General features: G+C 70.1%; 43 protein-coding genes, 4 pseudogenes and 1 riboswitch (1 of these 48 only partly in view). Of the genes and pseudogenes, 19 read left to right on the top strand and 28 right to left on the bottom strand.

Annotated elements, in window-relative coordinates; translation table 11 throughout:
* On the top strand, positions 1–2,566 hold the 3' portion of the coding sequence (locus ACFWVP_RS02550) for a beta-ketoacyl synthase N-terminal-like domain-containing protein (RefSeq protein WP_384493090.1). The gene continues 1,541 nt to the left of window position 1, outside the view; the window shows 2,566 of its 4,107 coding nt (coding positions 1,542–4,107); the start codon falls outside the window, past its left edge; the stop codon is at positions 2,564–2,566.
* Between the two features lie 47 nt (positions 2,567–2,613).
* Entirely contained in the window at positions 2,614–3,633 is a 1,020-nt protein-coding gene (locus ACFWVP_RS02545; RefSeq protein ID WP_384493089.1) for an alpha/beta hydrolase, read from the top strand.
* Positions 3,634–3,689: 56 nt separating this feature from the next.
* On the opposite strand, the gene ACFWVP_RS02540 is transcribed toward ACFWVP_RS02545, so the two are convergent.
* Positions 3,690–4,631 (bottom strand): acyl-CoA desaturase, encoded by a 942-nt coding sequence (locus tag ACFWVP_RS02540; RefSeq protein ID WP_384493296.1) that lies wholly within the window; start codon positions 4,629–4,631, stop codon positions 3,690–3,692.
* A gap of 294 nt (positions 4,632–4,925) precedes the next feature.
* On the opposite strand from ACFWVP_RS02540, the gene ccrA reads away from it, so the two are divergent.
* Entirely contained in the window at positions 4,926–6,254 is a 1,329-nt protein-coding gene (gene ccrA / locus ACFWVP_RS02535; RefSeq protein ID WP_384493088.1) for a crotonyl-CoA carboxylase/reductase, read from the top strand.
* Positions 6,255–6,785: 531 nt separating this feature from the next.
* Here the strand turns inward: ccrA and ACFWVP_RS02530 are convergent.
* Both ACFWVP_RS02530 and ACFWVP_RS02525 read right to left on the bottom strand, forming a co-directional pair.
* Positions 6,786–9,362, bottom strand: coding sequence for a SpoIIE family protein phosphatase (locus ACFWVP_RS02530; RefSeq protein ID WP_384493087.1), 2,577 nt, complete (start codon positions 9,360–9,362; stop codon positions 6,786–6,788).
* Complete coding sequence (locus tag ACFWVP_RS02525; RefSeq protein ID WP_384493086.1) at positions 9,359–13,675, bottom strand: HAMP domain-containing protein; 4,317 nt, start codon at positions 13,673–13,675, stop codon at positions 9,359–9,361. The genes ACFWVP_RS02530 and ACFWVP_RS02525 overlap by 4 nt, the downstream gene beginning before the upstream one ends.
* Positions 13,676–14,159: 484 nt before the next feature.
* On the opposite strand from ACFWVP_RS02525, the gene ACFWVP_RS02520 reads away from it, so the two are divergent.
* Positions 14,160–14,507 carry a hypothetical protein gene (locus ACFWVP_RS02520; protein WP_384493085.1) on the top strand — a complete coding sequence of 116 codons (348 nt, stop codon included), beginning with the start codon at positions 14,160–14,162 and terminating at the stop codon, positions 14,505–14,507.
* Positions 14,508–14,924: 417 nt separating this feature from the next.
* Here the strand turns inward: ACFWVP_RS02520 and ACFWVP_RS02515 are convergent, their stop codons facing one another.
* The gene (locus ACFWVP_RS02515) at positions 14,925–15,080 is read right to left on the bottom strand and encodes a hypothetical protein (RefSeq protein ID WP_010059700.1); all 156 of its coding nucleotides are present in this window, start codon (positions 15,078–15,080) and stop codon (positions 14,925–14,927) included.
* 206 nt (positions 15,081–15,286) lie between these two features.
* On the opposite strand from ACFWVP_RS02515, the pseudogene ACFWVP_RS02510 reads away from it, so the two are divergent.
* Positions 15,287–15,441 (top strand): annotated as a pseudogene (locus tag ACFWVP_RS02510) (IS110 family transposase); the annotation flags it as partial.
* Between the two features lie 449 nt (positions 15,442–15,890).
* Here the strand turns inward: ACFWVP_RS02510 and ACFWVP_RS02505 are convergent.
* Complete coding sequence (locus tag ACFWVP_RS02505) at positions 15,891–16,427, bottom strand: RHS repeat-associated core domain-containing protein (protein WP_384493295.1); 537 nt, start codon at positions 16,425–16,427, stop codon at positions 15,891–15,893.
* Between the two features lie 365 nt (positions 16,428–16,792).
* On the opposite strand from ACFWVP_RS02505, the gene ACFWVP_RS02500 reads away from it, so the two are divergent.
* The gene (locus ACFWVP_RS02500) at positions 16,793–17,545 is read left to right on the top strand and encodes a transposase family protein (RefSeq protein WP_384493084.1); all 753 of its coding nucleotides are present in this window, start codon (positions 16,793–16,795) and stop codon (positions 17,543–17,545) included.
* A 57-nt stretch (positions 17,546–17,602) separates the two neighbouring features.
* The gene (locus ACFWVP_RS02495; protein WP_384493294.1) at positions 17,603–18,100 is read left to right on the top strand and encodes an SMI1/KNR4 family protein; all 498 of its coding nucleotides are present in this window, start codon (positions 17,603–17,605) and stop codon (positions 18,098–18,100) included.
* 66 nt (positions 18,101–18,166) lie between these two features.
* Here ACFWVP_RS02495 and ACFWVP_RS02490 read toward each other — a convergent pair.
* Together ACFWVP_RS02490 and ACFWVP_RS02485 are read right to left on the bottom strand one after the other, a co-directional pair.
* Positions 18,167–18,388, bottom strand: a pseudogene (locus ACFWVP_RS02490) (transposase family protein); the annotation flags it as partial.
* A gap of 325 nt (positions 18,389–18,713) precedes the next feature.
* Positions 18,714–19,679 (bottom strand): pirin family protein, encoded by a 966-nt coding sequence (locus ACFWVP_RS02485; RefSeq protein ID WP_384493083.1) that lies wholly within the window; start codon positions 19,677–19,679, stop codon positions 18,714–18,716.
* Between the two features lie 120 nt (positions 19,680–19,799).
* Between ACFWVP_RS02485 and ACFWVP_RS02480 the strand changes: the two genes are divergently transcribed.
* Positions 19,800–20,156: a tetratricopeptide repeat protein gene (locus tag ACFWVP_RS02480; RefSeq protein ID WP_384493082.1), complete on the top strand. Its 357-nt coding sequence runs from the start codon at positions 19,800–19,802 to the stop codon at positions 20,154–20,156.
* A 186-nt stretch (positions 20,157–20,342) separates the two neighbouring features.
* Here the strand turns inward: ACFWVP_RS02480 and ACFWVP_RS02475 are convergent, their stop codons facing one another.
* Together ACFWVP_RS02475 and ACFWVP_RS02470 are read right to left on the bottom strand one after the other, a co-directional pair.
* Positions 20,343–21,128 carry a CbtA family protein gene (locus ACFWVP_RS02475; protein ID WP_384493081.1) on the bottom strand — a complete coding sequence of 262 codons (786 nt, stop codon included), beginning with the start codon at positions 21,126–21,128 and terminating at the stop codon, positions 20,343–20,345.
* 26 nt (positions 21,129–21,154) lie between these two features.
* A complete protein-coding gene (locus ACFWVP_RS02470) occupies positions 21,155–21,370 on the bottom strand; it encodes a CbtB-domain containing protein (RefSeq protein ID WP_384493080.1) in 216 nt (71 codons plus the stop codon).
* A 36-nt stretch (positions 21,371–21,406) separates the two neighbouring features.
* Positions 21,407–21,536: riboswitch (cobalamin riboswitch) on the bottom strand.
* Positions 21,537–21,645: 109 nt separating this feature from the next.
* Between ACFWVP_RS02470 and ACFWVP_RS02465 the strand changes: the two genes are divergently transcribed.
* The gene (locus ACFWVP_RS02465; RefSeq protein ID WP_384493079.1) at positions 21,646–22,245 is read left to right on the top strand and encodes a histidine phosphatase family protein; all 600 of its coding nucleotides are present in this window, start codon (positions 21,646–21,648) and stop codon (positions 22,243–22,245) included.
* Positions 22,246–22,338: 93 nt separating this feature from the next.
* Here the strand turns inward: ACFWVP_RS02465 and ACFWVP_RS02460 are convergent, their stop codons facing one another.
* Both ACFWVP_RS02460 and ACFWVP_RS02455 read right to left on the bottom strand, forming a co-directional pair.
* Entirely contained in the window at positions 22,339–23,049 is a 711-nt protein-coding gene (locus tag ACFWVP_RS02460; protein ID WP_384493078.1) for a 4'-phosphopantetheinyl transferase, read from the bottom strand.
* The gene (locus ACFWVP_RS02455) at positions 23,046–24,062 is read right to left on the bottom strand and encodes a metallophosphoesterase family protein (protein WP_384493077.1); all 1,017 of its coding nucleotides are present in this window, start codon (positions 24,060–24,062) and stop codon (positions 23,046–23,048) included. The genes ACFWVP_RS02460 and ACFWVP_RS02455 overlap by 4 nt, the downstream gene beginning before the upstream one ends.
* A 598-nt stretch (positions 24,063–24,660) precedes the next feature.
* Between ACFWVP_RS02455 and ACFWVP_RS02450 the strand changes: the two genes are divergently transcribed.
* On the top strand, positions 24,661–25,104 hold the full coding sequence (locus tag ACFWVP_RS02450; protein ID WP_384493076.1) for a subtilase-type protease inhibitor: 444 nt from the start codon (positions 24,661–24,663) through the stop codon (positions 25,102–25,104).
* Between the two features lie 136 nt (positions 25,105–25,240).
* On the opposite strand, the gene ACFWVP_RS02445 is transcribed toward ACFWVP_RS02450, so the two are convergent.
* From ACFWVP_RS02445 to ACFWVP_RS02420, 6 genes are all read right to left on the bottom strand, one after another.
* Positions 25,241–28,249 carry a family 16 glycoside hydrolase gene (locus ACFWVP_RS02445; RefSeq protein ID WP_384493075.1) on the bottom strand — a complete coding sequence of 1,003 codons (3,009 nt, stop codon included), beginning with the start codon at positions 28,247–28,249 and terminating at the stop codon, positions 25,241–25,243.
* Positions 28,250–28,537: 288 nt separating this feature from the next.
* On the bottom strand, positions 28,538–29,653 hold the full coding sequence (locus ACFWVP_RS02440) for an AI-2E family transporter (RefSeq protein WP_384493074.1): 1,116 nt from the start codon (positions 29,651–29,653) through the stop codon (positions 28,538–28,540).
* Positions 29,654–30,107: 454 nt separating this feature from the next.
* The gene (locus tag ACFWVP_RS02435) at positions 30,108–31,463 is read right to left on the bottom strand and encodes a GH1 family beta-glucosidase (protein ID WP_384493073.1); all 1,356 of its coding nucleotides are present in this window, start codon (positions 31,461–31,463) and stop codon (positions 30,108–30,110) included.
* A 54-nt stretch (positions 31,464–31,517) separates the two neighbouring features.
* Positions 31,518–32,357, bottom strand: coding sequence for a carbohydrate ABC transporter permease (locus tag ACFWVP_RS02430; protein WP_384493293.1), 840 nt, complete (start codon positions 32,355–32,357; stop codon positions 31,518–31,520).
* Between the two features lie 28 nt (positions 32,358–32,385).
* Complete coding sequence (locus ACFWVP_RS02425; RefSeq protein ID WP_384493072.1) at positions 32,386–33,381, bottom strand: carbohydrate ABC transporter permease; 996 nt, start codon at positions 33,379–33,381, stop codon at positions 32,386–32,388.
* Positions 33,382–33,395: 14 nt separating this feature from the next.
* Positions 33,396–34,712, bottom strand: coding sequence for an ABC transporter substrate-binding protein (locus ACFWVP_RS02420; protein ID WP_384493071.1), 1,317 nt, complete (start codon positions 34,710–34,712; stop codon positions 33,396–33,398).
* A gap of 188 nt (positions 34,713–34,900) precedes the next feature.
* Between ACFWVP_RS02420 and ACFWVP_RS02415 the strand changes: the two genes are divergently transcribed.
* Positions 34,901–36,226 (top strand): ROK family protein, encoded by a 1,326-nt coding sequence (locus ACFWVP_RS02415; protein WP_384493070.1) that lies wholly within the window; start codon positions 34,901–34,903, stop codon positions 36,224–36,226.
* Positions 36,227–36,423: 197 nt separating this feature from the next.
* Here the strand turns inward: ACFWVP_RS02415 and ACFWVP_RS02410 are convergent, their stop codons facing one another.
* From ACFWVP_RS02410 to ACFWVP_RS02400, 3 genes are all read right to left on the bottom strand, one after another.
* Positions 36,424–38,589 carry a discoidin domain-containing protein gene (locus tag ACFWVP_RS02410; RefSeq protein WP_384493069.1) on the bottom strand — a complete coding sequence of 722 codons (2,166 nt, stop codon included), beginning with the start codon at positions 38,587–38,589 and terminating at the stop codon, positions 36,424–36,426.
* A 230-nt stretch (positions 38,590–38,819) separates the two neighbouring features.
* Entirely contained in the window at positions 38,820–41,009 is a 2,190-nt protein-coding gene (locus tag ACFWVP_RS02405) for a discoidin domain-containing protein (protein ID WP_384493068.1), read from the bottom strand.
* Between the two features lie 815 nt (positions 41,010–41,824).
* A complete protein-coding gene (locus tag ACFWVP_RS02400; protein WP_384493067.1) occupies positions 41,825–43,267 on the bottom strand; it encodes a dihydrolipoyl dehydrogenase family protein in 1,443 nt (480 codons plus the stop codon).
* 115 nt (positions 43,268–43,382) lie between these two features.
* Between ACFWVP_RS02400 and trxA the strand changes: the two genes are divergently transcribed.
* Entirely contained in the window at positions 43,383–43,772 is a 390-nt protein-coding gene (gene trxA, locus ACFWVP_RS02395; protein WP_384493066.1) for a thioredoxin, read from the top strand.
* Positions 43,773–44,031: 259 nt separating this feature from the next.
* Here trxA and ACFWVP_RS02390 read toward each other — a convergent pair.
* The 3 genes and pseudogenes from ACFWVP_RS02390 to ACFWVP_RS02380 form a co-directional block, all read right to left on the bottom strand.
* Positions 44,032–44,304 (bottom strand): annotated as a pseudogene (locus ACFWVP_RS02390) (hypothetical protein); the annotation flags it as partial.
* 54 nt (positions 44,305–44,358) lie between these two features.
* A complete protein-coding gene (locus ACFWVP_RS02385; protein WP_384493065.1) occupies positions 44,359–45,387 on the bottom strand; it encodes a LacI family DNA-binding transcriptional regulator in 1,029 nt (342 codons plus the stop codon).
* A 70-nt stretch (positions 45,388–45,457) separates the two neighbouring features.
* On the bottom strand, positions 45,458–46,591 hold the full coding sequence (locus ACFWVP_RS02380) for a glycosyl hydrolase family 18 protein (protein WP_384493064.1): 1,134 nt from the start codon (positions 46,589–46,591) through the stop codon (positions 45,458–45,460).
* Between the two features lie 71 nt (positions 46,592–46,662).
* Between ACFWVP_RS02380 and ACFWVP_RS02375 the strand changes: the two genes are divergently transcribed.
* A complete protein-coding gene (locus ACFWVP_RS02375) occupies positions 46,663–47,130 on the top strand; it encodes a type II toxin-antitoxin system PemK/MazF family toxin (RefSeq protein ID WP_384493063.1) in 468 nt (155 codons plus the stop codon).
* Here ACFWVP_RS02375 and ACFWVP_RS02370 read toward each other — a convergent pair.
* Entirely contained in the window at positions 47,115–47,951 is an 837-nt protein-coding gene (locus ACFWVP_RS02370; RefSeq protein ID WP_384493062.1) for a TIGR02452 family protein, read from the bottom strand. The genes ACFWVP_RS02375 and ACFWVP_RS02370 overlap by 16 nt on opposite strands.
* 146 nt (positions 47,952–48,097) lie before the next feature.
* Between ACFWVP_RS02370 and egtA the strand changes: the two genes are divergently transcribed.
* Genes egtA through egtD form a run of 4 tightly spaced genes read left to right on the top strand, consistent with a single transcriptional unit; the run spans position 48,098 to position 52,468 of the window.
* Complete coding sequence (gene egtA / locus ACFWVP_RS02365; RefSeq protein WP_384493061.1) at positions 48,098–49,414, top strand: ergothioneine biosynthesis glutamate--cysteine ligase EgtA; 1,317 nt, start codon at positions 48,098–48,100, stop codon at positions 49,412–49,414.
* On the top strand, positions 49,411–50,757 hold the full coding sequence (gene egtB / locus ACFWVP_RS02360) for an ergothioneine biosynthesis protein EgtB (RefSeq protein ID WP_384493060.1): 1,347 nt from the start codon (positions 49,411–49,413) through the stop codon (positions 50,755–50,757). The genes egtA and egtB overlap by 4 nt, the downstream gene beginning before the upstream one ends.
* The gene (gene egtC / locus ACFWVP_RS02355) at positions 50,757–51,509 is read left to right on the top strand and encodes an ergothioneine biosynthesis protein EgtC (protein ID WP_384493059.1); all 753 of its coding nucleotides are present in this window, start codon (positions 50,757–50,759) and stop codon (positions 51,507–51,509) included. The genes egtB and egtC overlap by 1 nt, the downstream gene beginning before the upstream one ends.
* The gene (gene egtD, locus ACFWVP_RS02350) at positions 51,506–52,468 is read left to right on the top strand and encodes an L-histidine N(alpha)-methyltransferase (protein ID WP_384493058.1); all 963 of its coding nucleotides are present in this window, start codon (positions 51,506–51,508) and stop codon (positions 52,466–52,468) included. Before egtC ends, egtD begins: the two co-directional genes overlap by 4 nt.
* On the opposite strand, the gene ACFWVP_RS02345 is transcribed toward egtD, so the two are convergent.
* The 3 genes and pseudogenes from ACFWVP_RS02345 to ACFWVP_RS02335 form a co-directional block, all read right to left on the bottom strand.
* Complete coding sequence (locus tag ACFWVP_RS02345) at positions 52,411–53,250, bottom strand: lysophospholipid acyltransferase family protein (protein ID WP_384493057.1); 840 nt, start codon at positions 53,248–53,250, stop codon at positions 52,411–52,413. The genes egtD and ACFWVP_RS02345 overlap by 58 nt on opposite strands.
* A complete protein-coding gene (locus tag ACFWVP_RS02340; RefSeq protein WP_384493056.1) occupies positions 53,247–54,050 on the bottom strand; it encodes a GNAT family N-acetyltransferase in 804 nt (267 codons plus the stop codon). Before ACFWVP_RS02340 ends, ACFWVP_RS02345 begins: the two co-directional genes overlap by 4 nt.
* 189 nt (positions 54,051–54,239) lie before the next feature.
* Positions 54,240–55,496 (bottom strand): annotated as a pseudogene (locus tag ACFWVP_RS02335) (extracellular solute-binding protein).
* A gap of 204 nt (positions 55,497–55,700) precedes the next feature.
* On the opposite strand from ACFWVP_RS02335, the gene ACFWVP_RS02330 reads away from it, so the two are divergent.
* Positions 55,701–55,916: a dodecin gene (locus ACFWVP_RS02330; RefSeq protein WP_277330539.1), complete on the top strand. Its 216-nt coding sequence runs from the start codon at positions 55,701–55,703 to the stop codon at positions 55,914–55,916.
* Between the two features lie 104 nt (positions 55,917–56,020).
* Here the strand turns inward: ACFWVP_RS02330 and ACFWVP_RS02325 are convergent, their stop codons facing one another.
* Positions 56,021–56,509 carry a hypothetical protein gene (locus ACFWVP_RS02325; protein ID WP_384493055.1) on the bottom strand — a complete coding sequence of 163 codons (489 nt, stop codon included), beginning with the start codon at positions 56,507–56,509 and terminating at the stop codon, positions 56,021–56,023.
* 39 nt (positions 56,510–56,548) lie between these two features.
* Here ACFWVP_RS02325 and ACFWVP_RS02320 point away from each other — a divergent pair, with 39 nt between their 5' ends.
* Positions 56,549–57,118 (top strand): type 1 glutamine amidotransferase domain-containing protein, encoded by a 570-nt coding sequence (locus ACFWVP_RS02320; RefSeq protein ID WP_384493054.1) that lies wholly within the window; start codon positions 56,549–56,551, stop codon positions 57,116–57,118.
* Positions 57,119–57,282: the final 164 nt, after the last annotated feature.

The following is a 57,282-nucleotide window of genomic DNA, read 5'->3' as shown; positions in this document are numbered from 1 at the left end:
GTTCGGTTTCGGAGGCACCAACGCCCATGTCGTCCTCGCCGAACACCGACCCCGTCCGCCGGCGCGGGCGACCGGGGAACGGCCCGTCGTCCTGCTGCTCGACGGCCTGTCCGACGACCGGGTGCGTGCCCACGCCGGCGAACTGGCCGAGTGGCTCGCCACGCCCGGCGGCCGTACCGCGCGCCCCGCGGACGTCGCCCGCACCCTCGCCGGCCGCACGGGCCGGGGCCGTCACCGGGCCGCCGTGGTGGCGCGCGGCAAGGAGGACATCGCCACGGCGCTGACCCGCTACGCGTCGGGCGACCCGGACGCGCGGCTGCACACCGGCAGCGGCGCGCCGCCTGGCGGACGAGGGCCGGTGTGGGTGTTCTCGGGCTACGGCTCGCAGTGGCCCGGCATGGCCCGCGGACTGCTCTCCACGGAACCGGTGTTCGCGGCCGCCATCGACCGGATGGCCACGCTGCTGGCGGAGCACGCAGGGCTCCGGCTGCACGATCTGCTGCTGCCGGAGGCCGAACTGGCCACGCCGGACGTGGTGATGCCCGTCCTCTACGCCGTGCAGGTGGCGCTCGCCGAGCTGTGGCGCGCGTACGGGGTGGAGCCCGCAGCGGTGATCGGGCACTCGATGGGCGAGGTGGCGGCCGCCGTGGTGGCGGGCGCCCTGGACGAGTCGACCGGTGCGCACGTCATCACGATCCGGTCCCGGCTGCTGGCGGGTCTCGCCGGTGGTGCGATGGCCGTCGTGGACCGGCCGGGTGATGCCCTCGGCGTGGCGGCCCGGGACTTTCCCACACTGCGTGTCGCGGTGCATTCCTCACCCGTGCAGAGCGTGGTCACCGGTTCGGCCGAGGACGTGGACGGTCTGATCGCCCATGTCACCGCGGCGGGCGGGTTCGCCCGTTCGCTGCGGGTCACCGCGGCCGGTCACTCGTCCGCGGTGGACCCGCTCCTCGGACAGTTCGCCTGGGATCTCGGCACGGTACGGCACACCGACACCCGCTGCCGGCGCTACACCACGGTCATGGACGACCCGCGCTCGGACGCTCCCTGCGATGCGGAGTACTGGGTGGCCAACCTGCGCCGGCCGGTCAGGTTCACCCAGGCCGTCCGGGCGGCGGCCGAGGACGGCCACCGGGTCTTCGTCGAGGTCTCGCCGCATCCGACACAGTTGCACCCGCTGACCGACACGCTGACCGAGACGCTGGGCGGCGGCACGCAGGCCGGCGGCAGGGCCGGAGCGGACGTGCTCGTCCTGCCCACGCTGCGCAGGGACACGGACGACGCGCTCGCCTTCCGTTCCTCGCTCGCCCGGCTCCTGGTGCGCGGTGTCCCGGTGACGGCCCCCCGCGAGGGGCTGAACCCGGGGGCCCGGATCGTCGACGTCCCCGTCGCGCGCTGGCGCCATGTCCGGTTCTGGGCCGGAGAAGAACCCGGTCGTACGCCGTTGCCCCCGGACCGCGTGCCCCTGCGGCACGGGCTCTCCGCCGTCGACCGGCTGCGGCTCTGTGTCGCCCATGTCATGGGGTACGGCGAGGACCGCGTCGACCCCGACGCGCCGCTGACCGACCTCGGGCTGGACTCCCTCTCGGCGGTACGCGTTCGGGCTGAGGTGGAACGGGAGTTCGGCACGGTCCTGGAGCCTGCTGCGCTGCTCCGGCAGGGCACGCTGAGGGGTGTCTCCGCCCTGCTGCCGCAGCTCGGCGACGGGACCGGGGTCCGCTCGGGTGCGTCGGCCGGGCCACCTACCACCGCCGGCGTTCCGGGTCGGCTCCGCACGTTCCCCGCCGGGGCCGGTGCCGGGGCGCCGCTCTTCCTCGCCCATGCGGCGGGCGGTTCGGCGGAGGTGTACGGACGTCTCGCGGAGCGTTTGGCGGGGAACCGGCCTGTGCTCGGCTTCGACCGCATGTCGGAGCCCGACGAGGTGGCGGGGCGGGCCGAGGAGTTCGCCGCGCGCGTCCGCGAGGTACGTCCGGACGGCCCCTGGCTGCTGGGCGGCTGGTCGTACGGAGGGCTGCTGGCCCAGGAGGCCGCCCGGCTGCTGTCGCCCCACGGAACGGTCGCGGCGCTGGTCCTGCTGGATTCGGTACTGCCCCTGCCCGCCCGGCCCGGTACGACACCGGTGGAGGAGGCACGGCGCCGCTTCGCGGGCTTCGCCGCGTTCGTCGAGAAAACATACGGGCAGCCGCTCGCTCTGCCGTACGGGGATCTGGCCCGCCTCGACGATTCCGGGCAGGTCGGCCTCGTACTCGAACTGCTGGAGCGCGCGGTGGAGCTGCCTGCCGCCGTGCTGGAACACCAGCGCACGTCGTACCTGGACCTGCGCAGCGGGGAACGGCACACGCCCGGCGCCTACGCGGGTCGGACCCTGCTGTACCGGGCGGCGGAACCCGCACCGCACACGGTGCGGGACGCCCGCTACGAGCGGGACGACGAGACGCTCGGCTGGGACGCCTTCTGCTCCGATCTGACGGTGGCACCGCTGCCCGGCCACCATCTGTCCCTGCTCGACCCGCCGGTCGTCGGCACGCTGGCGGAGCTGCTCATGCGCGACCTTCCGCACCTCTGACCACCCACGGGCGACTCGCTTGCCCCTTCCCCGAAACGAGGCCATCGATGGCACAACACCCCTCGCGACACCGGCGTACACACCGCACGCGCAGGGCTCTCACCGCGCTGGCCGCCACCACTGTCCTGCTCGCGACAGGTGCCGTGGGCGCCACAGGAGTGGCGGCCGGCGCATCGGCGACCACGGCGACGGCGTCCGGCGCCCGCATCGTGTCCGAGAGCCGTATCGACGCGCGGACCCTCGATCTCACGGTCGACTCCCCGGCGGTCGGCAGGACACTGCCTGTCCGGGTCGTCCTGCCGGCCGGTTTCGAGACGCAGCCGGACCGGACCTGGCCGGTGCTCTACCTCCTGCAGGGCGCGCACGACGACTACACGTCCTGGACCAGGGAGACGGATGTCGAGCAGTTCCTGGCGGACAAGGACGTCATCGCCGTCATGCCGTCGTCCGGGCCGACCGGGATCCCTACGGCCTGGTGGAACTACGGCAGCTCTTCGGCGCCGGACTACGAGACGTTCCAGGTCGAGGAGGTGATGGAGCTGCTGAGGCTGCGCTACCGGGCGAGCGGCACTCGCGCGGTCGCGGGCGTGTCGACGGGTGGGTACGGCGCGCTGGCCTTCGCCGCGCGGCACCCGGGGACGTTCGGTGCCGCCGCCTCGTACAGCGGGATCGTCGACACGACGGCGATCGGCATGCCGACGGTCCTCAACGCGATCGTGGCCCGGGAGTTGCTGCTGCCCCTGACTCTCTGGGGCAGCCCTCTGCTCAACCGGGAGCGCTGGATCCTTCGCAACCCGGCTGCGCAGGCGGGTAAGTTGTCCGGAACCCGGCTCTACCTCTCGCAGGGCAGCGGGATACCGAACATCGACTTCGGCAATCTCGAAGGGGCTTTCCTGGAAGGCTCCCTGTGGCGTCAGGCGCAGGGTTTCACGGAACGGCTCAAGGCGCTGAACGTCCCCGCCGAAGTGCATCTGTACTCCGGCGGGTCACACGCCTGGCCCTATTGGCAGCGGGAGTTCAAGACTTCCTGGCCGCTGCTCGCAGCGGGCCTCGGCCTGCCCTCCTGACGCTGTCGGCCCTGCCCGCCCGTCGGCCCGCCGCACACCGCGGCGGGCCGGCGGGCTCACTCGCGTACGGCCTTGGCGGCGAGCCTGCGCTCGTCGGGCCAGCGCACGTCGTGCGCCCAGGACAGTAGCTCGAAGCACCGGATGAGCCGTGCGCTGGTGTCGATCTGGCCGCGCAGCACTCCGTGCCGGGCCGAGGTCGGGTCGGCGTGGTGCAGGTTGTGCCAGGACTCGCCGCCGGAGAGGGGCGCGAGCCACCACACGTTCCCCGAGCGGTCGTGGGAACGGAACGGCCGGGCGCCGCTGATGTGGCAGATCGAATTGATCGACCAGGTCACGTGGTGCAGGAGGCCGATGCGGACGAGCCCCGCCCAGAAGAACGCGGACCAGGCGGCGCCCGCGTCCCAGAGCCCGTCACCCCAGAGGCCGCCGGCCACGGCCGGTGCGCCGAAGGAGAAGAGCACGATCAGCGGCTGCCACCGGGCGATCGCGACGAGGTCCCGGTCGGCGAGCAGATCGGGTACGTAGCGTTCGCGGTTGGTCTTCTCGTTGTTGAACGTCCATCCGATGTGAGCCCACACCATCCCTTTGACCAGAGCCCGTACCGACGTCCCGAAGCGCCACGGGGAGTGCGGGTCGCCCGGTTTGTCCGCGAACTGGTGATGGCGCCGGTGATCGGCACACCAGGTGATGGCGTCGCCCTCGACAGCCAGCGTGCCCGCGACGGCCAGTGCGATCTTCAGAGGCCGTGCGGCCTTGAACGCACGGTGGGTGAACAGGCGGTGGTAACCGATGGTGATGCCGTGGACGGCGACGGCGTACATCACGGCGCCGATCACCAGATCGTGCCAGGTGACGCCCCACCCCCAGAGGACGACGACCGACGCGATCACCGCGACGAAGGGAATGCCGACGAATACGCCGACGACGACCCGGTCGGATGTGCCCATGCGCTCGCCCCAGGCCGCTTCGGAGCCAGGTGCCGTGCTCGACTGCGTCATAACGGTGTACGCCTCTCGTCGATGAGTGGAGCGGACGGTCATCCGGACGCTACTGACGGGCATCGACCGGTCTCCACTCACAGGACGCGCAACCCCGGCCCCGCAGTCGTCACCTCCCTGACAGCGAATGCCGTGCGGGGCCCCTCGTTGTCCGCGAGTGACAACGCGGAGGGAGGCAGGTGCGCGTTCGACGCGAATCGTGGCCGACCCCCTTGCAGAGCGGATGGCAGGCCCGCACTGTGTGACCGCTGGGCGCCCGACCGGGCGCATGGTCAGCCGTGCTGGGAGGAATTCATGGATGCGCTCGCCGAGGCAGTCACGGCCGGGGCCACCGCGGACGAACTGGAGCGGTTGCCCGTCCCGGCTCAGTACACGGCCGCGCATCTGCGGGTCGAGGACGTGGCCGGATTCTCCGGGACGGTGGACAAGGACGTGCGGCGATCCATTCACGTGGGCCAGGTGCCGATGCCCGAACTCGCCCCCGACGAGGTGCTGGTGGCGGTGATGGCCAGCGGGATCAACTACAACACCGTGTGGTCGGCGATGTTCGAGCCGGTACCGACGTTCACGTTCCTGAAGCAGTTCGCCCGTCAGGGCGGCTGGGCGGCCCGGCACGACCAGCCGTTCCACGCGATCGGTTCGGACGCGGCGGGCGTCATCGTCCGGACCGGTTCGGGCGTACGGAGGTGGCATGTGGGCGACCACGTGGTGGTGAGCCCCGTGTACGTCGACGACGAGGAGCCCGCGACACACGCCGACGGCATGCTCGGTGACTCCATGCTGGCGTGGGGATTCGAGACCAACTTCGGCGGCCTCGCCGAATACGGTGTGGCCCGTGCCAGTCAGCTGCTGCCCAAGCCGACGCATCTGACCTGGGAGGAGGCTGCCTGCAGTCCGCTCTGCGCGGGCACCGCCTACCGCATGCTCGTCGGCGAACGCGGCGCCCGGATGACGCAGGGCGACGTCGTGCTGATCTGGGGTGCGGCCGGAGGCCTCGGCGCGTACGCGACCCAGCTCGTCCGCAACGGCGGCGGGATAGCGGTCGGCGTGGTCGGCAGCGAGGAGAAGGCCGATCAGGCGCGCGCGCTCGGATGCCACGCCGTCATCAACCGGGCGGAGATCGGCCTCACCGGGAACGAGGCCCCCGCCGATCCGGCGGCGGTTGGGAGGAGGCTGGGACGGCTGATCCGGGCCGCGGTGGGCGAGGATCCGCACATCGTCTTCGAACATGTCGGACGGGCCACGTTCGGCGTCTCGGTGTTCGTCGCCCGGCGCGGGGGGACGATCGTCACCTGCGGATCGAGCACCGGCTACCGGCACGAGTTCGACAACCGCTACCTGTGGATGCGGCTCAAACGGGTGATCGGCAGCCACGCGGCCAATCTGCACGAGCAGGCGGCCGTCGGACGCCTGCTCGACCTAGGCCACATCAGGCCCGCGCTCTCCATCACCTACGGGCTGCAGGACGTGTCGGAGGCCGCCCGGCTCGTCCAGCGCAACCGGCACACCGGGAAGGTAGGAGTGCTGGCACTGGCACCGAAGGCGGGCCTCGGCGTCTCGGACCCGGAGCGGCGGGCCGCCTTCGGCGAGGAGAACATCGCTCCACTGCTCCGGTTCGGCTGAATCCGGCCACTGGCGCTGGGCCGCGGTCTCCGGCTCGCGCGGCAGGGTCCCGCCCCAGCCCTGCCAGCCGGTGGGACCGTCCACGGCAAGCGCCCGCACTCGCCGGCTCAGCACCCCGAGTCGGTGGTAGCCACGTACCCGTACGGCTCCCGGACAGAGGGCGACCCGTTCCCTCGTCTTCCACGCTCGGCCGCGCCATGCCCGAGGATGGGACGTCCACGGCCGGGCCGACACCAGCGGGCTCGGGTCGACTCCGGGCGCGGAGCCGGAAAGCGGCTCGTCCTCACGCACCTCTACGACGGACTGACTACCTGGCCCACCGGGACGCCCCCCGATCCGCGAGATTTCACCTGGCGGCCGTACTCAGGGCCATGTCCACCTGGGACGGACTGTGCCGGCCGAGCGCTCACGAATGCGCGGCACTCTTGTCCGACTGCCAGCCTGTCCGACTGCCGGTCGGACGTCACCGCTCGGCCTGACGCGCTTGCTCCGGCCAGTTGATCAACGGCCGTCGACGGGCAACGATCAAGTTCACGACACCTGTATACCTATGAGGCAGGTGTCGTCATCGGTGTCGGACCTACTGTGGGTGAGAAGGCTGTCGAGTCTGCGCTCCAGGGACGACTCCGGCGCTTGGGCCGCGCTGAGCAGCTGCGCGAGGGACTCCTGGAGCGCGGTGTCTCTGCGTTCGACCAGGCCGTCGGTGTACATCAGCAGTGTGTCGTCCGGCTCCAGCTGTATCTCGGACTCCTCGTACTGCGCCTCCGAGAGCGCTCCGAGGAGAAGCCCGCCGAGCAGCGGCAGTGTACTGGCTTCCCGTCCACGCACCAGTACCGGCGGCAAGTGACCTGCCCGCGCCCAGCGCAGTACGCGGGTGTCGGGGTCGTAAAGGCCGCAGACCGCTGTTGCGGTGACCTGTTGGGTCAGGTGGTGAGCGACGATGTTCAGCCAGGACAGCAGTTGGCCCGGGCCCGCGCCGGTGACCGCGAGACCCCTCAGGGCGTTGCGCAGCACCACCATCCCGGTGGCGGCCTCGATCCCGTGGCCGGCGATGTCCCCGACGCAGAGCAGTATCCGCTTGGACGGCAGGACGACAGCGTCGTACCAGTCCCCGCCCACCTGGGAATCCGATTCTGCGGGCCGGTACCGCACGGCGACCTGGATGCCTGGAGCGTCCAACGGGCCGCGGGTCGGCGGCATGATGGCGTGCTGGAGCTGCCGCGCGAGGCGGTTACGCTCGGCGAATTCCTGTTCGGTATGGGCGAGTTGATCTCGGGTGGCGGCAAGGGCCACCTCGGTCCAGTGCTGGGACGAGATGTCCTGGTAGGCCCCGCGTACGGCGAGGAGCCGGTCGTCGGCGTCGAGGACCGGCTCGGCGATGACCCGGATATGGCGCGTGACGCCGTCGGGGCGCTGAAGGCGGAAGGCCGTCGAGGTGGCACGGCGGTGGTGAAGCACCGCCTGGAGGAAGTGGCCGATGGCGACTGCGTCGTCCGGGTGGGCGTGATCGGGGAGGTCCTGCAGTGACACCGGATTGTCGGTGGATGCCCGTCCGTAGAGGTCGAAGAGTTGCCCGTTCCAGGTGATTTCGGCCGTGACCAGGTTCTCCTCGAAGCCCCCGATACGACCGAGGCGCTGTGCGTGCTGGAGCAGGTTGGCGAGCCGCGCGGTCTCGTCCTCGATACGCCAGATGAGCAGCACGGCCCCCCTGTGACGAGTCATGCTGAGGTCGGCGACGGTCGCGAGCGGCACCTGGTCGACGAGGGCTGTCAGCGTCATCCGTTGAGCGCGGAACGGCTCCCCGGTGGCGTAGACATGCTCGATCTTCTCGAAGAGCTCACTCTCGCCGGCTGCCATGGGATATGCCTCCAGCAGCAGGGCGCCGTGGACGGCGCCGCGCGCGCGTCCCGCCGGGTCCAGGAAGCGGCTGTTGGCGTGGCGAATGCGGAAGTCGGTGAGGTGGCCTGCCGCGTCGAGGTGCGGTGTGAGTACCAGCGCGGGGTCGTAGAGGCCGTCGGCCAGGTCCACGAGTTCGGACAACTCGGCCGTCTCCGGCGACCCGGGCCGCTGTTCGCCGCAGGACGGCAGACCTTCGAGAGTGTGGGCGCACAGTTCGGCCAGGGCTTCGATCTGGCGTGTGATGGCTGGTGAGTGCGGCGTGAGCGGCTCGGCCCAGCAGATCTCCAGAACGCCGTGGATCCGTCCGCCGGTTCCGGCAGGCAGCGCGACTCGGCCACCGTCCGGGATCTGGGTGTGCCCGATACTGGGCACCCCGGCGGCTGACATGGAGTCGACGCGGATGCTACGGCGTTCGCAGAGGGCCTGCCGGGCGACGGTCCTGACGCCCGGTGGTACGTAACGCCAGCGCCCTGCCTCCTCGGCGCTGAACCCGGCGTGACCCTGCAAGGTGAAGGAGGCGTCCGAACCTGCTGCCCACACGGCCACGGCCATGGCCCCAAGTGGCTCGAGGGCATGTTCGAGCAGGGACTCCGCGACGGCTTGGGTATCGCCGGCGGCCAGCGCGGCGCTCTCCGCGGTCCGCAGACGCACGGCCACGGAGGAGCCGGCCCCTTCTTCGTCCTTGAGGTCGCCGTTCGCCCGTCTCACGAAGTCGCCTGCGGCTTCGGCCACCTGGTCGCGCGCGGCGTCGTTGATGATGTCCGCGGCCAGCTCCAGTTGGGACAGGCCGGCTTTCTCCGCCAATTCGGCGAGTTGTCGCGCCGCCGGAGCCGGTCCGCATTGCAGCCGCTCGATCATGATGCCCTTGGCGATCTCGACCAGCGCCCTGCCGTCGGCGGCCGCATGGGCTGCCCTCACCTCTTCACGAAGTCTCTCGACCGTAGCCGCGAGGCGGCCGACTGCGGTCGTCTCCTGCTGCGGTCCCGCTGCGCTCTGTCGCGTGGCACCAGGCAGTCGACTCGGGTGGGCGGTATCAAGGGTGCCGGCCACCTCGACCTCGGTGCTGAGTCCCGCTTCCATCGACTTGATCACCATGGGGGCGGCGCCTTCCGTGACGGCAGGCGCCGTCGTGGACGGGTGGTCCGGGCCCTGTCCGCGGTCGGCGGCGAGAGGGTCTCCGCCCCTTTCGCTGTTCTCACAGGATGTCATGACAGCACCCCCGCATCGTGGGGCTGGGTGTTGAGCCAACGGCGCACACAGGCGATGAGGTCGTCGGCGTCCACCGGCTTGGTGATGTAGTCGCTGGCGCCGGAGGCGAGGCTCTTCTCCCTGTCTCCGGGCATCGCCTTCGCGGTGACCGCGATAACAGGAAGTTTCGCGTGTGCCGGCATCTGCCTGATCTGGGCCGTAGCCGCGTAGCCGTCCATCTCGGGCATCATCACGTCCATCAGGATCAAGTCGATGTCCGGGTTCTCGGCAAGGGCCTCGATTCCCTTGCGGCCGTTGTCAGCGTGCAGGACCTGGATCCCGTGGAGCTCCAGAATGCCGCTGAGGGCGTAGAGGTTGCGGGCGTCGTCGTCGACGACCAGCACGGTCCTGCCGTGAAGAACGTCGTCGACTCTCTGCGGACCCTCCGGCCCGGGTTCCCCTGCGCGGACCAGGGGCACGACGTCGCCGGGCTGTTCGGCGGAGAGGTGCAGCGCTATCCGTTCGCGTAGTTCGTCCAGGCTGGAGAGCAGCTCCAGTGGTCGCTTCTGGGCGCGCGACTGCAGCGTCCGCTCATGTGCGGCGTCGAGGCGGCGGTTGTTGTGTGCGAGTACGGGCACGGTGCGCAGTGCGGCGTCGCCGTCCATCGCGTCGAGAAAGCGCAGGGCTTCGCTGTTGGCCATGTCGAGTTCGAGGACCACGCAGTGGAACGGCGCGGCGGCGAGGGCGCTGGCTGCTTCCTGCGGTCCGACCGCCGCGACCAGTTGAATGTCGTCGTGGGTGTGTCCCCCGTCCAGTTCCGCGACGGCGCTCTCGGCCACAAGGGACAACAATCCGCGTTGACGCTCCTCGATCACCAGCAGCCGGCGCGGCCCACGTGCCTCTGCGGCTTCGGGAGCCGACCTTGCCACGTCGGACCGTTCGTCACTGTACTGTCCGCCGCCCGCGGAGAGACCTTCGTTCACGCCATGGGACTCGTGCTGGAAGTCGGCGCGGGCCGCGGGCAGGTAGAGGGTGAAGGTGCTGCCCTTGCCGGGGACGCTCTCCGCGGTGAGGGCGCCGCCGAGCAGTTGGGCGATCTCCCGGCTGATGGACAGACCCAGCCCGGTGCCCCCGTACTTGCGGCTGGTCGTACCGTCCGCCTGCTGGAACGCCCCGAAGATTGCCTCCAGTTGCTGCTCTGCGATACCGATCCCGGTGTCCTTGACCCGGAACGCCACGACGGCGCCGCCGCGCTGCACGGGGCGTGGCAGCTCTCCGTAGCTGGCCGGCTCGATACGCAGCTCCACACTTCCGCGTTCGGTGAACTTGACCGCGTTGGAGAGCAGGTTCCGCAACACCTGGCGAAGCCGCGAGTCGTCCGTCAGCACGTCGACCGGTACGCCGGGCGCGGTGGTGATCGTGAAGTCGAGGTTCTTCTGAGTGGTCATCGGCCGGAAGGTGGCCTCGACGTAGTCGAGCAACTGCCGCAGCGCGACAACCTCCGGGTTCACGTCCATCTTTCCGGCCTCGACCTTCGACAGGTCGAGGATGTCGTTGATCAGCTGGAGCAGGTCGGAACCCGCCGAGTGGATGATGCCGGCGTACTCGACCTGCTTGGCGGTGAGATTGCGGGTCGGGTTCTGGGCCAACAGCTGGGCCAGGATCAGTAGGCTGTTGAGCGGTGTGCGCAGCTCGTGGCTCATGTTGGCCAGGAACTCGGACTTGTACTTGGACGCGAGCGACAACTGCTGGGCGCGGTCCTCCAGCTCCTGCCGTGCCTGCTCGATCTCCAGGTTCTTTCCTTCGATGTCGCTGTTCTGTGCGGCCAGCAGGGCGGCCTTCTCCTCCAGTTCGGCGTTGGAGCGCTGCAGTTCATACTGCTGGACCTGCAGTTCCTCGGAGCGCGACTGGAGTTCGCCGGCGAGCCGCTGCGATTCACCCAGCAGTTCATCGGTGCGGGCATTGGCGACAATGGTGCTGACGTTCACCCCGAGCGCTTCCATGAGCTGTTCGAGGAAGTCCCGGTGGATGGGGGTGAACGTGGTGAAGGAGGCCAGCTCGATGACGCCTAGGATCTGGTCGTCGACGACGATCGGCAGCACGATCAGACTGCCGGGTGCCGTCCGGCCGAGTCCGGAGGAGATGCTGATGTAGTCGGCGGGAACACCATCGGCGGCGATGACGCGTCGGCTGAGAGCCGCCTGGCCGACCAGGGACTCCCCCAGCTTGAAGCGGTTGTACCCGGCGTCGACAGGGCGGCCGAAGGAGCCGACGAGTCTCAGCTCGGTGCCCCCCGGCGTATCCTCCGCGAGGTAGAACCCGCCGTACTGGGCGGCGACGAGCGGAGTGAGTTCGTCCATGACGAGCTCGGCGACCACGGCCAGGTCCCGGTGACTCTGCATCAGCCCGGAGATCCGGGCCAGGCTGGACTTCAGCCAGTCCTGTTCCTGGTTGGCCCGGGTCGTCTCACGCAGGGAGCCGACCATCGAGTTGATGTTGTCCTTCAGCTCGGCAACCTCGCCGGAGGCGTCGACCGTGATAGACCGCGTCAGATCGCCCTCGGCCACGGCGCTGGTAACTTCCGCGATGGCCCGCACCTGGCGGGTGAGGTTGCCGGCCAGCTCGTTCACGTTCTCGGTGAGGCGCTTCCACGTACCGGATACGCCTTCGACCTCGGCCTGCCCGCCGAGCCGGCCCTCGCTGCCCACCTCGCGGGCTACGCGGGTGACCTCGGCGGCGAAGGACGACAGCTGGTCGACCATCGTGTTGATGGTCGTCTTCAGCTCCAGGATCTCGCCGCGGGCGTCGACGTCGATCTTCTTGGACAGGTCGCCGTTGGCGACGGCGGTGGTGACCAGGGCGATGTTGCGGACCTGCCCGGTCAGGTTGTTCGCCATCGAGTTGACGTTGTCGGTGAGGTCCTTCCAGGTGCCGGCCACGTTCGGCACGCGGGCCTGGCCGCCGAGCTGGCCCTCGGTGCCGACCTCGCGTGCCACGCGGGTCACCTCGTCGGCGAACGCGGACAGGGTGTCCACCATGGTGTTGATGACCTCGGCCAGTGCGGCGACCTCACCCTTGGCCTCGACCGTGATCTTCCGCGACAGGTCACCGCGCGCGACGGCATTGGCCACGTCGGCGATGGAGCGCACCTGGCCGGTCAGGTTGGAGGCCATCACATTGACGTTGTCGGTAAGGTCCTTCCAGGTGCCGGAGGCGCCCCGCACGGTCGCCTGTCCGCCCAGATTGCCCTCGGTGCCCACCTCGCGGGCGACGCGGGTGACCTCGTCAGCGAACGCCGACAGCTGGTCGACCATCGTGTTGATGGTCTCCTTCAGCTCCAGGATCTCGCCCCGCGCGTCGACGCGGATCTTCTGCGACAGATCGCCCTGGGCCACAGCCGTGGTCACCTGGGCGATGGAGCGCACCTGGGCGGTCAGGTTGTCGCCCATGACATTGACCGACTCGGTGAGGGCCTTCCAGGTGCCGGAGACACCCTTCACGTCTGCCTGCCCGCCAAGACGTCCTTCCGTGCCGACCTCACGAGCGACGCGGGTGACTTCATCGGCGAAGGCGGACAGCTGGTCGACCATCGTGTTGATGGTCTCCTTCAGCTCAAGGATCTCGCCCCGCGCGTCCACGTCGATCTTCTGCGACAGATCGCCCTTGGCGACCGCCGTGGCGACATGGGCGATGGAGCGCACCTGGGCCGTGAGATTGCCGGCCATGAAGTTCACGGAATCGGTCAGGTCTCGCCAGGTGCCCGAGACCCCCTTGACGTCGGCCTGACCCCCGAGGATGCCTTCGGTGCCGACGTCCCTCGCCATCCGCGTCACCTCGTCGGCGAAGGATGACAGCTGGTCGACCATCGTGTTGATGGTGTTCTTCAGCTCCAGGATCTCGCCCCGCGCGTCCACGTCGATCTTCTGCGACAGATCGCCCTTGGCGACCGCCGTGGCGACATGGGCGATGTCACGGACCTGGGTGGTGAGGTTGCCCGCCATCGCGTTGACCGAATCGGTCAGATCCGCCCAGGTGCCGGAAACTCCGGGGACCTCCGCCTGACCGCCCAGTGTCCCTTCGGTGCCGACTTCGCGGGCGACCCGGGTTACTTCGGAGGTGAACAGCGACAGCTGGTCGACCATGCCGTTGAACACGCCCGCGATCTCACCCAGCAGGCCGTCCGCCTCGTCCGGCAGTCGTGTGCCGAAGTCACCGTCGCGTACCGCTGTCAGCCCGGCCAGCAGCTGTCGCAGCTCCGGCTCCCCCACCTTGCCAACGACACGTGCACGTGACCGCGGTACCGGACGCGAGTTCTCGGCCGTCGTCTCAGTCATGACCAATCCTCGTTACTCTCACCAGGAGCCCAGCCGGAAGGCAGGACGCGCCGCGGCCGTGACTCTGTTCCCTCTGTATGAACGGAACAGTTGTCCCGCGGCAAAATACGGGGAAGGCTACCTCGGCGCGAATCACAGCGAAAAGCGGCGGGCGTGTGATCTGAATCACGGCCGGGAATGCATGTCAGGCTCCGAAGGAGCCTTTCGGCTCCACCGTGATCACTATCGACGCCTCCGTATGCGCGAGCTTCAGCTTTCGGCCGTACGCCGCTCATTTCCCAGTCGGCATCAGGCAGAGGCAGCCCTCCGCATCACCACCCAGGACGGCCACGTCCTCGACGTCTACATTGCCGCCCCGCGCGCCGAGGGCGCGCGGGGCGGGAGTACGTCCCGAACACCCCTGCCGCCTGACGACGACTGCACCGTTCCGACGTGGAGCCCCCCGCGCCCTCCCGCGCCGTGATGACGAGACACCGCGCGAACTGTGCGCACCGGACGGCCGCTGCTGCTGACCGGCGGCACCGTCATCACCGGCAATCCGCTGCTGGGCGGCCGGCGAGACGCCGACGCCCTCATCGGCGGCACCGTGATCGTGGGCGTCGGTCCCGGCCTGCTGACCGCGGCCGGCGAGGACCGCATGATCGTCATCGACTGCACGGGCACCCTCGTCCTGCCCGCGGCCACCGACTTCACCACACCGCGCACGAGCGCTTCCCTCACCCTCGGCCAGGCTGCGGACATCGCCGTCCTGCGCCTGGCCGACGCCCCCGAAAACCCGTCGGCGCGATGCCGGCACGGGGGCACCCACCTCAACATCCTGGTCACTGGCTGACAGGTCGCCTCTATGAGGGCCGCTCCCTCGACACAGCCGACACCACCACCGCGGCGGGCCCCGAAGGCGCGCCCGACCACGACCCGGCACACCCCTTCCTAGGGATGTGGATCGACGACCGCGACTTCGTACACCAGGAAGAACTCCTGCCCGACGGGTGCTACGTCGAGCACGCGGGGACCGGCCGGACTCACCCGACTACCGGCCGTCGTCTGAGACCGGACGCCGACCGACGAAGGCCGGGAAAGGGGACGACCCGCACGCTCCGGGCCCGTGGAACCCGGTGCACCCGCAGCGTCACGCGACGAAAACGCCCTCGACCGGTTGAGGGCGTAACGAACCGCCCTCAACCGGTCGAGGAAATTACGGGTGAACTGCCGGACCGATCAACACCCCAGGACCACTGCCAAATCTAGGTTAGAAGAAGTGCTTGCGTCCACCGACCGCACGACCGGTCGCACCCAGGATCCACAGGATGGCGCCCACCAGAATGAGGATGCCGCCGATCGTCGTCAGCAGTCCCATGCCGACAAGCAGGCCGATGATCAGCAGAATAAGCCCAAGAATGATCATTTCAAGATCCCATCGTCAAGTCCGACTCGGACACTGTGTGTACAAGTTTCACAACGGTCTTAGTTTGCTCCTTGGTTGGTAGATCCCGGCTGCCGCCGAATCCCAAAACCTCGGTGCGATAGCTCTTGTGCCCGGCGACACGGTATTCACGCACCCCCTCGAAACTTTTTTCACGAAGCGGTTGCCGAACTGGGCCGGGGCCGCCCGGATCCTCGGCCGGCCCGCGACCGGCCGACCGCCGCAGGCTCGTCGAGCTGATCCGGCTCAAGGCCCCCCGCGTGACCGCCCGGCTACTCGACGAGGTCTTCCACGCATCGGACGAACAGACGGTCCACTCCCGGGCACCGACACCCTCACCGTCGCGCACCGCGGGCGGCCCCGGACAGTCACCGACGAACAGGGGGCAAAGCCCGCACCCTGCTCGACGCAGTGCACCCCCGTCCGGGGCCGGGAACCGACTGGGAGCCGCACGAATACCACCATTCGCTCTCACCCGCCTCGGCGAGCAGGACGCCTCGCTGTTGCCTCATAGCGAAGCCCCGGCACCCATGAATCAAGACTGTCGGATTGCACACGGACCGGCGCCAGCGTCGGTGCGGCCGCCGACCGAACCCACGCGAAGCTGCTCACTTTCACGATACGGACGTCAGTTATTCCGCGATCCGCTTCGGTAATCCGAAGCGGAGGCCGCGCCACTACGCAGACGCTGCACCCGTACTGCGGTCGAGTTGCGGCGTAGCGCAAGCTGTCCCTCTGCAGAGGCGTCGGCTGCGGGCCCCTTCTTGTGAGGCGGCCGGTAGCCGCCGCCCTTCATGACCCGGTCCGTCGCCCGGTCGAGGGATTCGCCGGCCTTCTTACGCTACCCCTTCGCGAAGCCGGGAACGTCGTTGCCTTTTCCTCGCCGGACTTCCTTGCTTCCCTCCACAGGGTCTTGACCTTGCGGATCGCCCAGCTCTTCCCCTTGCACCAGTTGAGGCCGATGATGGCCACGACGGCAGCCGCGCCGATGACGGCCGGCACAGTGCCCAGGCTGACTCCGAGACCTGCGGCACCGACGAGCGCCGCGACGGCCATGCGTCCGTCGGGGTCAAGCATGTTGACAGGATCGGCGCACACGTAGTCGTAGCGGTTGCAGCTCCCGCCGTTGACGGGGTCGATCGACAGGAAGCGTCCCGTGGCCGAGTCGTACAGCCGGACGCCCATGAGGGTGAGCCCCGTGACGGCTTCACCGGACCGCTGGTGGCCGCCGAGCCAGTGAGCGTTTTCAGCTTCGCCACTCCAGGGTGACGCCGTGACCCTCGCTTGAGTCCTGGAAGCTCCTCGGCTGGCTGGGCCCGCCGGGCACAGTGGGTTGTCTGTGAAAAGTCGCGAGCGGTCACTTCGCTGAGGGGCCGACCCTGCGCTTCAGGGCGGAAGATGATCGCGAGGAGGGATGGAACACACGCTCGAAGTACCATCCCTGCAAGGTTGTCCGGCCGATACTTCCCAACCTCCGCAGTGTCGTAACCGGACGGAGACAACCTGTAGAGGACAGAGGACAGAGGACAGAGGACAGAGGGCGATGAGTGTGACTGAGAGTTGGTCGCGTGTGATGAGTGAGCTGTTTCCAACCTGACGGGTGGTTGGACCTGCAGCCCCGGCTGTGGGCATGAAGAAAGCTCCTGGTAGACGGGTTTCACGACCAAGATCACCAGTCCGCCAGGAGCTTTAGCGTGCTTGTCTACCCGTCCGGCATCGATCTGTCCAGCCGCACCCTGCAACACCTCTCCGGCCTCCTCGCAGGTCACCGCCGCCGGATCGGCTCCCGGTGGCGCCGCCTCACCTGCGGCCGGCAGGCCCTGCTCGTTCTGGCCCACCTGCGTTGTGGCGACACCTATGCCCGACTCGCAGCAGGATTCCGCATCGGGATCGCTACCGCCCACCGATACATACGCGAGGCCGTCGACCTCCTGGCAGCCCTCGCGCCCACGCTCACCCAGGCCATGACGACGGTGCGCAAGAAGGCATACGTGATCCTCGACGGCACCGTGCTGCCCATCAACCGTATCGCCGCCGACCGCCCGTACTACTCGGGGAAGAAGAAGCACCACGGGGTGAACGTGCAGGTCCTCGCCGATCCAGCCGGACGCCTGATCTGGGCCTCGGACGCGCTACCCGGAGCCGTGCACGATCTGACCGCGGCCCGGACCCACGACATCGCCGCCGCTCTCGCCGCTGACGACATCAAGTGCTGGGCGGACAAGGCATACCAGGGCGCAGGTCCTGCTGTCCGCGTCCCGTTCCGGGGCAAGAATCCGCGCGGTTGGCGCCGACGTTACAACCGCGATCACGCCAAGATCCGCAGCCTCGGCGAACGCGCCATGGCCACCCTCAAATGCTGGCGGCTCCTGCAGAAACTCCGTTGCAGCACCACCCGGATCACCGCCGTCGTCCGCGCTGTCGTCGCACTCGAACTCGCCACCTGATCAAGATGGAAAAGGCTCAGTCTTCTTCGGGAGCACGCGCCGGCCGATCACGCAAATCTGCCAGGGCCCGCTACGGAGCAGATGCTCGCGGCAGCCGAGGAACGGATGGGGATCTCCCTGCATGGGGACCTGCGGACGTGGCTGTTGCAGAACAATCTGGATCTGCCGGAGGAAGACGTCGACGACGAAGTGGCATGTTGCGGCTTCGACGGGTTCCCCGACGAGGGAAGCTTCTTTCTGGGCATCCGGGCGATGGAGAGGCTCTACGCGAACCGCTCCATGCCCGGTGGATTCGACCCCGCGGACCAGCCGGACAATCCGTTCTGGCGTAACGAGTGGATCCCGTTCCTGTCGGACCAGGACGGCTGGATGGGAAAGTTCATCGATGTGCGGGACGGCCGCGTCGGCAGATGGTTCGTGGGTGAGGTCACGGTCACGGGCGAGTACGAATCGATGGCCCAGTATTTCGACTCCTTGGCGGAGACGCTGACGAGGATCGCCGATGGAAGCTCCCCGGTCTGTCGGTTCACCGAAGGTCGACTTGTCTGGTCGTGAGACGGTTCCCAACCGGATGACGGTCATTGTTAATCCGTCCTCACCCTGGAACGGCAATGAGATTCATCAGCGTTGACGTTCCAGCGTGAGGATGGCTGCGGCGATGACGGTCATCCGGTTGGGGCTGCAGCGGGCCCGGCGGAGGATCTGCCAGGACTTGAGTCGCGCGACGCTTCGTTCGACCGGTGCTCGTGCCGCTGACAGGGCTCGGTTGATTGTCTGTTGGGTTGTGGTGAGGTCCTGGCCGGGAAGCCGTCTGATGGGCGTGGTCACCCAGGGGCCGGCCCCGGCCCGTTGTGGGCCATGTGCGAGTACCCCTCGTTCGCTCAACTGCCACGAGTCAGGAAAAGCTCCAGCCCCAGGTACCCAGTCCGCTCATCACAGACAGCAGACCAGCCAGACCATGACGCGAATTCGCCTGACACCCCGTCAGCAAAGTCGGCATCGGGTCAGCATCGGGTCTACCGAAGCTGCTCGCGCACGACCACACCTCGGAATCCCGGGCACGTGCGGCGGAAGCTTCCGGAGAGGCGCTCGACCGATTCCGCTCATGAGCATGGAGCCGAGTTGCCGCGACAAGGGGCGCGCTTGGCGCGGGCCACATCGGCGCAGCTCAGCGCACCCTTCCCCGAGGTTTCAGCGCCACCGGCGGCAGGGCGGGAGCAGAGAGCCGGTCGCCGTCGTAGCCCTTCACTTCACCGAACCGGGGGCCCTCCATCCAGTCCAGCCTGGCCGCCTCGATCTCCTCATGGGACCGCCCGATGAAGTTCCACCACATGACGATCTCCTCCTCGAACGGCTCACCGCCGAGCAGCATCAGCCCCGCATCGGATGCGGCGCGCAACGGGAGCTCCGTGCGACCGCAGCCGAGGTAGAGCATCGAGCCCGGCAGCACCGGGACACCGTCGACCTCCGCCTCGCCGGACATCGAGAGCACGGCGTACTCGAAGTCGGGGTCGAGGGGCAGCCGGGCCTCGGCACCGCGCGTGAGGGCCAGGTCGGCTCCGACGATCGGGGTGTAGGCCGAACCGGGTGACGTGGCCCCGTCGAGTTCGCCGAGGATCACCGTGGCGGTGAGGCCCGGTGCCGAGACGGTCGGCAGGTCGGTGTGGTGCTGGAAGTGGGGTTCGACGTTCCTGTGGGCGTCCGGCAGGGCCACCCAGAGCTGGGCGCCGTGCAGAAACCGGGCGTGGGGTTTCGGGCTCTCCTCGGAGTGACTGATGGCCCTGCCGGATGTCATGAGGCCCAGCTCACGGGGGCGGATCGTCCGGAGGCTGCCCAGGCTGTCACGGTGCAGCACCTCACCGTCGTGCAGCCAGCTGACCGTCTGCAGACCCATGTGCGGGTGTGGGGGCACCTGCATCCCGGGCTCCTCCGCGATGTCGTCGGGGCCGTAGTGATCCACGAAAGCCCAGGCTCCGACCATCCGGCGCCCGAGATTGGGCAGCAGCCTGCGGACCTCCGTGGACTCGCCGAGCTGCACCCGGCGCGGGGTGAGGAGTTCACGTACCGGTTCGGCGACAACGAAACCCCGCCCTCCGCAGACGGAGGGTGTGGCCTGGCGATCGAGATTGCTCATGGTGCTCAACCTATTCCCGGGCGGACACGGAGCACCGGTCCCCACGCCGAAATTTTAGTGGAATGTTGAACTACTCTACTGTGTTGACGCATCTGCAAGCTTTTCGGCCGAGGAGGAGAAGTGGACGACACCTACTACGAATTCGGTACGCCCGCCGACCGCTGGGACCGGGCGCGGCTGTTCTTCGAGGCGAAGGAGTACGTGGCTGCGGCACGCATCCTCGGCGGGCTGGTCGAGGAGGTGCCGGAGCAGGTCGCCCCGCGCCTGCTGCTGGCGCGCGCCTACTACCACTCGGCGCGGCTGACGAAGGCCGAGGCGGAACTGCGTGAGGTGCTGGCGCTCGACCCCGTCGAGGACTACGCGCGGCTGATGCTCGGGCGCACCCTCGAACGCCAGGGCCGGGCCGCGGAGGCGGCCCCGCACCTGCGGATGGCCGCCGCCCTGACGGGCGACTTCGGACCGGACGCGGTGCGGTAGCGGAACGGGGCGGAGGGTCTGGACCCGGGCGGAGAGGCCGGGACCGGGCCCTCCTGCCCGGGACCAACGGGGCCGCGGTGGTCGGGGCTTCCTCGTCCTGCGGAGTGCCGAACCCGCCCACACAACGACGGAGCCCGCCGGATGTCTCCCCGGCGGGCTCGATCGTGAGGTCGGCAGGTGTGCGTGTCAGCTCACGGCACCCGCCGAGCGGGCAGCGACACGGTCGGCCGCCACCTCACCACCCGTACTCGGACGCGGCACCAGCAGCCGCTCCGTGAGGTGGCCGAACACGAGACCGAAGCTGACCCAGAGGGTCGTCTGGACCGCGAGTGTCGCCAGCCGGAACTCCCACAGCAGACTGGCGGGGAAGTCCGCGCCGACTTCGTTGAACGAGGGCAGGAAGGCGTACGCGAGCCCGATGAGAAAGACGTATGTTCCGGCCGCGGTGATCGTGGCGTTCCAGTTGCCCCACCGCGGTGCGAGCCGCCTGCCCGTGATGACGGCGGCCACCGCGAGCAGCACGCTGAGCGCGACCATCAGGAAGAACAGCCCGGTGCGTTGCCCGATGGTGTCCGGGTTCCCCACGGCCGGGGGGTTGGCCGGGTACTTCAGGAAGGGCACGACGTACACCGTCAGCAGGGCACCCCCTGCGATGAATGCTGCCGTGGCCCGCGGGCCGAAGGAGCCGATGCGGCCCAGGGCGTAGCAGAAGACGAGTGCGGCAATGCCGCCGACGGCCACGCCGAAGACCAGGACGCCGGTGGCGAGACCGCCGGTGGCCTGCATCGTGCGCGTGACCAGTTCCTCGCCGTGCTCGTGGGCGTGCGAGTGCGCCTGTGCCTCTTCCAGCGCGATGGCGGCGTCCACCCGCGACTCACCGAGGAAGTAGGCCACGGCAAGGGCGAGCGCGCCGGCCAGGAGGCCGGCCAGCATGCCGCGGATGAGCAGAGCTCTGACCGATACGGAGTTCATGAGACGTCCCTCTGGTTCCCGAAGTCTCAGTGGCAGGGGAAGCCGAGGAGGTGACGGCCGTCGTGGACCCACTCGTGCACGGCCTCGCCTGAGATGACCGCGGTGGCTCCCTGCTCGGCTCCGACGAAGTACAGCAGGACGAGCATGAGGATGCCGAAGAAGACGGCCCAGGGTGCGATGGCCTTCAGCGAGATGGGGGTGATGACCGGTGCGACGGTCGTGGGGGCGGCAGAATGTGCCATGGCAGAACCTCCTGTGGGAACACGCGTCCCTGTCGTGGTGCCTGAGACGAAGGTGCCGGGTCTGACTCCCCGCAGCGATGCGGGTACACAGTGGCGCGACCGTGCCGGATTCTCACCGGACTTCCGTTGCACCCTCGTCATGGGTGCCGCGACCATACCGCCTGCGGTTCGGCCACCGCCATGGTGCGACGGCCCCGACAACGGCCCGCAGGACGGGCCGTGTTCCCATAGGGCGCTCTCGCAGGAGGCTCCTGTTCAGGAAGGGGAGACAGAGGATGACGGTACGGGTGATGTTGATCTCACCGGCCATGAGCTCCGCGCTGCGGGGCGCCCGCTTCGAGGCCGACGCGCCCTTGGACGAGGCCGGTGCACGCAGCGCCACGGCCGCCGCTGCCGCCGGTGCGGTACCTGTCTCCGACCACCGGGCGCACGGCCCGTCCGTCCCCTGCCGACAGACCGCCGAGGCGCTCGGGCTCACCGGGACAGCCGGGCCTGCCGCGGCCGCCCGGCCCGAATCCGCCCTCCGCGACTGGGACATGGGGCGCTGGCGCGGTCGGCGGCTCTCCGAGGTGAGCGCCGCCGAGCCGGACGCGGTGACGGCCTGGCTGACCGACCCGTCGGCCGCTCCGCACGGTGGCGAGTCGCTGCTGGATCTGACGTCCCGGGTGGGCACGCTGCTGGATTCCCCGGCGTGGGGCTCGGGCCGACGGCTCGCGGTCGTCGAACCGGCGGTCGTGCGCGCCGCGATGGTCCACGCTCTGGGGCTGCCGATGGAGACCTTCTGGCGGCTCGATGTCGCCCCGCTGACCCTGACCGAGCTCAGCGGACGGTCCGGCCGCTGGAACCTGCGGTGCGGACGGCCGCTGGGCCGATAGCGGCCCGAAACCCATGGTGCCGAGCAACGTCCGGAGGGACCGGGCGACCGCGGTGACCTCAGCCATCAGGGAGCGCGACCGATCGTGGTGGCTTCAGCCGTGGGGAAGCGCGATCGCCGTGACCGCGATGCCGTTGTCGACCAGCCACTTCCCCTCGTACGACACCGGCATCCCCGGCGCCCGGCGCAGCAGCTCCGCGGTGAACGTGCCTTCGGTGGCGGTCTCGGAGCTCCGGTGGAACGTGATGTCGGCCTCGTCGAAGTCGAGTTCGATCCGGGTGATCGGGAACCACGTCTTGAACACGCTTTCCTTTGCGCTGAAGAGCAGCCGGTCCCAGTGCGGCATCGCGCTACCCGTCCCGGGTGTACGACCCGGCAGAACTCCCGGGGAGCCCCCTGGCAGCACCTCCGGGTAGATCCGCCGCCGCTCCGAGGGCAGCGACACCGCCTCCCACACGTCGGGCGGCAGCGGCTCGTTCGGCTCGGCGTCGATGCCGAGCGCACGGACGTCGGGCGCCCGGGCCAGCACCGCGGCACGGTAACCGTCGCAGTGCGTCATGCTGCCCACGATCCCCGCAGGCCACAGCGGTACGCCGCGGTGACCGCGCAGCACCGGCTGCGGCGGCAGCCCGAGGGTCGCCATGGCCCGTCTCGCACAGGCGCGTACGGCCGCGAACTCGTGCCTGCGCCGGTCCACGCTCGTGGCGACCAGCAGCGCCTCCTCCGGATAGAGGGTTCCGGCCGGAGCCTCCGTCTCGTACGTGTCCGCGCATGCCACGTACGCGGGAAGCAGCCGTTCGATCACGACGCGGCGCCCGCGTCCCCCGGGGAAGCCGGGGAAGTCGGGGAAGTCGGAGACCCGGGCATCCCAGGTGAACCGGGTGAACCGGATGCGGAGCGCGCGACGCCGGACGTCCCCGAAGGATCCGGGCCCGCCGGGGCACCCTCCCCCTCGTACGGGAGGATCTGCCGCAGCAGCCCGCGCGGGTGCCCGCGCTTGCGCCACTCCCGCGGGTAGCCGATCGAGACCTCCTCGAACCGCACACCGTCGTACCAGGTCGTACGGGGGATGTGCAGGTGCCCGTAGACGACGGCCGCGACATTGAAGCGGCGGTGCCAGTCGGCGGTGAGTTCCGTGCCGCACCACTGGGCGAATTCCGGGTACCACATGACCGACGTGGGTTCGCGCACCAGCGGCCAGTGGCCCGCGATCACGAGCGGGACCTCCGGGTCGTGCGCGGCCAGCCGCTCCTCGGTCAGCGCGACCCGCGCCCGGCACCAGTCGTCGCGGGTCGGGTACGGGTCCGGGTGCAGCAGGTATTCATCGGTGCAGACGACCCCCGCCTCGTGCGCCCGCGCCAGGGACTCCTCCTTGGTGGCCGTCCCCGGGACTCTGAACGTGTAGTCGTACAGCAGGAACACCGGGGCCACGGCCACAGGCCCGTCCGCTCCCCGCCACCGCGGGTACGGGTCCTCGGGGCTCGTCACACCCAGCTCCGCGCACACCCGGACGAGGTGGTCGTACCGTGCCCGGCCGCGCAGTTTCACCGGATCCCTGTCCACGGTCCACAGCTCGTGGTTGCCCGGCGTCCAGATCACGTGGGCGAACCGCCCGGCCAGCGTCTCAAGGGCCCGCTCGACCTCTTCGGCCTGTTCCGCCACATCACCCGCGACGATGAGCCAGTCCTCGTCGGACGAAGGGCGCAGCTGGTCGGCGATGGGGCGGTTGTCGGCGATCCCCACGTGGAGATCGCTCACTGCGAGGAGCCGGCCCTGCCCCTTCGGCGGGTGCGGGACGGGGCCGCTGGGTGAACTCATTGTTCGAATTTACCTTCTTGCCGGTCCTGTTGGGGTGACCATCGTGCAGCGACTCGCGCGGCCGTACGTGTCCGGAAGTCCGGCGGATCCCGAGGACCAGGGCGCCGGTGGAACTCAGCGGCCTCGGCCGGCGTCCCCCACCGCGACGAGGAGAGACGATCCGCGCTCCGTTCGCGGGGCGCGTGCGACGGAGGGGGCGATGCGCGCGGCTACGCCGGTGTGCTGGTGGGCCAGCTGGTCTCTGGCACGGTCCGGCGGCGGTGACGGCGCCAGCCGTGGGGGGCAGGTGACGTGGTACCGGGCGAGGGGGCGGTGGCCCCCAGGCGCTGTTTTCCGGCCGAAGCCCGTATTCTCACCCGCGAAGCGCATCGCCATCCATGCAGGTCAGAGCGTAGTTCGCGGTTGTACCACTGAAATTCGTCCACATGCTGGACGTCTGACGCGAGGGGTGCACACCGCCTCCGAGCTGGCCGAACGGCCATTCGGTAGTCCTGTTCCCCACGGATCGGGCCGGAAAGTACCGATCGATGTGCGATCACTCCTTGCAAGCACCAGACTCCCCACCGCAATCACCACACCATGCAAAGGAGTCGCACGCATGCGTCACGACCTCGGCAGAATCGGCGTAGCCACCGCGGTGTCCGTACTCGTCATGTCCGGCACGGCGACCATGGGCGTCGCACAGGCCCGCCCCGCTCAGCCGGCCGGCCTCTACGCGCCTTCGGCCCTCGTGCTGTCCGTCGGCAGTGGCGACGCCGACGCGGTCACCGTCGAACGGGCTGTCACCCTGAGCTGCGCGCCCCGCCCGAGCGGCACACACCCCGCGCCCACCGCCGCGTGTACGGAACTGCGTGCGGTCGAAGGGGAGTTCACCCGGTTGACCACGCCACGCCCGCAGGGAAACTGCACGCGGCAGTGGGATCCCGTCGTCATCGGCGCGACCGGCGTCTGGCAGGGCCGTAGCGTCTCCTGGTCGACCGCCTTCGCCAACGCGTGCGAGATGCGGGCAGGTCTGGGCGAGGGACCGGTCTTCGCCTTCTGACCGAGTCCATCTGTACCCCGCACACGGAGAACAGCGTGGGGCACCTACGGTTCGCAGGTGCCCCGTGCCCCGTGCCCCGGCGGAACCGGGACTCGACTCAGCCGTCCGATCCGGATGTTCCGGAACCGCAGGGGCGTCAGCTCAGCGGTTCGATCCGGATGTTCCGGAACCGCACCTTGTTCCCGTGGTCCTGGAGACGGATCGCTCCGGCCGACGGGCCCTCCGGCAGACCCGCACCGGTCGGTCCGTCGATCGCGATGTCGTCGTGGACCTTCTGGCCGTTCCACACCACCGTCACGCGCGCGTCGGCGGTCTTGGTGCCGCTGTCGTCGAACCGCGCCGCACGGAACGTGACGTCGTACGTCTGCCACGTCTCGGGAGCCGTGGCCGCGTTGATGTCCGGCGCCTTCTTCTGGTAGATCGCCCCGGCCTCGTTCGTGTCGGGGGTGGTGTCCCCGTACGAATCGAGGATCTGGAGTTCGTAGCGGTCCTGGAGATAGACGCCGCTGTTGCCGCGGTCCTGCCCGGTCACGTCGTCCGGCAGGAGCGGCACCCGGAACTCCAGGCGCAGCCTGAAGTCCTGGTAGGCGTCCTTGGTGCGGATGTCACCGCAGCACACCTCCATCGACCGCTCGGCGGACAGCGGCCATTCGACCCGCCGGCCGTCCGTGTGCTGCCACTGCTCCTGGGAGGCGGTGGTGCCGTCGAAGAGGGGGACGGGGGCGCCGTGCGGGAGCACGGTGATTAGGTCCAGATTGACATGTCCGGTGTCGCCGGGATCGAAGCGGTACGAGACGGTGTTGGGCCCCGCGTGCAGGCGGATCCGCTCGGTCCGCGTCGACCAGGTGTCCCAGTTGCCGGTCGAGGCGAGTTCCGTCTGTCTGAGCTTCTTCCCGTTGACGTGGAGGGAGAGGGACTTGGTGCCCTGGAAGGGGTTGGGACCGTTGGAATAGCGGAGGTTCACGTCGTAGTCGCCGGCCGCGGGCACAGTCACGTCGAACGTCGTGGCGCCCTTGCCCTCCGTGTCGTACCGGTCGACGAAGCCGCTGCCCGAGTACCCGGTGTGGTCGGTGTCGACGCCGGCCGTGCCGGTGAGCCGTGCCTCCTCCGCCTCGTACAGCGTCGCCGGTGGCGGCTGCTTCCCGGGCACGGCGTTGAGCGTGTACCAGGCTTCCGTGCTCCACAGCGCCTCACCGGACGCGGAGGCGAAGGGGCGCGGCGAGCGGAGGTGTACGACCCTGCCGGGCTTGAGCCCGTCGAGCCGGAGCCGCACGGTGCGGCCGTCGTCGGCGAGGGCCGCAGAGCTCACGGCGAGCCGCTCCTCGCCGATCTTCGGCCCGCCGTAGTCGGACGTCGGGGTGTAGCGCCACTGCTCGGCCCGGTAGCGGGACGTGAGTTCCGCCGCGGTCGCCTCCGAGAGCGGCTGGGTGTATTCGAGGTCGAATCCGCCGGGGACGGCGCGCATCTCCTTGATGTCGAAGGTGTTGCCGCCGTTCGGCGTGAGTTTCTGCAGGCCGAACTTCAGTTTCCCTTCCTGGCCCCAGTTACCGTCGGCGCCGAGTCCGCCCGCGTATATCGCGCCGTCGGGCCCCATGGTGATGCGGTTGACACCCGCTTCGAGTCCCTGGGTGTAGCGGAAGACGGCCCCCTGGTACTGGCCCTTCACCTTTTCCAGGTACGCGCGCTGGAGTCCGCCGTAGGTGACGTCACCGACCAGCATCTGGCCGGCGAACCGGCCCTTCGTGAGGAGGAGCGGTGTGCTGGGAGAGTTCGCGATCTCGTTCTGGGGCAGCCAGAGCACCGGCTGGGTGACGGGCCGCGCGTCGAACGGGCCCGACGGCTCGGTGTAGTGGTTGAAGAAGCGGTCCTGCTTGATCTGGACGAGCTTCGACGCCGGGAGCCAGCCACCTTGGTTGTCGGTGGTGAAGATGCTGCCGCCAGGACCCCAGCCGATCCCGTTCGGCGTCCGCAGGCCGCCCGCGACCGGATGGATCCTGCCCGTCTTCTTGCTGACCTTGTACGTGGTGCCGCGGCCCGGAGCCGGTTGCGGAGTGGTGGTCGCGCCGCCGTAGTTGATGGCGACGGACAGGTTCACGTAGAAGTGGCCGTCACGGTAGAGCAGCCCGAAGGCGAACTCGTGGAAGTTCCCGCCGTAGGGCCAGGTGGCGACCGTACGGTACTCGTCGGTGACGAAGTCCTCGTCGGTGTCGACGAGTCGGGTCAGTTCGTGTTTCTGCGAGACGTACAGCGATCCGTCGACGTACTTGATGCCCATCGGCTCGCGCAGGCCCTCGGCGACCTTCTTCACCGTCACCTTGTCGCGGCTGGTCTCACCCGTGACGTGGTCGAGGAGGTACACCTCGCCGGTCCGGCTCTCCGAGCCGCCCCAGGTGGAAAGGGCCAGACGTCCGTCGGGCAGCCAGTCCATGCCGGTGACCTGCGGCTCGAAGCCGTCCGGTCGCAGATCGGTGAGATCGAGGTCGGGGCGCACATCGGCGAGCGGGAGGCCGTCGCCGGGGCTGTCGGCGCCGGATTCGCATTCCTTGCGGCCGGGCGCGGTGACCCGGACGACCCCCGCGTCCGTGCTCAGCGCCTCGCGCGGGACGACACCGAAGTCGTCGGCACCCGGCGGCCTCCACGCGAGTGTCAGTTGCTGCTCGCCGCCCCGCTCGAAGTAGTCGACACGGAACGGATGGAGTCCTGCCGTGAGTTGGGCGGATCCGTCCTTGGGCTCGGCGCCGTGCAGACCGTCGTGGTCGATGACCTCGCGGTCGTCGACGGTGAGCCGTGAGCCGTCGTCGCTGTTGAGGCGGAAGGCGTACGTGCCGTCGGCCGGGACCGACAGATAGCCCGAGACCTCGGCCACGAAGTTGTCCGCGTAGCCCCCGAAATCGTCGACCGTGGACCAGTTCACTGTGGGCATCAGCTTGTCGTGGTTGGGCGTCTGGCCCGGCTTGAGCGTGCACAGGGAGCTGAGTGGCACCTGGGTGTCGAAGACACGCAGGGTGACTCCGGGTTCCTGCGGCGGGATGTCGCCGGGCGCGGCGGCGGCCGGGGGGCCGGCCCAGACACCTCCCGCGAGGAACCCTCCGACGAGCAGGGTGGTGAGTTGTCTTCGGGCACGTGGGAACAGCCGTGGATGCATCGGTCCTCCAGAAGGGGGTCGCACTCCGGTCGGGCTGTACGGATCCGCTGAACTGCGCTTCGCCTACGTGGCGCCCGCAAGGCTAGGAGACTTCTGCTGAGGAAGTCCATACTTTGTCATCTGCGAGTTCAAAGTCCGGAACATGCCTCCGCGCCCCGGCGGCCGCCGCACCCCACTCACGTGCGGCCACCGGGAACGCGGTTTGGAAGCAGGCGGGTTGGGGTCCGGCGACGCCGGGATCAGCCCGGGGCCCCGGACGACGACCGCCTGCGGAGCGGAACGGGAGACCTACGAGGGCGCCCCTGCACCACTCGGCGAGGCCTGGGCCTCCGGCTCCTGCGACGGATCGCCGAGCTGCTCACGCAGGTAGTTCCAGACCACCGCGATCAGCGCGGCGACGGGTACGGCGAGCAGGCTGCCCACGATGCCGGCCAGGCTGCCGCCCAGCGTCACCGCCAGCAGGATCACCGCCGCGTGCAGACCGAGTCCACGGCTCTGGATCATGGGCTGGAACACATTGCCCTCCAGCTGCTGCACCACGATGATGATCGCCAGCACCATCAGCGCGTCCGTCGGCCCGTTCGACACCAGGGCGATGAGAACGGCGACGAAACCGGCGAACAGCGCGCCGATGATCGGCACGAACGCGGACACGAAGGTCAGCACCGCCAGGGGAAGCACCAGCGGCACTCCCACGATCCACAGTCCGAGCCCGATGAGGACGGCGTCGAGCAGACCGACGTACGCCTGGGAACGGACGAACCCGCCCAGGGTCTCCCAGCCACGCTCGGCCACGGTCGGAACGTCGGTGGCGAGCCGTCCGGGAAGCTGGCGGGCGAGCCACGGCAGGAAGCGGGGCCCGTCCTTGAGCATGAAGAACATCAGGAAGACCGCCAGAACAGCGGTGACCACACCGTTGACCACCGTGCTCACCCCGGTGACGAGCGTGGTGACCATGCCGCCGATGCTGTCCTGGATGCGGGCGGTCGCGGAGTCGGACGCGTCGGCGATCTGATCGTCACCGACGTTGAGCGGGGGGCCGGCGGCCCACTCACGCAGTTTCTGGATGCCGTCCACGACGCCGTCGGCCAGCTCACCCGACTGGGATGCGACCGGTACCGCGATCAGCGCCGCGACCCCCACGGCGACCAGGAGGAAGGCCACCGTCACCACGGAGGCGGCGAGGGCCGGTGGCCAGCCGTGTCGGCGCAGGAAGCGCGCTATGGGCCAGGTCAGCGTGGTGAGCAACAGGCCCACCACCAGCGGCCAGACGATCGGCCACATGCGGCCCAGCAGCCATATCGCCGTCGCAGTCATGACAAGGATGAGGAGCAGCTCGCCTGAGACCCGTGCCGAAACGCGGAGGGCGGCACGGGTCTTGGTGGAGTTCAACGTGACAGACATGCACGTCACCCTATTGGCCCTGGAACCCTCGCCGGATCACTCCCCCGGCGGCCCTCCCGGCAGCGGGCGTCGACCGGCCGGCGCCCAGCCGTCACGCCGGCGCCGCCGGTCTTCGGGAGAGCAGGGTCCGAGCAGGGTCCGAGCAGACGACGTCAGCCCCTGTTGGTCTCCGGCAGCCGCTGTGAAGCGCTGACATCATGTGACCGGTTCCCTGGGATCAGCCGGCGGACGGAAGGGCCACGCCGGTCGCCCCACCGCCACCCGCACGCCGGTCGCCCCTCCGCCACACGCGTGAGCGTGATGGTGCCGGAAAGGGGGTGGCAGGACTGGTGGCGCCCCCTCGCTACGGACGGCCCTGCCGTTCCCCGGCTTCCCGCCGCGGAACGGCGGCCAGGTGGACGGACCGGGTTCGAGCGACACTCCCGCCACCAGGACGCCCTGGTGTCGAGTGTCGTCAGGCATGGGCCTCACGGTGTGTACGGATGATGTCCGCGTACCGGTGACCGCTGCTCTTGATGGTGCGTGTCTGCGTCGGGTAGTCGACGTGGACGAGGCCGAAGCGCTTGTCATAGCCGTAGGCCCACTCGAAGTTGTCCAGCAGGGACCATGCGTAGTACCCGGCCAGGGGCGCCCCCTTGCGGACGGCCCGGGCGCAGGCTGCCAGATGCTGCTCCAGGTACTGGGCCCGTGCGGCGTCGTCCACCGCCCCGTCGGGGCCGACGGTGTCGGGAAAGGCGGAACCGTTCTCGGTGACGTAGAGGCGGCTCACGCCGTAGTCGTCGGTCAGCCGCATGAGGAGCTCTTCGAGGCCGCCGGCGTCGATCTGCCAGTCCATGCCGGTGCGCGGTACATCGGGCAGCCGGACCTCCCGGGCATGCGGGACGGGGCCCTCCGGGTCGTCGGCGACGGTGACCGGGAAGTAGTAGTTGAGACCGTGCCAGTCCAGGGGGGCTGCGATGGTCTCGAGGTCCCCCGCACGCTCGGGCAGTTCGACCCCGTACAGCTCTCGCATGTCCGTGGGGAAGCCGCGGCCGTACACGGGGTCGAGCCACCAGCGGTTGGTGTGGCCGTCCATACGGATCGCTGCCGCGAGGTCCTCGGGGGCCGGGGACGCGGCCTCCACCGTGGAGTGGTTGGTCACCAGTCCGACCTGGGCCCCGGGCGCCGCGGCGCGGATCGCCTGGGTCGCCAGTCCGTGGCCCAGCAGGAGGTGGTAGGAGGCCCGGACCGCCGCGGTCAGGTCGGTCAGGCCTGGGGCCATCCGGCCTTCCAGGTGCCCGATCCATCCGGAGCACAGCGGTTCGTTCAGAGTGGCCCACCGGGTGACCCGGTCGCCCAGGCGTCCGGCCACGACGGCCGCGTACGCGGCGAGGTGTTCGGCCGTGTCTCGCACCGTCCACCCGCCACGGTCCTGAAGGGCCTGGGGCAGGTCCCAGTGGTAGAGGGTGATGTTGGGGGTGATGCCCGCGTCCAGGAGACCGTCCACCAACCGGTCGTAGAAGTCGAGCCCCGCGGCGTTGACCGGTCCGTCGCCGCCCGGAACGATGCGCGGCCAGGCCGTCGACATGCGGTACGAGTCGGCGCCCAGCCGCTTCATGAGGGCGACGTCCTCCGGCCACCGGTGGTAGTGGTCGCAGGCCTCGTCGCCGTGGTCACCGTTGGCGACGTTTCCCGGGGTGTGGGAGAAGGTGTCCCAGATCGAAGGCGACCGGCCGTCGTCGGCGACGCCGCCTTCGATCTGGTACGCGGCCGTGGCCGTGCCCCAGACGAAATCACGGGGGAAGGCGGCAAGATCTATCGATGTGGTCACAAGGTACCTCGCAGACGTCGAACTGGTGAGGGGCGAAGCGGTCGATGGGTGCGGCTACTTGACGGCGCCGGCGGTGAGGCCGGTGACGAGGTAGCGCTGCAGGAGCAGGAACCCGGCGACGACAGGCAGGCTCACCACGAGGGAGGCTGCCATGACCTGGTTCCAGTACACGTCGTTCTGCGTGGAGTAGCCCTGCAGGCCGACGGCCAGGGTGCGGGTGGTTTCGTTGGTCATGACGGAGGCGAAGAGGACTTCCCCCCAGGCCGTCATGAACGCGTACACGGCGACGGCGACGATGCCGGGAATGGCCGCGGGGACGATGACCCGGAACAGTGCGCCGAGCGGGCCGCAGCCGTCCACCTTGGCCGCCTCGTCCAGGTCCCGGGGCACCGAGTCGAAGTATCCGATCAGCATCCAGATGGAGAAGGGGAGGGAGAAGGTGAGGTAGGTGATGATGAGGCCGATCCGCGACCCGAACAGCGCGATGCCCGTGGCGTTGCCGATGTTCACGTAGATGAGGAACAGCGGCAGGAGGAAGAGGATGCCGGGGAACATCTGCGTCGAGAGGACGGTCACCGTGAACACGCGCTTGCCACGGAAGTTGTAGCGGCTGACGGCGTAGGCCGCGAACACCGCGATCACCACGGAGCAGACGGTCGCCGCCCCGGCGACGACCAGGGAGTTCATGAAGTAGTCGGCGAGGGGGACCGTCTCCCAGATGTCGAAGTAGGGGCTGACGGTCAGGCCCGAGGGAATCCACTGGAACTTGCCGGTCACGTCTTCCAGCGGCTTGAGGGAGCTGGTGACCATCACGAACACCGGCAGGACCACGAAGACGGTGAGAAGAGTGAGGAAGACCCGCCGCGCCCACAGGAACGACTGCGGGGGCGCCATCGGGGAAGGGGCTTGGCGCTGTGCGGTCCTAGGCATCGGTGGCCTGCTTTCCTCGGGACGTGAACAGGAGGTAGAGGCCGGTCACGACGAGCAGGAACAGCAGCAGCAGGACCGACATCGCGGAGCCCGTGCCGAAGTTCCAGGTCTGGAAGGACGACTGGTAGATGTGGATGGAGATCAGGTCCGCGGATTCCGGTGCCGACTTGCCGAACAGGACGAACGGTGTGTTGAAGTCGTTGAAGGTCCAGAGGAACAGCACGAGTACGAGGACCTGGTTGACGGGCCGCAGTGACGGCAGGGTGATGCGGCGGATCTGCTGCCACACCCCGGCGCCGTCGAGCGCCGCCGCTTCGTAGATGTCCCGGGGAACGTTCTGGAGGCCGGCCATCATGATGAGGAAGGCGAAGGGCCAGCCCTTCCACACCGAGACGACGAGCAGCGTGACGAAGGCGTTGTCGCCGATGAGCCAGAACGGCGGGCTGTCCGTGAGGCCGAGCTGGTCGTGGATGACGTGGTTGATCATGCCGTTGTCGCGCTGGAACATGAACGCCCAGGTGATGACCGCGGCGTAGACGGGCAGGGCGTACGGCACGAGGAAGAGCGTGCGCAGGAAGCCCCTGCCGCGGAAGGTCTCCTGCATGAAGACCGCCGCGGCGGTTCCGAGGAACCAGCACAGCCCCACCGACAGCACGGTGAACAGGCAGGTCGTCAGGAACGACTGCAGCAGCGCCTCGCCCACCGGGGCGTCGAAGTCGACCGAGACGGCGTAGTTGTCGGTACCGGCCCACGGCGCGGTGGCCCAGTCCCGGATGTAGAACTGGGTGAGCTGCCGGAAGCTGACGACGATGCCGATGATCATGGGCACCAGGTGGACCAGCAGCTCGAGGAGCAGGGCGGGGAGCAGCAGCAGGTAGGGCAGGCCGATCTTGCGCAGCCGCCCGGAGCGGCGTCTGCGCGGCGCCGCTCCGGGGTTGTTCTTCTCTGCTGCCCGCTCGCCGGGAACGGTGGCGGCGGTTGTGGTCATGGTGGTGTCCGTGCTCACTTCTTGGGCATCTGCTGCTGGGCCTTTTCGAGCTTCGCCTTGACCGATCCGGTCGTCACCGGACGGCCGGCGGCCGCCTCGGCGAAGAGCTCCTTGACCGCCGTGCCGACGACGGTCTCGAACTGCGACTCCTCGGGGACCTGGGGCAGGGCGGTGGCGCTGGTGGCGAGGGTCTCGCGCAGGGGCGACAGCGCGAAGGTGTTGAACGCGTCGTCCTCCTGGGCGGCCTTGACCGGCGGGATGGAGCCGTAGGACTTGTTGAGGACCTTCTGCTCCTCGTCGCTGGTCATGAACTTCACGAACTTCTTCGCGCCGTCGACGTTCTTGGTGTTGTTGAAGACGGCCATGTTGATGCCGGCGACCATGGAGTTGGTGGACGTGCCCGTGCCGGGCTTCCCCGACTGGACCGGGGCGGGCACGACGCCCCACTCGTCCTTCTTCATGCCCTGGGACTCGAAGGTGGCGGCCGCGGTCTGCCACAGCACCATGGCCGTCTTGTCCTTCGCGAAGTCGCTCAGGGACTGGTTCTGCGCGTACTCGGCGTTGCCCGGCGCGACGATCTTGTCCTTGGCCATGAGGTCGACGTACTGCTTGACGGCCGCGACCGCCCCGTCGGACGTGAAGTCCGCCTTGCCGTCGGCGGTGAAGAAGTCAGCACCGTGCTGCTTCGCGAGGACGAAGACCTGGTGGATGTTGTTGGAGAGGTTGGAGCCTTCCGCGCCGAGTCCCCACTTGCCGTCCTTGGACAGCTTCTTCCCGGCCTCGGTCACCTCGTCCCACGTCGTCGGCGGCTTCTCTATGCCGGCGTCGGCGAACATCTTCTTGTTGTAGTAGAGCGCGTAGGCCATGGAGTACAGCGGCACGGCGGCCGGGTCCTCACCCTGGACGCCGGTCGAGCCGAGGGCGGACTCGACGAAGCGGTCCTTGCCGCCTATCGCCTCGAAGTTCTTCTCGTCCCAGGGCAGCAGCGCACCGGTGGCCTGCAGCGAAGCGCTCCAGGTGTTTCCGATGTTCAGGACGTCCGGGCCCTGCCCGGAGGTGGTGGCGGTGAGGATGCGGTTCAGCAGATCGCCCCAGGGCACCACCTCCAGCTCGACCTTGATGCCGGTCTCCTTCTCGAACTTGTCGAGCTCGGGCTGCAGGACCTTCTTGTCCACCTCGAGGCTGGCGCCCTGGTTGGAGGCCCAGTAGGTGAGCGTCTTCGGCTGCTCGTTGGACCCGCCCGCACCGGACGAACCGCCGCCGCAGGCAGCCGCGGTGAGTACGAGCGAGAGGGTGACGGCACCGACGGCCGCGGCTCGGATTCTTCGCATGACTCCAGGGGCCTTTCAGAAGTGATGGATGTCCGCCGTGAGCCGGGCCGGTGTGACGTTCACGTTCGACTTCGACCTGAAACCCACAGGACTTAATTTAGGGTGTGAGTTAAACCGCAAGTGAAGGTCGCGTCAAGGGGTGTCACGGCGGTATGTTGCGTAGGTGAGCTTCAAGAAGAGGGGGCAGGGTGAAAGTACGCAGCGGCCGGACGGTGCGTGACCTGCGGCGCGAGAACCGCACCGCCGTATTGCAACGTTTGTATTTCGATGGCCCGTTGAGCCGCTTTTCGCTCGGCCCGCCCACCGGTCTCAGTTCCGGCTCCGTGAGCAACGTGGTGGCCGAGCTGGTCGCCGAGGGACTGGTCGAGGAGGCCGGCAGCGTCGACTCCGCGGGAGGGCGCCCTCGGACTCTTCTGCGCATCCGGCCCCAGAGCCGGTACATGATCGGTGTCGACATCGGAGAGACCCGGGTGAGGGTCGAACTCTTCGATCTCGCTCTCACCGAGCTGGCACGTGTCGAGAAGCCCCTGGCGCTCGACGGACCGCGGCGCGTCGACCGCTATGACGTCGGTGTCGTGGTGGGACATGTGAGGGAGGGCATCATCGAGGTCCTGGACCGTGCGGAGATCGCAGCCGATCAGCTCCTCGGCGTCGGCGTCGGCGTGCCGGGCATCGTCTCCAGGACGCCAGGGGACGGCGCCGTCGTGCACGGCCAGACCATCGGCTGGGACGCGGTACCGCTGGAGCGGCTGCTGCGTGAGTCGGTGCCGCTCCCCGCGAACGTGCTGTATTACATCGACAACGGCGCCAAGACGCTGGGCCAGGCCGAGATGTGGTTCGGCGCGGGGCGCGGGGCGCAGAGCGCCGTGGTCGTGCTGTTCGGTTCCGGTGTGGGCGCCTGCGTGGTCACCGACGACATGAGTCCGGGCCGGGCCGTCGAGTGGGGGCACCTGACCGTGCGCGTGCGTGGCCGGCGCTGCCGCTGCGGCTCGCTCGGCTGTCTGGAGGCCTACGCGGGCGCCGAGGCGCTGCTGGAGCGCTGGCGGGAGGCGGGTGGGGAGCCTCTCGTGGACGTCGACGAGGAGACCGCCCTCACGGCGATGCTCGCCGCGGCCTATCCGGCCGGGCAGGGCGACGTCCCCGGACCGGACTCGGACGCCACGGCCCTGGCCGTCCTGGAGGAGACAGCGGAATACCTCGGCGCGGGCTTCTCCGACCTGATCAACCTCTTCCAGCCCGAGCGCATCCTCGTCGGGGGGTGGGCAGGGCTCCAGCTCGGCACCCGTTTCCTGGATTCGGTACGGGCCCACGCGACCTCGTACGCCCTCGCCTACCCGGCCGCACACGTGCACATCGGCCTCGGCACCCTGGGGCCGGACGCGGTCACCGTGGGAGCTGCCGCCCTGCCGCTCGCCGACTTCTTCGAGCGCGGCGGCCGGCAGGAGGAGACAGGTCCCCAGGAGCAGACCCCCATGTGGCAGACGACTCTGCGGGACCGGGCCGCGCACAGATGAGACGTGCCACGCGGGGGCTGACTGCGGCGCGGGACGAGCCCTCGCAGCCGCGTCCCGGTCTCTTCCCGGCCGGGTCGCCGGGAACCCGCACGGCCCTGCCCACCCCGCTCCGGGCGCTCACAGGCGCGGGCAGGGCCCGACCGCCTCGTGGTGGCGACGGTCGGGCCCTGCCGGTCATACGCGCTGCTGCGCCGGGATCAGCTGTAGACGCCGAACTCGTGCAGCGAGTAGCCCCAATCCGTGCCTCGTGCCTTCAGCTGGAGACGTACGTGCCGGGCGGTGGTGGGGGCGTCGATCGTGTCGATGTCCCCGTTGCCCGCCGTGGTGGTGTGGATCGTGCGCCAGTTGGTGCCGTCGCCGGAGACCTGCACGTCGTAGGACTTCGCGTAGGCGGGGTCCCAGACCAGCTGGATCTTGCGGAACGCGGTCGGCGCCCCGAGATCGACCTGGATCCACTGCGGATCGCTCCAGTCGCTGGCCCAGCGCGTCTCCGTCTTCCCGTCCGTCGCGAGGGCGGCCGGGCACGGGCAGTCGCCGTAGGACGCCTGGGAGGAGGAGGCGGTGGTGGGCTTTTTCAAAGCGACGTTGGTGCCGTCGACGGGAGGTGCGACGACCTTGACCGACTTCGTGTCGATCCCGGCGTTGCCGCGACCGTCCTGGGCCTGGACGTACACCTTCCACACGCCGAGCTTCTCGGGCGCGGTGACGGCGAAGGTGCCGTTACCCGTGGACCGCCACTGGGCCTCGACGAGCCGCTTGTCGCCACTGGCGTAGTTGCCGCTGAGGAAGATCTTGTACGTCACCGGGTCGCCGTCAGGGTCCCGTACGTCCGCACGGACGGTGAACTCCTTGCCCGCCGGGGCGGCGGATGCCGGTGTGACACCCATGCCGGTGATGACGGGCGGTGTGTTGTCGCCACTCGTCGACCCGGCGTACGCCTTCTTCACCGCGTAGTACGACAGGCGCTTCAGACCGTCGGGCAACAGGTTGAACCAGACGCCGCCGAAGTCGTGCTCCAGTCCGTAGTGGAACAGCGTGGCACCGAGCGCCACACCCTGGTGCCCGGTGACGCAGTCCCACGCCTTGGTGTAACCGTCGGCCTTCTGTACGTCGGTGGGCTCGTCGGGTACGCCGTTGGCGTCGTCCGGGACCTCCCACTCGCCGGCCGGTCCGCCCTCGGTGATGATGTAGGGCTTGTCGTAGCCGCCCTGCTCCCACGCGCCGCGGACGCCGCAGATGTCGCCGTAGGAGTTCATCGAGTAGAGGTCGAGGTCGGGGGCGTTGCGCTTGTAGTAGGGCCAGGCGCCCGTCCACGCGTCGGTGGAGGTGACCGGGTGGTCCGCGTCGATGGAGTGGATCTTCTTGGCGACGTCGTTGACGAAAGAGGTGTAGGCGTTGCGCTGGTTCTCCAGCTCGGTGCCGCTGTAGCAGTTCTGGAGACCGAGCACCGATTCGTTGCCGACGTTCCACATCAGGACACCGGGGTGGCTCTTGTAGGCCTCGACCCACTTGGCGAACTCGGTGATCGAGTTGTTCTTGTACGCGGTGTCGGTGACGTAGTTGACGCAGCCACCGCTGCCGGGGCCGCCGCCCGGCTGGAGCCAGAAGCCGCTGACGACCCGGATGCCGTTGGCCGCGGCCTCGTCGAGCAGGGGCTTGCTGGAGCCGTCGGTGCCCCAGGTCCGGATGGTGTTCACACCCATCGACTTCAGGTCCGGCATGTAACGGGCGGCGTCCGCGACGGACGGCCCCCAGGTGAGCCCCTTGACCTGGTAGGGCTTGCCGCCGACGGTGAGCTGCCAGCTCCCCTGCGAGCCGGTCACGGCGACCGCGCCCCCGGTGGCCGGCGGGCCGTCACCGTACACCTGGAACTCCCACAACGAGTAGCCGTAACCTCCGGTGCGGGCGGTGCCGAGCATCCGGACGTAGCGGCCCGCTCCGGACACGGCGACATCGTCGGTACCGCCGTCACTTCCCGTGACGGTCTTCAGGGCGCGCCAGTCGGTGCCGTTGTCGGAGGCCTGGAGTTCGTAGTTCTTGGCGTGCGCCGCTTCCCAGGTGAGTACCACACGGCTCAGGTTCTGTTTGCTGCCGAGGTCGATCCGGATCCACTGGGGGTCGCTCCATTGACTGGCCCAGCGGGTCCCGGAGAGATTGCCGTCCACCGCTGCGGACGCCCCGAACGCCTCGCCCTCCTGGGAGGAGGCCGTGGCGGGCTTGCCCTGGGAGAGCAGGGTCTCGGCGGCCTGCGCGGACGGGGAGGCGGTGAGGGTGAGGGAGGACGCGATCAGCGCGCCGAGGGCTAGGAGGGGCACACCGGCGCGGCGCCGTGCCGGCGTCGGGTGTGAGAGGAGTGGTGACATGTCTTCTCCTGGCGTGTCTGGGGTGCCGCACGGCGGGACGTGCGCAGGGGGATCCTGAAGCCGTCCGGCATGTGTGGGGGGCGGCCCGTCCGTGCGACGGAGGGGGACGTCCCTGTTCTCGCGGGCGTGTCCGGTTCGGGCCCCTCCGGGCGGGGGCGCGGGGATCAGACCCCGCCCGGAGGGTGTTGCGCCCGGTTCGCTCCGGTGGGCCGGGGCGGACCGGTGGTTCATCAGGGGTAGGACACCACCGTCGACGGGATCGTCGAGCTGCCCGAGGTGGGCGATCCGGTGTCGTTGATGACGTGGTTGTAGTGACCGTTGCCGCCGAGGGAGACCACCAGCAGGCTGTGGAACCTGACTCCGGGCTTCACAGGTGCTTTGAAGCCGTGGTCCTGACGGATCGTCGGGTCGACGTTGTAGTTGGAGTAGCTGCCCATGCCCCAGCCCTCGTGGACGTCCACGGAGTCGTCGACCCGGTAGGCGGCGTAGCCCTTGGTGTCGCCGTTCTGGATGGCGGCCTGGTTGGGGGCGTCGTACGCCTTCTCGTTCTGGTAGAAGATCGTCTTGCCTCGCTCCCCGTACCACTCGACGTCGTACTTGTTGAAGTGCTCCACGAACAGGCCGGTCGCCAGTACGTCGTCGCCGTTGACCCGCACGCCGTAGTCGGCGCGGTTGGTCTCCCAGCCCACACCCTCGCCGTGGTCGGCACGCCACACCCAGGTGTGGTCGATGATCACGTCGTCGCTGTTGACGACGATGCTGGTCGTGGCCTTGCCGGCGCCGGCGCCGCCGACCCGGACGTAGACGTCCTGGACGGTGGTGGGGTTGGCGGCGTGGTCGGCGGAGGCGCCCTGGCCACCGATCTCCAGCAGGGTCGGGGAGTTGACCGTTCCGGCGTCGATGAGGAAGCCGGCGAGCTTCACTCCGTCGACGTCGGCGACCTTCATGGCGGTCACGCCGTTGTCGGGGATGATGGTGGCGAGCCCGAGGCCCAGGACGACGGTGTCGGCCCGGTTCACGTTGATGGTCCGGTCGACGTGGTAGATGCCGGGGGTGAAGAGCAGGTTCAGCCCCTGTTCGAGGGCGGCGTTGATCGTGGTGGCGGTGGCGCCGGGCTTGACCACGTAGAACTTGCTGAGCGGGATGGACGTGCCCTGCGGGGTGCCGTTGGCCCAGGTGGTGCCGCGGGCGTTGGTCCGCTTGGCCGGCGTGAAGACCTTGTACTCGTTGCCGTCCAGGTAGAGGAAGGGCTTCTCGCGCGAGGTGGGCGTGGTGTCGAGCGTGGTGTACCGGGGCTCGGGGAAGCTGTTCGCGGGTGCGCCCTCGACGCCCGAGAAGGTCATGTTCCAGACGCCGTTGGTCCAGCCGCCGATGGTGCTGTCGCGGGTGTACCACTGCTGCTGGGAGTACGGGCCGACCTGGCCGTCGATCTTGCTGTCGGCGATGTAGCCGCCGCTGGCCCAGCCGTAGCCGTTCGGTGCGAGGTTCAGGGCGCCCTTGACGTGCATCCGCCGGAACGAGGCGGCCTGGGAGACGGCCCAGCGGTTGGTGCCACTGACCGGGTTCAGGGCGAGGTTCTCGGCCGAACGCCAGAAGTTCTGGGTCGCGTTGCCGTTGAACCAGCCTGCGTCCACGGTGACATCACCGTTGAACGTGGTGTCGTCCGGCTTCAGTCCGAGTCCCGCGATGGAGGTGTAGAAGCCGATCTGCGCGTTGATGTCGTTGTACGTGCCCGGCTTGAAGAAGAACGCGTGCCGGCCACTGCCGAACTGCGCCGACTCCTGCTCACTGAAGACCTGGTCCAGCTTGTCCTGGATGCCGGGTGTGGACGGGTCGAAGACGTGTACGTTCGGGCCGAGATCGCCCCCACCGGGAATGACCGGTCCCGTACCGCCGTCCGTGCTGCCGAAGACCTTGAACTCCCACAGGGAGTAGCCGTATCCGGTGGCGCGCGAGGACCCGAGCATCCGGACGTATCGTGCGGTGCCCGAGACGTCGACCGTCTCGGTTCCCCCGGCCCCGGTGGTGGTGGAGTAGGCGGTCGACCAGTCGGCGCCGTTGGTGGACAGCTCGACGCGGTAGGTCTTCGCGTAGGCGGCCTCCCAGCTCAGCTCGACCCGGTCGAGGGCGGCGGGTGCGCCGAGGTCGACACTCAGCCACTGGGGATCAAAGGCCGCGCTCGACCAGCGCGTGCCGGAGTCACCGTCGACCGCGCTGCCGGCCGGGGTGCCGTAGTGCTCCTGGCTGGAAGCTGTCGCCTGCTTGCCCTGGGACAGCAGCACGGGCGCCGCTTCGGCCTCGGTGGCCGGTGTCAGAGCGAGCAGCGCGGCGGCCAGTGCGATGACGACCGCGCCGACGAGCCCCATGCGGGCAGCTCTGGGCGGCGGTGCCGCGAGGGGAGATATGCCAACTGCGGGCATAGGGGTGCTCCTTGAGGGATGTGCGACGGGAGAGCGCTCTCCCGAACCTTGCCGCGCTCCACCCACCCGGTCAAGAACTCGGACACACTTTTCTTTCGACTTCGATTAAGTGCGGGGGCAACGCGCAACGGGCCACGCCCGCACTTGAGGTGGCGAGGCGTCAGGAGATCGGGCGGCCGCGAGTTCCTGCCAACCAGGGCTGGAAGTCGACGGCTCCTCCCCCTACGCCGGGCGCGAGGGCGACGCCGCCCGCCGCGCCCGCCAGGCCTCCGGCGCGCTCGCGCACGAGATCATCGCCGTGGCGCACATCGCCTTCCGCGCTGCCCACGGTGTCCCGCGCGCCCGCCGAACCGCGCCGTCCGGGGCGACGGGTGAACCGCGAGCGCATCGCCCGTGTGATGCGTGAGTTCGGGCATCCGTGGTGTAACCCGGCCGACGCGGGAGGCGTTCACCGACCCGGCCGGACGGGAGGGCGAAGCCGGCCCCGGACCGGACCGGATCGGCGCGCCCGCCGAGCGGCTCGCGGCCTCGCCGGTCGGCGACTCCACCAGCCTGCCCCCGCCGAGTGCGGGCATCGCCTCGCCTGCTCGCCGGACCCGGCCGCCCTCGATGTCCCCGGCTGGGCCGTGGCCGGCCGCCGGGGCTGCGAGCTCGCCGTCGACGCTCCCGGCATGGCCCATGGCCGGGTCGGACCGGAGCGGGGGTGTGTGCCCCACGGCGATCGCTAAGGTGAATCCCCGTCGACCCGGTTCCGGCACCGCACAGGGAAGTCGGGACCGCGGCGAAGGTGTGGGCGCGCCGGATCAGGCGGCTCATCAACCCCTGTAGGTCTCCAGCAGCCGCAGCCAGACCTCGCTGATCGTCGGGTAGGCCGGAACCGCGTGCCACAGCCTCTCGATCGGCACCTCACCCGCGACCGCGATCGTCGCGGAGTGCAGCAGTTCACCGATGCCGGGTCCGACGAAGGTGACCCCCAGGACGACCTCGCGGTCCAGGTCGACGACCATCCGGGCGCGCCCCTTGTACCCCTGCGCGTACAGTCCCGAGCCGGCCACGGAGGCCAGGTCGTGGTCGACCGCCCGTACCCGGTGGCCCGCGGATTCCGCCTCCGCGAGCGTGAGACCGACCGAGGCCGCCTCCGGGTCCGTGAAGACGACCTGGGGAACGGCGGCGTGGTCGGCGGTCGCCGCGTGGGTGCCCCAGCGTTCCGTCTCCAGGGACGCGTCCTGGGCGCGGGCGGCGATCGCGGCCCCGGCGATACGGGCCTGGTACTTGCCCTGGTGGGTCAGCAGCGCACGGTGGTTGACGTCGCCGACCGCGTACAGCCAGTCGCTGTCCTCGACGCGACAGCTGTCGTCGACGGTGAGCCAGGAGCCTGGCTTCAGGCCCACGGTGTCGAGGCCGAGGTCGTCGGTGCGCGGGGCCCGGCCGGTGGCGAAGAGGATCTCGTCGGTCTCCAGTCGGTCGCCGTCGTCCAGTTCGACGGTGACCGGTCCGTCCTTCCCCGCCCGGCTCACCGCTGTGGCCGACACCCCGGTGCGGATCGTCACCCCCGCCTCGGTCAGAGCTTCGGCGACCAGTTCGCCCGCGAAGGGTTCCATCTTGGGGAGCAGCCGCTTGCCGCGGATCAGCATCGTCACCTCGGCGCCGAGCCCCTGCCAGGCGGTGGCCATCTCCACACCGACCACTCCCCCGCCGACCACGACGAGGCGGCCGGGCACCTCCTTGGCGCTGGTCGCCTCGCGGCTCGTCCAGGGGCGGACGTCCTCGATCCCGGGCAGGGCGGGTACGACGGCCCGGCTGCCGGTGCAGACGGCGACGGCGTGCCGGGCGGTGAGGTGCTGCTCGGACCCGTCGGGGCCGGTGACGGCGACCTTCCGGACGCCGGTGAGCCGGCCCTTGCCGCGGTAGATGTCCGCGCCGATGCCCTCCAGCCAGCCGACCTGGCCGTCGTCCTTCCAGTGGGAGGTCTGCTCGTCGCGGTAGGCGAGGACGGCGTCCGCGTCGAGCGGTCCCCGCACGGCTCCGCTCAGGCCCGGGACGCGGCGCGCGTCGGCACGGGCCACGACCGGGCGGAGCAGCGCCTTGCTGGGCATGCACGCCCAGTACGAGCATTCGCCCCCGATGAGTTCCGACTCCACCACGGCGGTGCTCAGCCCCGCGGCCCTGGCCCGGTCGGCCACGTTCTCCCCGACGGGGCCCGCGCCGATCACCACGACGTCGTATTCCCCGCTCTTCACAGCATCAGCGTCAGTCATGGGAACAGTGTGGTCGTGGGTGTGCGCCACGGCCACATGGGCAGGTGGAATACGCCGACCGACGTCGCCGTTGTGCGGGACAGGTCCGAACGGTCCCAGGGAGAGGTAGCAGAGTATGAGCACCGTAGAGCTCACCAAGGAAAACTTCGATCAGGTCGTGAGCGACAACGAGTTCGTGCTGATCGACTTCTGGGCTTCCTGGTGCGGCCCGTGTCGGCAGTTCGCGCCGGTCTACGACGCGGCGTCCGAGCGCCACCCCGACCTGGTCTTCGCCAAGGTCGACACCGAGGCACAGCAGGAGCTGGCGGCGGCGTTCGAGATCCGGTCCATTCCCACGCTGATGATCGTCCGTGACAACGTGGCGGTCTTCTCGCAGCCCGGGGCGCTTCCCGAGGCGGCGCTCGAGGATGTCATCGGGCAGGCGCGGAAGCTGGACATGGACGAGGTACGCAAGTCCGTCGAGGAGCAGAAGCAGGCGCAGGACCAGGCTCAGGGGCAGCAGTAGTCCCTGCGGCTGCGGTGCGGGGCCCGGCCTGGGCGGCCGGGCCCTTCGGTGTGTTCGGTGGCGGGCCGCCTCAGCGGGTTTCACCGGTCGGCTCCGGCTCCCCGGTGCCGTTCCGGCCCTCCGCACCAGTCCCCGCATCGGCACCGGCGGACGCCTCCCCACCGCTCCGCGCGTCGGCACCGCTGGGCGCCTCCCCACCACGCGGCACCCCGGCAGCGCTCGCGCCCTCCGCCTCGCCGGGCGCCCCGGAATCGCTCGTCCCCTCCGCCCCGCCGATGCGCTCGGCGATCCTGACCGTGAGGCCGTAGTCCAGCTCCGCACCGTCCACCAGCAGGGCTTCCACGGTGCGGGTGGACGGGTCGATGTCCGCCTCCATGCCGTCCCCCGCGTAGCGCGGGTAGCCCGACGCGCCCGTGTCCCCGGTGGCGGCCACGACCGCCGAGCGGATGGCGGTACCGGGAGCGGGCGCGCCGGTGACGGTCTTCTTGAATGCGGGGAACACCAGGATCTCGTAGCTCTGCGGATGACTCATGCCGACGACGCTAGACACGCGCCGTCGGCCGCGCATGTCGTGGCCCCCGGGCGGTCAGCCGGATTCGCGGGCCACGGCCCTGGCCCGGAGCAGGTAGTGACGCTCGGGAGTGCCGCCGGGGTGCTGCACGAGCCGGTCGATCATCTCCGCCAGTGGCTGCGCGGTGGCCAGCTCCGTCCTGACGCTGCTGAGCCGGGGCCGCAGCAGCCGCCCCAGCATCAGGTCGTCCGCGCCCATGACGGCCGCCTCGGCGGGCACCTCCACCCCGGCGTCCTGCAGGGCCCTCATCAGCAGCATCGCGTATTCGTCGTTGTACGCGAACACGGCGTCCAGCCCCAGACCCCGCCACCGTGCGGCGAGGTCCTCGGCCGACGCCTCCTCGTAGCGCAGCGGCACCGGCTGGATCCGGACGTCCGCTCCCGACGTGTCGGCGGCGCGGAGCGCGCCGGCCAGGCGTGGTTCGGAGAACAGGGCGAGGCCGGGTTCCTGGGGCATGACCACCCCGATCCGGCGGCGGCCGGCGGACAGCAGGTGCCGGACGGCGCAGCTGCCGACCTCGCTCTGGTCCATGACGAGGGCGTGCGCACCGTCCACCGGCTGCGGTCCGAGGGTGATCACCGCCTTGGCGCCCGAGCGGGTGAGGACGCCTATGCCGACGGGCGTCAGGGTCATCCCGACGGGCGACACGACGGCGACGGGACGGAGTTCGGCCCAGGCCCTTGCGGCCTCGTCGGGATCGAGGCCGCCGCTGCCGTACTGGACGACGGTGTAGTCGAGGCGGCGCAGATCCGACTGGAGTTCGATGAGGAAGCGCTGCTGGAGGGGTCCGGCCGGGATGTGCGCGGCGGGCAGCAGCACCGTCCTGGTGTGCCCGGCGCGGAGACTGCGGGCCGCCGCGTGCGGGACGTAGCCGAGATCGGAGGCGGCTTCCCTGACCCGGCGGCGGGTGGGTTCACTGATTCGTACAGTTGTGTTGTTGTTCAGAACGTAGGACACGGTGGCCCGGGAGACTCCGGCGAGTCGCGCCACGTCGGCGCTGGTCGGTACGGAGGTGTCGGCGGGCTGCTCGGGTAACTGGCTCATGGCGTCGGGCAGTCTTCCAGACCCCGCGACGCCGCCGGTGGGCCGGGGCACCGGTCCAGGGGACGGGGCGTCAGCTACCCGCGAGTACCGGCCAGACCTGCGGGTCCTCGAAGTTGAGGGCCCACAGCACGGTGTGGGTCACCCCGTGCCTGCGCAGCACCGGCAGATGCGTGGCGACCCCACGGGCGTCCTGATACCAGACCTCGCGGAGCTCCGTGCCGTCGTCGTAGGTGAAGTACGGCGTTCCCGACACCTCGTCCAGCCGGTAGGTGGCACCCTCCTTCACGCGCAGTGTCTCGGCCTCCTTCCAGGTGACGTGCTTCGTGGCGGCCGTGCTGTCGCTGTCCGCGGGCCAGTCCCAGCCGTAGGCGGGGAGCCCCATCTCCAGCTTGGCCGCCGGTACGAGGGCGGTGGCGCGGGTCAGGATGTCCTCGTACCAGCGGGTGTCGGCGAGCGGTCCGGGGTCCCCGCCCGACCAGTGCAGGTTGTAGCCCATGACGCGGACCCGGTCGGCGACGCGTCCGAGGGCCGCGTAGTCCCAGATGCGCCCGGTGGTGGCGGTCTTGGGGAACACGGTGATCACGCACTGCTTGCCGAGGGTCCTGAGCCGGTGGCAGAGGTCCGTCGCCAGGGCGGTGAATCCGTCGCGGACCGAGGCGTAGGTGGCGTCAGCGGTGGCGGCGATGGACTCGTAGTCGAGGTCGAGGCCGTCGTAGTCGCGGGTGGCGACCGTACGCATCAGGGCGTCGGCGTGTTCGGTGCGCCGGGCGGGGCTGGTGAGGATCGCCGCCAGTGCTCCGGACTTCATCGTCTCCATGACCGTGGGGACGACCTTCAGCCCGGCCCGGTGCAGGCCGTCGATGATGCGGCGCTCACCCGCGCCGGGATGCCCGTCGATCCGGCCGGCCGAGACGGCCTGGTACCAGAACGGGCTGACGGTGTGCAGCTGATCGGCGTGGCGCAGGGCGTCCTGGTAGGCGCCTTCCTGGTCCCAGTAGGGAAGCCAGCCGGACACGGTCCGGGGTGGTGCTGCATCCGGGTCCGCGGCAGGTTCTGAGGTCAGGACAGGTCCCGAGGCCGCACCTGAGGTCGGGACAGGTCCTGACGCCGCGACAGAAGGTGTGGGCAGCAGGGCGGCTGCCGCGAGGAGTCCGGCGGCCACCAGGGCGCGGGACAGGCGTGCGGTGACGAGGGGGGTGATCATGAGGTCGAGCCTGAGGTCCGTTTCACGGACCCGCTCCACGGGTTGGGCCGTCCAGGTTCTACGGTGTTGCGATGACGTTCCAGCAGACCGACCACAGCAGTAACAGCTCCACCGACTTCCCCGGCCGCACCGGACCGGCCGCCACGGCGGAGGCCGACCCCCGTGACGTGGGGCCCGTCCGCACCACGTACGCCCCCGACCGCGACGGTGATCCCGATCCCGGTGAGATCGTCTGGACCTATGTTCCTTTCGAGGAGAACGACGGCCGCGGCAAGGACCGGCCGGTTCTCGTCGTGGCCCGTGAGGCCGCGGGCACGCTGCTCGCCGTTCAGCTGTCCAGCAAGCAGCACGACCGGGACCACGAGTGGGTCGGACTGGGTGCCGGGCCCTGGGACAGCTCGGGCCGTTCGTCCTGGGTGGACCTGGACCGGGTCCTGCGGGTGCACGAGGACGGCATGCGGCGCGAGGCCTGTGCGCTGGACCGGGACAGGTTCGACCTGGTCGTGGTGCGGCTGCGGGAGCGCTACGGCTGGAGCTGACCTGCGAGGACCCTGTTGAACGCCGCCCGCACGACGGACTCGGGGCTGCGGTCCAGGATGCCGAAGACGATCTGTTCGAAGTGGCCGGCGAACCGTCCGCCGTCGGCGAGCAGGGCACGGAAGGCGCCCGCCACCTCGGCCGGGTCGTTCTGGAAGACGCCACAGCCCCAGGCGCCGAGAACGAGCCTCCGGTAACCGCGGACGGCCGCCACTTCGAGCACCCGTTCGGCCCGGCTCGCGAGCGCGGCGGGGATGCGGTGCGCGTCCTGAGGGTCCTGTCTGCGGATCACTCCGGCGTTCGGCGCGGGCGAGGTGAGGAATCCGGCGGTGTACGGGGTGTCGAGGAGCCGTCCGCGGTCGTCGCGGAAGACCGGCACGCCGGGTGAGTAAATGACCCGGTCGGTGTAGAAGGCACTGCGTTCGGCCCGGTGGTGGGCGTAGTACTCGGGGGCGCGCAGCAGCGTGGTGTAGAGGGCGGAACCTCGGCACAGGGCCTCTTCCTGGGCCTGCGCGCCGTTCAGATAGCCACCGCCGGGATTGCGGGCGGAGGCGTAGTTCAGCACGGCGACCTTGGCCGCCGACGCGTCCGTCATCCGGCGGGCCGCCTGCAGGCTGCTCTCGCCGGTCACCTCGACGACCGGGACGCGGTCCGTGTCCAGCACGGCGACGGGCACCGGTTCGGGGCCGTACAGCCTGGTCCCTGACAGCGCGGCGGTCAGGGCGCGCTCGATCGTCACCTCGCGCCCGCCCGGCGTCCGGTAGTGCCCGGCCTCGACGATGGCCTCGGTCTCTCGCGCGATGCCGCGCAGTCGTGCGCTCATGGGCGTGCCCCCGTGTGGTGCATACGGGGCATGCTGGACGTCCAGCGGCATGGACGCAACCGGTTTTCCGTCCCGCAGGGGCACCCTTGTGCGAACTCACGGTAAGGGTTTGGGTGGTGAGGAAGCACCCTAAGAGGAGGCCCAGCATGCCCCCGGACACTCCCGGCGCTCATGGTTCGACCGTTGACACACGACCCCTCGGCGAGGACGAGGCGGAGGATCTGCTGCGCGGCATATGTTTCAAGACGGGGCCGCCCCGGACGGTCGGTGTGGAGCTCGAATGGCTCATCCACGACAGTGAGGACCCCGGGACCGCAGTCTCTCCCGAACGCCTCCGTGCCGCCGCCGACGCCGTGCGCTCGGTCCCGCTGGACGCGTCCCTGACCTTCGAGCCGGGCGGTCAGCTGGAGCTCAGCTCCCGGCCTGCGGATTCCCTGATGGCGTGCGTCGACGCCACGACCGCCGATCTGGCCGCCGTACGCGACACCCTCGGACGGACCGGACTCGTGCCGGCCGGATTCGGTGTCGATCCGTGGCACTCTCCCCGCCGGCTGCTCCAGGAGCCCCGCTACGCGGCCATGGAGGCCGCGCTCGACCGTTCCGGGACCGCCGGTCGCGCCATGATGTGCACCTCCGCCTCCGTCCAGGTCTGCCTGGACGCCGGTGAGGAGGAGCCGGGCCCGCTCGGTTACGGGCGGCGGTGGCAGCTCGGGAATCTGCTGGGCGCCGTCCTCGTGGCGGCGTTCGCCAATTCGCCGTTCCGGGAGGGGCGTCGGACGGGCTGGCGCTCGACGAGGCAGTCCCTGTGGGCCGATCTCGATCCGACGCGGTCGCTGGCACCGCCGGGGCATCTCGCACCCCGGGACGCCTGGGCCGCCCACGTCCTCGACACGTCCGTGATGTGCGTCCGGGACGACGACGGCCCCTGGGCCGTGCCGGAGGGGCTGTCGCTCCGGAACTGGATCCGCGGCGGCGGGCCCCGGCCCGCGGTACGCGCTGATCTCGACTACCACATCACGACGCTGTTCCCGCCGGTGCGCCCGCGCGGGCATCTGGAGCTGCGCATGATCGACGCCCAGTCGGGAACCGACGGCTGGCTGGTGCCGCTGGCCGTGACCACCGCGATGTTCGACGACCCGGAGGCGGCCGAAACCGTGTACCGCACAGTGAAACCCCTGGCCGAGACGGCGGGCCTGCCGGCCGCGCCCCGCAATCCGCTCTGGACGGCCGCCGCCCGTGACGGGCTGAGCGATCCGGAGCTGGCCTCGGCCGCCGCCGCCTGCTTCGCGGCGGCGCAGGAGGCGCTGCCCAGGATCGGTGCGAGCGACCACGTGCGGAACACCGTGGCCGCGTTCACGGACCGGTACGTGGCCCGGGGCCGATGCCCCGCGGACGATCTGCCCGACCCGCGGGCGAGGCGGCCGGCTGCCGGACAGCGGCACGGAAGGAGCACGGGCCGATGACCGGTACACCTGTGCCCCCCGGAGCCGGGCAGCTCGACCTCGACCCGGAGGCGCTGCGTCGGCGCGCCCTGACGGCGCTCCTGGCGGCCCGCGCACGCACCGCCCTGCTCACCGACAGCGTCGAGGACCACGACCTCACCGCCCAGCACTCCCCCCTGATGTCGCCCCTGGTCTGGGACCTGGCGCACATCGGCAACCAGGAGGAGCTGTGGCTGCTGCGCGCCGTGGGCGGGCGGGCTGCCCTGCGCCCCGAGATCGACGGGCTGTACGACGCCTTCGAGCATCCCCGGGCGAGCCGCCCCTCGCTGCCGCTGCTGGCGCCCGCCGAGGCCAGGACCTACGCCGCCGACGTACGCGACCGCGCCCTGGACGTCCTCGGCACCGCCCCGCTGCACGGCGGGGGGCGGCCGCTGGAGCAGTCGGGTTTCGCCTTCGGCATGGTCGCCCAGCACGAACAGCAGCACGACGAGACCATGCTGATCACCCATCAGCTGCGTTCCGGACCGGCCGTGCTCAGCGCGCCTGAGCCTCCGGGGGCCACCGACGCCGTCGCGCTGCCGGCCGAGGTCCTGGTCCCGGGAGGGCCCTTCACCATGGGCACCTCCACCGAGCCGTGGGCGTTGGACAACGAACGGCCCGCGCACCGGCGGGAGGTGGCGGCGTTCTTCGTCGACACCGCACCGGTCACCTGCGGCGCATACCGGCGGTTCATCGACGACGGCGGCTACGCCGAGGCCCGTTGGTGGGCCCCGGAGGGCTGGGCCATGGTCCGCGCGCACGGCCTGACCGCCCCTCTGTTCTGGCACAGGGACGCCGGCCAGTGGCTGCGGCGCCGATTCGGCGTGACCGAGCCCGTACCGGACGACGAGCCGGTGCTCCACGTCAGCTGGTACGAGGCGGACGCGTACGCCCGCTGGGCGGGCCGGCGGCTGCCGACCGAGCCCGAGTGGGAGAAGGCGGCCCGTCACGATCCCGCCTCCGGGCGTTCGCTGCGCTACCCCTGGGGCGACGAGGACCCGACGCCCGAGCGGGCCAATCTCGGCCAGCGCCATCTGCGTCCCGCCGCCGCGGGGGCGTACGCGGCGGGCCGGTCCCCGGCGGGTGCCGGCCAGTTGATCGGTGACGTGTGGGAGTGGACGTCGAGCGGCTTCCTGCCCTACCCGGGCTTCGCCGCCTTCCCCTACCGCGAGTACTCCGAGGTGTTCTTCGGGCCGGAGCACAAGGTGCTGCGCGGTGGTTCGTTCGCCGTCGACCAGGTGGCCTGCCGGGGGACGTTCCGCAACTGGGACCTTCCCGTGCGGCGCCAGATCTTCTCCGGCCTCCGCACCGCGAGGGATGCCTGATGTGTCGTCATATCGCTTACGTGGGACCTTCGGTGCCCTTGGGCGCGGTGCTCGTCTCGCCCGCGCACGCACTGGTACGCCAGTCCTGGGAGCCACGGCGCCAGAGGAACGGCACGGTCAACGCGGACGGTTTCGGGGTCGGCTGGTACGCGGAAGGCGATCCGTCGCCGGGCCGCTACCGCCGGGCCGGACCGGTGTGGGGCGACGAGACCTTCGCCGACCTGGCGCGTGTGGTGCGCAGCACGGCGCTGCTCGGGGCCGTCCGTGACGCGACATGGGCGGGCGCGGGCGGGGAGGCCGCAGCCGCGCCGTTCGCCGAGGGTGCGCTGTTGTTCAGCCATAACGGGGCCGTGCCGGGCTGGCCGGCCTCTCTCGGGCCACTGGCCGGCGCGCTGGCGCCCACGGCCCTGCTCTCCCTTGCCGCGCGGAGCGACTCGGCGCTGATCTGGGCGCTCGTGCTGCGGCGTGTAGAGGAGGGCGACGACATATCCCGGGCGGTCGCCGACACCGTTCTCGACATCGCGGCCGCGGCCCCTGGGGCCCGTCTCAATCTGCTGCTCACCGACGGCTCCACGATCGTGGCGACGGCCTGGGGCGACTCGCTCTGGTACCTCCACGACGGCAGCCGCACGGTGGTGGCCTCGGAGCCGTACGACGACGATCCCTACTGGCGTGAGGTCCCGGACCGCACCCTGCTGGCCGCGACCCGCGCCGAAGTCCTGCTGACCCCGCTCAAGGAGCCCTCTGCGTGAGTCCCTTCCTGCTGACCCGCACCCTGCCGGTGGACGCGACGGACGCGGCGCTGCGCGCCGATGTGCTGAGCGGTCTGACCCGGTACCCGAAGACCCTGCCGCCCAAGTGGTTCTACGACGCGCACGGCAGTGACCTGTTCGAGGAGATCACCCGGTTGGACGAGTACTACCCGACCCGTTCGGAGCGGGAGATCCTGATCGCCCGCGCCGGTGAGATCGCGGCGGCGTCGGGGGCCCGGACCCTGATCGAGCTGGGGTCGGGGTCCTCGGAGAAGACCCGGCACCTGCTGGACGCGCTGCCCGGGCTCCACACGTACGTGCCGGTCGACGTCAGCGGGAGTGCCCTCACGGGTGCGGCCGAGGCTCTGCTGGCCGAGCGTCCGGGGCTCTCCGTGCACGCGCTCATCGCCGACTTCACGCACGTCCTGGAGCTGCCGGACAGCCCCGGGCCACGGCTGGTGGCCTTCCTCGGCGGCACGCTGGGCAACCTGCTGCCGGAGGAGCGGGCGGAGTTCCTGCGGTCCGTACGGGCCCGGCTCGCCCCCGGTGACGGGCTGCTGCTCGGTACGGACCTGGTCAAGGACGAGGCGACGCTGGTCGCGGCGTACGACGACGCGTCCGGGGTGACGGCCGCCTTCAACAAGAACGTGCTGACGGTGGTGGACCGTGAGCTGGGGGCGGACTTCCAGCTCGACGACTTCGACCACGTGGCCGTGTGGGACCCGCGGCACGAGTGGATCGAGATGCGGCTGCGGGCACGGCGGGCGCTGACCGTGAAGATCCGGGAGCTGGACCTGGTGGTGCCGTTCGACGAGGGCGAGGAGCTGCGTACGGAGATCTCGGCGAAGTTCCGCAGGGAGGGGGTACGGGACGAACTGGCCGCGGCGGGGCTGCGGCTGGATCAGTGGTGGACGGATTCCGCGGGCCGGTTCGCGCTGTCGCTGGCGACGGCCGACTGAGCGGCGCGCGCCAGCGCGCGCCGGTCGGGCTCACTGCCCGCGGGGATCGGCGGCAGCACGCGGATCTCGGCGGTGAGCCCGGCGGCGGTCACCACCCGCCAGAGCGAGGCGGCGAGCGGGTCCTCGCCGACGAACGCGGCGGCGCCCGCGGGGTGCAGCTCCGCGGTCAGGTACCGGATGCGGACGGGCCGGACCACGGCCCCCGCGTCGACCGCGGCCTGGAAGGCGGCGTGCCGGAAACGGCCGCCGCCGCTCCGGCCGCACCAGGTGCTGCCCTGCGGGAACACGGCCACCCGTGATCCGGAGGCCAGCGCCCCGGCGAGGGCGCGCACCGCGCCGGGCAGCGCCCGCAGGCGGTCCCGCTCGATGAAAAGGGTGCCGCCGAGCGCGGCGAGCGGTCCGAGCAGCGGCCAGGTCCGGATCTCGCTCTTGGCGAGCATCCTGGCCGGCAGCACGGTCGCGACGAGCGGGATGTCCAGCCACGAGACGTGATTGGCGACCACCAGTTCGCCCACCGGGGACCTGCCCTCCCCCGCCGTCACGCCGGTGACTCGTACGCGTACGCCGAAGGCCCTCACCACCGCGTACGCCCACCCGCGGATCAGCCGGTCGCGGTGCGCGGGTCCGAGGAGCAGCACGGCCGGCACGCACGCCACCCCGAGCAGCGTGAGCGCGCAGCCCGCGGTCAGCAGGACGGCGGCGGGCAGCGGCGCGCGGCGCGCGCCCAGGTGCCCCGCGCAGTCGCGCGGGGTGCAGGGGGCGGTGGGCAGCCAAACGCTCATCGCAGCGGGGCGAGCGAGAGGAAGTGGCGGAGGTAGCGCGGGTCCGTGCGGCGCATCGAGAGCAGGACGTAGAGGTCGGCGACGCCGAAGTCCGGGTCGTGGGCCGGGGCTCCGCAGACCCAGGCACCGAGGCGCAGATAGCCGCGCAGGAGGGGCGGCAGCCCGGACCGGCCGCCCGCGCCGCCCTCGGGGTGCCCCGTGGTGTCCCAGAGGCGGTGGGGGGTGACCCAGTATTCCTCCGGCGCCAGGTTGTGGGTGCGTACGGTGTCCCAGCTCCTGGCCGCGAGCGCGCCGCCGTCGGCGAGGGGGACGGAACAGCAGCCGGCCAGCCAGTTGTGGCCGGTGCGCTCCATGTAGCGGGCGAGTCCGGCCCAGATCAGGGCGATGACGGCGCCGTCCCGGTGGGCGGGGTGGACACAGGAGCGGCCGACCTCGACGAGGTCGTCGCGGATCGGTGCGAGCCGTGCGAGGTCGAACTCGCCCTCCGCGTAGAGCCCGCCGGCGAGCCTGGCGCCCTCGGGCGGCAGCAGCCGGTAGGTGGCCACGACGTCTCCGGTGGCCTCCTCACGCACCAGCAGGTGGTCGCAGTAGACGTCGAAGGCGTCGCTGTCCAGGCCCGGTTCGAGGGTGTCGAGCCGGGCGCCGAGCTCTCCGGCGAACACCTGGTGGCGCAGGCGCTGGGCGGCGCGTACGTCGTCCTGGCAGGTGGCCAACGACACCCGGTAGCCGGAGGGGGAGGCGGGCGCGGGTACGCGGGCCGACGGGACGGCGGCGGGAGGGGCGAGGGGCAGCACGGTCATGGCAGTCTCCGGGGACGGATCAGCGGGGGCGGCTGCCGGGTCCTCGCGGAAGCGCGACGGCCCGGCCCCCTTACTTCTTCCGTCACCGGCTTGATTTGACATGACCGCTACGGAGAGCGGGGATGTGCGCCTGCTGAATCCCCAGGTGGCCCACCGTCCCGTGTGCCGGGCAGCGGGGCCGGCCGGCCGTCAGCCGGTGATGAGCTTCGCGGTGATGCGTTCCGACGCCTTCTTCGCCTCTTCCGCGGGGTCGGCGCCCTGCAGCACCGCCGTCATGTAGGGCTTGATCGGGTTGTCGGCCTCGACGGCCGCCCAGTTGGGCGAATTGGGGGTGGCCCGTCCCTCGGCGGCGCCCACGGCCATCGCGGCCGTCCCTTCCTGGCCCTCGATCACCCGGGCGAGGGCCGGCTTGTTGGGCACGTAGTTCATGGCCCTGGCGAGCTCCGTCTGCCACTTCTCGCCCGCCAGTTCCTTGACGACCTCGATGCCCTCGCTCCGCTGGTCGGCGCCCTCCGGCACGATCAGGTCCGAACCGCCGGTGAAGACGGCTCCCGGCCTGGCCGCGGTCTTGCCGGGGATGGGGAAGTAGCCGAGCTTTCCCTTGAGCGCCGGGTTCGCCTGTTCGATGAGCGCGGCGCTGCCGGGCACCGCGATGATCTGGGCGACGTCGCCCTCGGCGAACACGTCGGTCTCCGGGGGCGTCTGCTCGTCGGCGTCCTTGGGGCCGTTGCCGAGCGCCTGGAGCTCCTTGTAGAAGTCCATGCCCTTGAGTGCGGCGGGTGAGTCGAGGGCTCCCTGGTAGTCGCTGCCGCTGTCCTCGGCGAGTTCGCCGCCCTCGTCCCAGATGAATCCGGCCAGGACGTACCAGTTCTGTCCCGCGAGTTAGATGCCCTGCCGGCCCGCGCTTCCGTCCAGCTTCTCGGTGATCTCGACCCATTCCTTCCGGGTCGTGGGAGGAGCGGTGATGCCCGCCTGCTCGAAGAGTTCCTTGTTGTAGATCACGACACGGTTGGCCGCGTACCAGGGAATCCCGTACTGACCGCCGTTGATGCTGCCCGGCTCGGCGAGGCCCGGCAGCCAGTCCTCACCGCCCAGGTCACGCATCGTCTCCAGGGTGAGGTCGCGCAGCTTCCCGCTGTCCGCGTACTGGGCGACCTGGGTGTTGCCGACCTCGATGACGTCCGGCGCGTCGTCCCCCTCGATCGCCCCCATGACCTTGGGACCGATGCCGCCCCACTCCTGCAGAACGAACTCCAGTTCGACAGAGGGGTGCTCCTCCTCGTACGACTCCGTGAAGCGGTCCAGGAAGCCCTGGGAGGCGCTGCCCTTCATCAGCCACACCGTGACCGTGCGGCTGCCGGCGTCCGAGCCGGGGAGAAAGCCGCAGCCGCCCAGGGTGACGGAGGAAACGAGCGCGACGGCTCCGGCCAGTATGCGGATCTTCACGAGGGTCACCTTCTGCGAAACGGCACGACGGAATGACAGGACCCGGGTGGGGGGACTGCGGGCGGCGCTCGCACGGGTATGTGGACCGGAGTTTGGTATGGACCAATCCGCAGGTCAAGCCCCGGTCTCCGGTGCATCACCCACGCGACACCTCGCGCACCGACGGGGAGTAAGGCACCGTGGAACCACGAAAGGAGACATTAGATGTCTAATCACACCTATCGGGTCACCGAGATCGTAGGAACCTCCGAGGAGGGCCTGGACGCGGCGATCCGTAACGGCGTCGCAAGAGCTTCCGAAACGTTGCACAATCTCGACTGGTTCGAGATGACACAGGTGCGCGGCCATATCGAGGACGGCCGCATCGCCCATTACCAGGTGGGCCTCAAGGTCGGCTTCCGGCTCGACGAGAACGCCTGAGGGCGGCCCGGGGCGCCTCCTGACGGGCGCCGGGCCCCGGCCGGATCTTGACGGAACGACGGGCCCCGGCCGGAGCCTGACGGAACGGAGGGCCCGCGGCCGGATCAGGTACGGCCCTCGCGCTCCTGCGCGTCCTTCAGCGAGGACGACGGGACGGCCCACCGGGCACGCACCACCGTGAATCCGGCCAGTTCGGCCGCGTCACAGACCAGCTCGTCGTCATCGACCAGGACCCGCACCTCACGCTCCCGGCCCAGCCGCTTCAGGATCTCCAGCTTGGTGCGGCGGGCCGGCCGCCGGTCGTCGTCGCGGCGCATGTGGAGGCGGCCCCGCGGCAGCCCCTGCTGCTCCAGCCAGGCCAACGTGTCGCGGCGGCAGCGCTCCGGGCGGCCCGTCAGATACACGACCTCGCACTCCTCGGCGCTCGCGAGCGCCAGACCCACGCCCTCCCGCAACGGAGGGTCGTCGACCGCGGCGGAGAAGAACGCCGCCCAGTCGCGCCGTGCGCCTTCCAGGAAGTGCTGCCGGTGGCCGCTGTCCGCGAGCGTTCCGTCCAGATCGAATACGGCCAACGGCCGGGCTTCATCTCTCACGTCCCACAGCGTAGAAGACATGACGAAAGGACAGTCGGCATGACGGACACCGACCTCGACGGACGCCGCGTACTGGCGATCGTGACCAACTACGGCGTCGAGCAGGACGAACTCGTGGTGCCCCTGAAGCACCTGCGGGACCGCGGTGCAGCCGTGGACGTGGCAGCGGTCACCACGGACCCCGTCCGGACCCTCGTCGGGGACGAGGACCCCGGTGACACCGTGCGGCCCGACCTCACGCTGGCCGACGCCGACCCCGCCCGCTACGACCTGCTGCTGGTGCCCGGCGGCACCCTCAACGCCGACTCGTTGCGCCTCCAGGACACCGCCGTCGGCATCATCCGCTCGTTCACCTCGGCCGGACGGCCCGTGGCGGCCATCTGCCACGGGCCGTGGGTCCTCGTCGAGGCGGACGTCGTCGCGGACAAGACCCTCACCTCGTACGCCTCGCTCAGGACGGACATCCGCAACGCGGGCGGCAACTGGGTGGACGAGGCCGTCGTCAGCGACGACACCGGGGGCTGGCTCCTCATCACCTCGCGGACACCGGACGATCTCGAGGACTTCCTCCATGAGATCGGCAAGGAACTCGCGGCGACAGGCTCCTGAGCCGTCGGTCCCGCCCCCCGGCCCGGGGGGGGGGGGGGGGCGGGCCCCCCCCCCACCCCCCCCCCCCCCCCCCCCCCCCCCCCGGCCCCCCCCCCCCCCCCCCCGGCCCCCCCCCCCCCCCCCCCCAAAAAAAAATCCCAAAACGACAACGCCAACCCCCACAA

Source organism: Streptomyces sp. NPDC058637, from assembly GCF_042717325.1.
Taxonomy (GTDB): domain Bacteria; phylum Actinomycetota; class Actinomycetes; order Streptomycetales; family Streptomycetaceae; genus Streptomyces.
The sequence above is the reverse complement of the archived record's forward strand: the minus strand, read 5'-3'. Positions and strand labels throughout refer to the sequence as shown.

What these genes read in the sequence shown, in the direction of transcription:
- egtB (WP_384493060.1), top strand. Translation starts at nt 49,411, where the DNA reads ATGACCGGTACACCTGTGCCCCCCGGAGCCGGGCAGCTCGACCTCGAC.
- ccrA (WP_384493088.1), top strand. Translation starts at nt 4,926, where the DNA reads ATGGATGCGCTCGCCGAGGCAGTCACGGCCGGGGCCACCGCGGACGAA.
- ACFWVP_RS02430 (WP_384493293.1), bottom strand. Translation starts at nt 32,357, where the DNA reads ATGGCGCCCCCGCAGTCGTTCCTGTGGGCGCGGCGGGTCTTCCTCACT.
- ACFWVP_RS02465 (WP_384493079.1), top strand. Translation starts at nt 21,646, where the DNA reads ATGACGGTACGGGTGATGTTGATCTCACCGGCCATGAGCTCCGCGCTG.
- ACFWVP_RS02330 (WP_277330539.1), top strand. Translation starts at nt 55,701, where the DNA reads ATGTCTAATCACACCTATCGGGTCACCGAGATCGTAGGAACCTCCGAG.
- ACFWVP_RS02320 (WP_384493054.1), top strand. Translation starts at nt 56,549, where the DNA reads ATGACGGACACCGACCTCGACGGACGCCGCGTACTGGCGATCGTGACC.
- ACFWVP_RS02545 (WP_384493089.1), top strand. Translation starts at nt 2,614, where the DNA reads ATGGCACAACACCCCTCGCGACACCGGCGTACACACCGCACGCGCAGG.
- ACFWVP_RS02525 (WP_384493086.1), bottom strand. Translation starts at nt 13,675, where the DNA reads ATGACTGAGACGACGGCCGAGAACTCGCGTCCGGTACCGCGGTCACGT.
- ACFWVP_RS02425 (WP_384493072.1), bottom strand. Translation starts at nt 33,381, where the DNA reads ATGACCACAACCGCCGCCACCGTTCCCGGCGAGCGGGCAGCAGAGAAG.
- ACFWVP_RS02515 (WP_010059700.1), bottom strand. Translation starts at nt 15,080, where the DNA reads ATGATCATTCTTGGGCTTATTCTGCTGATCATCGGCCTGCTTGTCGGC.
- ACFWVP_RS02340 (WP_384493056.1), bottom strand. Translation starts at nt 54,050, where the DNA reads ATGACCGTGCTGCCCCTCGCCCCTCCCGCCGCCGTCCCGTCGGCCCGC.
- ACFWVP_RS02370 (WP_384493062.1), bottom strand. Translation starts at nt 47,951, where the DNA reads ATGAGCGCACGACTGCGCGGCATCGCGCGAGAGACCGAGGCCATCGTC.
- ACFWVP_RS02420 (WP_384493071.1), bottom strand. Translation starts at nt 34,712, where the DNA reads ATGCGAAGAATCCGAGCCGCGGCCGTCGGTGCCGTCACCCTCTCGCTC.
- egtA (WP_384493061.1), top strand. Translation starts at nt 48,098, where the DNA reads ATGCCCCCGGACACTCCCGGCGCTCATGGTTCGACCGTTGACACACGA.
- trxA (WP_384493066.1), top strand. Translation starts at nt 43,383, where the DNA reads ATGAGCACCGTAGAGCTCACCAAGGAAAACTTCGATCAGGTCGTGAGC.
- ACFWVP_RS02450 (WP_384493076.1), top strand. Translation starts at nt 24,661, where the DNA reads ATGCGTCACGACCTCGGCAGAATCGGCGTAGCCACCGCGGTGTCCGTA.
- ACFWVP_RS02475 (WP_384493081.1), bottom strand. Translation starts at nt 21,128, where the DNA reads ATGAACTCCGTATCGGTCAGAGCTCTGCTCATCCGCGGCATGCTGGCC.
- ACFWVP_RS02530 (WP_384493087.1), bottom strand. Translation starts at nt 9,362, where the DNA reads ATGACATCCTGTGAGAACAGCGAAAGGGGCGGAGACCCTCTCGCCGCC.
- ACFWVP_RS02385 (WP_384493065.1), bottom strand. Translation starts at nt 45,387, where the DNA reads ATGAGCCAGTTACCCGAGCAGCCCGCCGACACCTCCGTACCGACCAGC.
- ACFWVP_RS02410 (WP_384493069.1), bottom strand. Translation starts at nt 38,589, where the DNA reads ATGTCACCACTCCTCTCACACCCGACGCCGGCACGGCGCCGCGCCGGT.
- ACFWVP_RS02345 (WP_384493057.1), bottom strand. Translation starts at nt 53,250, where the DNA reads ATGAGCGTTTGGCTGCCCACCGCCCCCTGCACCCCGCGCGACTGCGCG.
- ACFWVP_RS02455 (WP_384493077.1), bottom strand. Translation starts at nt 24,062, where the DNA reads ATGAGTTCACCCAGCGGCCCCGTCCCGCACCCGCCGAAGGGGCAGGGC.
- ACFWVP_RS02540 (WP_384493296.1), bottom strand. Translation starts at nt 4,631, where the DNA reads ATGACGCAGTCGAGCACGGCACCTGGCTCCGAAGCGGCCTGGGGCGAG.
- ACFWVP_RS02380 (WP_384493064.1), bottom strand. Translation starts at nt 46,591, where the DNA reads ATGATCACCCCCCTCGTCACCGCACGCCTGTCCCGCGCCCTGGTGGCC.
- ACFWVP_RS02405 (WP_384493068.1), bottom strand. Translation starts at nt 41,009, where the DNA reads ATGCCCGCAGTTGGCATATCTCCCCTCGCGGCACCGCCGCCCAGAGCT.
- ACFWVP_RS02375 (WP_384493063.1), top strand. Translation starts at nt 46,663, where the DNA reads ATGACGTTCCAGCAGACCGACCACAGCAGTAACAGCTCCACCGACTTC.
- ACFWVP_RS02470 (WP_384493080.1), bottom strand. Translation starts at nt 21,370, where the DNA reads ATGGCACATTCTGCCGCCCCCACGACCGTCGCACCGGTCATCACCCCC.
- ACFWVP_RS02445 (WP_384493075.1), bottom strand. Translation starts at nt 28,249, where the DNA reads ATGCATCCACGGCTGTTCCCACGTGCCCGAAGACAACTCACCACCCTG.
- ACFWVP_RS02485 (WP_384493083.1), bottom strand. Translation starts at nt 19,679, where the DNA reads ATGAGCAATCTCGATCGCCAGGCCACACCCTCCGTCTGCGGAGGGCGG.
- ACFWVP_RS02440 (WP_384493074.1), bottom strand. Translation starts at nt 29,653, where the DNA reads ATGTCTGTCACGTTGAACTCCACCAAGACCCGTGCCGCCCTCCGCGTT.
- egtC (WP_384493059.1), top strand. Translation starts at nt 50,757, where the DNA reads ATGTGTCGTCATATCGCTTACGTGGGACCTTCGGTGCCCTTGGGCGCG.
- ACFWVP_RS02400 (WP_384493067.1), bottom strand. Translation starts at nt 43,267, where the DNA reads ATGACTGACGCTGATGCTGTGAAGAGCGGGGAATACGACGTCGTGGTG.